The organism is Mesorhizobium sp. WSM4849 (assembly GCF_055811385.1).
Map to the genome: position 1 here is coordinate 1 of NZ_JBVVPW010000040.1, position 51,743 is coordinate 51,743.

The 51,743-nt window shown below is 59.1% G+C and carries 65 protein-coding genes and 7 pseudogenes (1 of these 72 running past the window's edge); 41 read left to right on the forward strand and 31 right to left on the reverse strand.

What is annotated here, in order from left to right; translation table 11 throughout:
- Window positions 1-109, reverse strand: a pseudogene (locus AC0L3L_RS31135) (alpha/beta fold hydrolase); the annotation flags it as partial.
- Between the two features lie 204 nt (window positions 110-313).
- Between AC0L3L_RS31135 and AC0L3L_RS31140 the strand changes: the two are divergent.
- The gene (locus AC0L3L_RS31140; RefSeq protein WP_473529269.1) at window positions 314-736 is read left to right on the forward strand and encodes a YeeE/YedE family protein; all 423 of its coding nucleotides are present in this window, start codon (window positions 314-316) and stop codon (window positions 734-736) included.
- Window positions 737-747: 11 nt separating this feature from the next.
- Complete coding sequence (locus AC0L3L_RS31145) at window positions 748-1,245, forward strand: DUF6691 family protein (protein WP_473640964.1); 498 nt, start codon at window positions 748-750, stop codon at window positions 1,243-1,245.
- Between the two features lie 160 nt (window positions 1,246-1,405).
- Here the strand turns inward: AC0L3L_RS31145 and AC0L3L_RS31150 are convergent, their stop codons facing one another.
- Window positions 1,406-1,756, reverse strand: a complete 351-nt coding sequence (locus AC0L3L_RS31150) for a hypothetical protein (protein ID WP_473640966.1) — start codon at window positions 1,754-1,756, stop codon at window positions 1,406-1,408.
- Between the two features lie 265 nt (window positions 1,757-2,021).
- On the opposite strand from AC0L3L_RS31150, the gene AC0L3L_RS31155 reads away from it, so the two are divergent.
- On the forward strand, window positions 2,022-2,327 hold the full coding sequence (locus AC0L3L_RS31155) for a hypothetical protein (RefSeq protein WP_473640969.1): 306 nt from the start codon (window positions 2,022-2,024) through the stop codon (window positions 2,325-2,327).
- A gap of 49 nt (window positions 2,328-2,376) precedes the next feature.
- On the opposite strand, the gene AC0L3L_RS31160 is transcribed toward AC0L3L_RS31155, so the two are convergent.
- Window positions 2,377-2,547, reverse strand: coding sequence for a hypothetical protein (locus tag AC0L3L_RS31160; protein ID WP_473529272.1), 171 nt, complete (start codon window positions 2,545-2,547; stop codon window positions 2,377-2,379).
- A gap of 367 nt (window positions 2,548-2,914) precedes the next feature.
- On the opposite strand from AC0L3L_RS31160, the gene AC0L3L_RS31165 reads away from it, so the two are divergent.
- Window positions 2,915-3,418, forward strand: a complete 504-nt coding sequence (locus tag AC0L3L_RS31165) for a recombinase family protein (RefSeq protein WP_473641052.1) — start codon at window positions 2,915-2,917, stop codon at window positions 3,416-3,418.
- Window positions 3,419-3,705: 287 nt separating this feature from the next.
- On the opposite strand, the gene AC0L3L_RS31170 is transcribed toward AC0L3L_RS31165, so the two are convergent.
- Complete coding sequence (locus tag AC0L3L_RS31170) at window positions 3,706-4,509, reverse strand: glycoside hydrolase family protein (RefSeq protein WP_473640971.1); 804 nt, start codon at window positions 4,507-4,509, stop codon at window positions 3,706-3,708.
- 417 nt (window positions 4,510-4,926) lie between these two features.
- Between AC0L3L_RS31170 and AC0L3L_RS31175 the strand changes: the two genes are divergently transcribed.
- Together AC0L3L_RS31175 and glf are read left to right on the forward strand one after the other, a co-directional pair.
- The gene (locus AC0L3L_RS31175; RefSeq protein ID WP_473640973.1) at window positions 4,927-6,099 is read left to right on the forward strand and encodes a glycosyltransferase; all 1,173 of its coding nucleotides are present in this window, start codon (window positions 4,927-4,929) and stop codon (window positions 6,097-6,099) included.
- A gap of 2 nt (window positions 6,100-6,101) precedes the next feature.
- Window positions 6,102-7,271 (forward strand): UDP-galactopyranose mutase, encoded by a 1,170-nt coding sequence (gene glf, locus AC0L3L_RS31180; RefSeq protein WP_473640974.1) that lies wholly within the window; start codon window positions 6,102-6,104, stop codon window positions 7,269-7,271.
- 24 nt (window positions 7,272-7,295) lie between these two features.
- Here glf and AC0L3L_RS31185 read toward each other — a convergent pair whose 3' ends face one another.
- Together AC0L3L_RS31185 and AC0L3L_RS31190 are read right to left on the reverse strand one after the other, a co-directional pair.
- The gene (locus AC0L3L_RS31185; RefSeq protein WP_473640976.1) at window positions 7,296-8,444 is read right to left on the reverse strand and encodes a glycoside hydrolase family 1 protein; all 1,149 of its coding nucleotides are present in this window, start codon (window positions 8,442-8,444) and stop codon (window positions 7,296-7,298) included.
- A gap of 949 nt (window positions 8,445-9,393) precedes the next feature.
- Window positions 9,394-9,885, reverse strand: a complete 492-nt coding sequence (locus tag AC0L3L_RS31190) for an inorganic diphosphatase (RefSeq protein ID WP_473547112.1) — start codon at window positions 9,883-9,885, stop codon at window positions 9,394-9,396.
- Window positions 9,886-10,196: 311 nt separating this feature from the next.
- On the opposite strand from AC0L3L_RS31190, the gene AC0L3L_RS31195 reads away from it, so the two are divergent.
- Complete coding sequence (locus AC0L3L_RS31195; RefSeq protein ID WP_473640977.1) at window positions 10,197-10,571, forward strand: hypothetical protein; 375 nt, start codon at window positions 10,197-10,199, stop codon at window positions 10,569-10,571.
- Between the two features lie 80 nt (window positions 10,572-10,651).
- Window positions 10,652-11,599: a glycoside hydrolase 5 family protein gene (locus AC0L3L_RS31200; protein WP_473640979.1), complete on the forward strand. Its 948-nt coding sequence runs from the start codon at window positions 10,652-10,654 to the stop codon at window positions 11,597-11,599.
- 207 nt (window positions 11,600-11,806) lie between these two features.
- Here the strand turns inward: AC0L3L_RS31200 and AC0L3L_RS31205 are convergent, their stop codons facing one another.
- Window positions 11,807-12,856: a YihY/virulence factor BrkB family protein gene (locus AC0L3L_RS31205; protein WP_473640980.1), complete on the reverse strand. Its 1,050-nt coding sequence runs from the start codon at window positions 12,854-12,856 to the stop codon at window positions 11,807-11,809.
- A gap of 693 nt (window positions 12,857-13,549) precedes the next feature.
- Between AC0L3L_RS31205 and AC0L3L_RS31210 the strand changes: the two genes are divergently transcribed.
- The 6 genes from AC0L3L_RS31210 to AC0L3L_RS31235 all read left to right on the forward strand — a co-directional run bounded on the left by AC0L3L_RS31210 (window position 13,550) and on the right by AC0L3L_RS31235 (window position 17,319).
- A complete protein-coding gene (locus AC0L3L_RS31210) occupies window positions 13,550-13,807 on the forward strand; it encodes a DUF3606 domain-containing protein (RefSeq protein ID WP_473547106.1) in 258 nt (85 codons plus the stop codon).
- A gap of 221 nt (window positions 13,808-14,028) precedes the next feature.
- Window positions 14,029-14,424 (forward strand): Crp/Fnr family transcriptional regulator, encoded by a 396-nt coding sequence (locus tag AC0L3L_RS31215; protein ID WP_473641054.1) that lies wholly within the window; start codon window positions 14,029-14,031, stop codon window positions 14,422-14,424.
- 80 nt (window positions 14,425-14,504) lie between these two features.
- Complete coding sequence (locus AC0L3L_RS31220) at window positions 14,505-14,726, forward strand: Crp/Fnr family transcriptional regulator (RefSeq protein WP_473640982.1); 222 nt, start codon at window positions 14,505-14,507, stop codon at window positions 14,724-14,726.
- A gap of 657 nt (window positions 14,727-15,383) precedes the next feature.
- Window positions 15,384-16,052 carry a hypothetical protein gene (locus AC0L3L_RS31225; RefSeq protein WP_473640984.1) on the forward strand — a complete coding sequence of 223 codons (669 nt, stop codon included), beginning with the start codon at window positions 15,384-15,386 and terminating at the stop codon, window positions 16,050-16,052.
- Entirely contained in the window at window positions 16,049-16,444 is a 396-nt protein-coding gene (locus tag AC0L3L_RS31230) for a phage holin family protein (protein ID WP_095486764.1), read from the forward strand. The genes AC0L3L_RS31225 and AC0L3L_RS31230 overlap by 4 nt, the downstream gene beginning before the upstream one ends.
- Window positions 16,441-17,319, forward strand: a complete 879-nt coding sequence (locus AC0L3L_RS31235; protein WP_473640986.1) for a hypothetical protein — start codon at window positions 16,441-16,443, stop codon at window positions 17,317-17,319. Before AC0L3L_RS31230 ends, AC0L3L_RS31235 begins: the two co-directional genes overlap by 4 nt.
- Before the next feature lie 41 nt (window positions 17,320-17,360).
- Here the strand turns inward: AC0L3L_RS31235 and AC0L3L_RS31240 are convergent, their stop codons facing one another.
- Window positions 17,361-17,579, reverse strand: a complete 219-nt coding sequence (locus tag AC0L3L_RS31240; protein WP_095486909.1) for a KTSC domain-containing protein — start codon at window positions 17,577-17,579, stop codon at window positions 17,361-17,363.
- A 278-nt stretch (window positions 17,580-17,857) separates the two neighbouring features.
- Between AC0L3L_RS31240 and AC0L3L_RS31245 the strand changes: the two genes are divergently transcribed.
- The 3 genes from AC0L3L_RS31245 (at window position 17,858) to AC0L3L_RS31255 (ending at window position 18,817) form a co-directional block, all read left to right on the forward strand.
- On the forward strand, window positions 17,858-18,166 hold the full coding sequence (locus AC0L3L_RS31245) for a YidB family protein (RefSeq protein ID WP_473640988.1): 309 nt from the start codon (window positions 17,858-17,860) through the stop codon (window positions 18,164-18,166).
- Window positions 18,144-18,281: a YidB family protein gene (locus AC0L3L_RS31250; RefSeq protein ID WP_473640990.1), complete on the forward strand. Its 138-nt coding sequence runs from the start codon at window positions 18,144-18,146 to the stop codon at window positions 18,279-18,281. Before AC0L3L_RS31245 ends, AC0L3L_RS31250 begins: the two co-directional genes overlap by 23 nt.
- A gap of 320 nt (window positions 18,282-18,601) precedes the next feature.
- Window positions 18,602-18,817, forward strand: coding sequence for a helix-turn-helix domain-containing protein (locus tag AC0L3L_RS31255; RefSeq protein WP_473640991.1), 216 nt, complete (start codon window positions 18,602-18,604; stop codon window positions 18,815-18,817).
- Window positions 18,818-19,049: 232 nt separating this feature from the next.
- Here the strand turns inward: AC0L3L_RS31255 and AC0L3L_RS31260 are convergent, their stop codons facing one another.
- Window positions 19,050-19,301 carry a hypothetical protein gene (locus tag AC0L3L_RS31260; protein ID WP_473529289.1) on the reverse strand — a complete coding sequence of 84 codons (252 nt, stop codon included), beginning with the start codon at window positions 19,299-19,301 and terminating at the stop codon, window positions 19,050-19,052.
- A 363-nt stretch (window positions 19,302-19,664) separates the two neighbouring features.
- Between AC0L3L_RS31260 and AC0L3L_RS31265 the strand changes: the two genes are divergently transcribed.
- A complete protein-coding gene (locus AC0L3L_RS31265; protein ID WP_473640993.1) occupies window positions 19,665-20,159 on the forward strand; it encodes a hypothetical protein in 495 nt (164 codons plus the stop codon).
- A gap of 119 nt (window positions 20,160-20,278) precedes the next feature.
- Here AC0L3L_RS31265 and AC0L3L_RS31270 read toward each other — a convergent pair whose 3' ends face one another.
- Window positions 20,279-20,512 carry a hypothetical protein gene (locus AC0L3L_RS31270; protein ID WP_473640995.1) on the reverse strand — a complete coding sequence of 78 codons (234 nt, stop codon included), beginning with the start codon at window positions 20,510-20,512 and terminating at the stop codon, window positions 20,279-20,281.
- A gap of 227 nt (window positions 20,513-20,739) precedes the next feature.
- Here AC0L3L_RS31270 and AC0L3L_RS31275 point away from each other — a divergent pair, with 227 nt between their 5' ends.
- A complete protein-coding gene (locus AC0L3L_RS31275) occupies window positions 20,740-20,919 on the forward strand; it encodes a hypothetical protein (RefSeq protein ID WP_473529292.1) in 180 nt (59 codons plus the stop codon).
- A 147-nt stretch (window positions 20,920-21,066) separates the two neighbouring features.
- Here AC0L3L_RS31275 and AC0L3L_RS31280 read toward each other — a convergent pair whose 3' ends face one another.
- On the reverse strand, window positions 21,067-21,249 hold the full coding sequence (locus tag AC0L3L_RS31280) for a hypothetical protein (protein WP_095493482.1): 183 nt from the start codon (window positions 21,247-21,249) through the stop codon (window positions 21,067-21,069).
- A complete protein-coding gene (locus AC0L3L_RS31285; RefSeq protein WP_095493483.1) occupies window positions 21,246-21,437 on the reverse strand; it encodes a hypothetical protein in 192 nt (63 codons plus the stop codon). The genes AC0L3L_RS31280 and AC0L3L_RS31285 overlap by 4 nt, the downstream gene beginning before the upstream one ends.
- 339 nt (window positions 21,438-21,776) lie before the next feature.
- Between AC0L3L_RS31285 and AC0L3L_RS31290 the strand changes: the two genes are divergently transcribed.
- Both AC0L3L_RS31290 and AC0L3L_RS31295 read left to right on the forward strand, forming a co-directional pair.
- A complete protein-coding gene (locus AC0L3L_RS31290; RefSeq protein WP_095493484.1) occupies window positions 21,777-22,703 on the forward strand; it encodes a manganese catalase family protein in 927 nt (308 codons plus the stop codon).
- 619 nt (window positions 22,704-23,322) lie between these two features.
- A complete protein-coding gene (locus AC0L3L_RS31295; RefSeq protein WP_473640998.1) occupies window positions 23,323-23,607 on the forward strand; it encodes a DUF982 domain-containing protein in 285 nt (94 codons plus the stop codon).
- A gap of 43 nt (window positions 23,608-23,650) precedes the next feature.
- Here AC0L3L_RS31295 and AC0L3L_RS31300 read toward each other — a convergent pair whose 3' ends face one another.
- The gene (locus AC0L3L_RS31300; protein ID WP_473640999.1) at window positions 23,651-23,911 is read right to left on the reverse strand and encodes a DUF6894 family protein; all 261 of its coding nucleotides are present in this window, start codon (window positions 23,909-23,911) and stop codon (window positions 23,651-23,653) included.
- A gap of 181 nt (window positions 23,912-24,092) precedes the next feature.
- Between AC0L3L_RS31300 and AC0L3L_RS31305 the strand changes: the two genes are divergently transcribed.
- A complete protein-coding gene (locus AC0L3L_RS31305) occupies window positions 24,093-24,812 on the forward strand; it encodes a Crp/Fnr family transcriptional regulator (RefSeq protein WP_473641001.1) in 720 nt (239 codons plus the stop codon).
- Between the two features lie 62 nt (window positions 24,813-24,874).
- On the opposite strand, the gene AC0L3L_RS31310 is transcribed toward AC0L3L_RS31305, so the two are convergent.
- The gene (locus AC0L3L_RS31310; protein WP_473641003.1) at window positions 24,875-25,051 is read right to left on the reverse strand and encodes a hypothetical protein; all 177 of its coding nucleotides are present in this window, start codon (window positions 25,049-25,051) and stop codon (window positions 24,875-24,877) included.
- A 581-nt stretch (window positions 25,052-25,632) separates the two neighbouring features.
- Here AC0L3L_RS31310 and AC0L3L_RS31315 point away from each other — a divergent pair.
- Window positions 25,633-26,388, forward strand: coding sequence for a DUF4142 domain-containing protein (locus tag AC0L3L_RS31315; RefSeq protein WP_473641055.1), 756 nt, complete (start codon window positions 25,633-25,635; stop codon window positions 26,386-26,388).
- Window positions 26,389-26,408: 20 nt separating this feature from the next.
- Window positions 26,409-27,011, forward strand: a complete 603-nt coding sequence (locus AC0L3L_RS31320) for a hypothetical protein (protein ID WP_095493495.1) — start codon at window positions 26,409-26,411, stop codon at window positions 27,009-27,011.
- A gap of 87 nt (window positions 27,012-27,098) precedes the next feature.
- Here AC0L3L_RS31320 and AC0L3L_RS31325 read toward each other — a convergent pair whose 3' ends face one another.
- Complete coding sequence (locus tag AC0L3L_RS31325; RefSeq protein WP_473641006.1) at window positions 27,099-27,497, reverse strand: hypothetical protein; 399 nt, start codon at window positions 27,495-27,497, stop codon at window positions 27,099-27,101.
- Between the two features lie 204 nt (window positions 27,498-27,701).
- Here AC0L3L_RS31325 and AC0L3L_RS31330 point away from each other — a divergent pair, with 204 nt between their 5' ends.
- Window positions 27,702-28,163, forward strand: a complete 462-nt coding sequence (locus AC0L3L_RS31330; RefSeq protein WP_473641008.1) for a cysteine hydrolase family protein — start codon at window positions 27,702-27,704, stop codon at window positions 28,161-28,163.
- A 111-nt stretch (window positions 28,164-28,274) separates the two neighbouring features.
- A complete protein-coding gene (locus AC0L3L_RS31335; RefSeq protein ID WP_095521282.1) occupies window positions 28,275-28,913 on the forward strand; it encodes a DUF6766 family protein in 639 nt (212 codons plus the stop codon).
- Between the two features lie 24 nt (window positions 28,914-28,937).
- Here AC0L3L_RS31335 and AC0L3L_RS31340 read toward each other — a convergent pair whose 3' ends face one another.
- The 6 genes and pseudogenes from AC0L3L_RS31340 to AC0L3L_RS31365 all read right to left on the reverse strand — a co-directional run bounded on the left by AC0L3L_RS31340 (window position 28,938) and on the right by AC0L3L_RS31365 (window position 33,615).
- Window positions 28,938-29,147, reverse strand: a complete 210-nt coding sequence (locus AC0L3L_RS31340; RefSeq protein ID WP_473530188.1) for a KTSC domain-containing protein — start codon at window positions 29,145-29,147, stop codon at window positions 28,938-28,940.
- An 11-nt stretch (window positions 29,148-29,158) separates the two neighbouring features.
- On the reverse strand, window positions 29,159-29,353 hold the full coding sequence (locus AC0L3L_RS31345; RefSeq protein ID WP_473641010.1) for a hypothetical protein: 195 nt from the start codon (window positions 29,351-29,353) through the stop codon (window positions 29,159-29,161).
- A gap of 233 nt (window positions 29,354-29,586) precedes the next feature.
- Window positions 29,587-30,750 (reverse strand): extracellular catalytic domain type 1 short-chain-length polyhydroxyalkanoate depolymerase, encoded by a 1,164-nt coding sequence (locus AC0L3L_RS31350; protein WP_473641012.1) that lies wholly within the window; start codon window positions 30,748-30,750, stop codon window positions 29,587-29,589.
- Between the two features lie 147 nt (window positions 30,751-30,897).
- Window positions 30,898-31,807, reverse strand: a pseudogene (locus tag AC0L3L_RS31355) (hypothetical protein).
- A 138-nt stretch (window positions 31,808-31,945) separates the two neighbouring features.
- Entirely contained in the window at window positions 31,946-32,443 is a 498-nt protein-coding gene (locus AC0L3L_RS31360; RefSeq protein WP_473641014.1) for a YciE/YciF ferroxidase family protein, read from the reverse strand.
- A 332-nt stretch (window positions 32,444-32,775) separates the two neighbouring features.
- The gene (locus AC0L3L_RS31365; RefSeq protein WP_473641057.1) at window positions 32,776-33,615 is read right to left on the reverse strand and encodes an ATP-dependent DNA ligase; all 840 of its coding nucleotides are present in this window, start codon (window positions 33,613-33,615) and stop codon (window positions 32,776-32,778) included.
- Window positions 33,616-33,791: 176 nt separating this feature from the next.
- Between AC0L3L_RS31365 and AC0L3L_RS31370 the strand changes: the two genes are divergently transcribed.
- Entirely contained in the window at window positions 33,792-34,295 is a 504-nt protein-coding gene (locus AC0L3L_RS31370; RefSeq protein WP_473641016.1) for a DUF2243 domain-containing protein, read from the forward strand.
- A 122-nt stretch (window positions 34,296-34,417) separates the two neighbouring features.
- Here the strand turns inward: AC0L3L_RS31370 and AC0L3L_RS31375 are convergent, their stop codons facing one another.
- The gene (locus AC0L3L_RS31375; protein WP_473641059.1) at window positions 34,418-34,588 is read right to left on the reverse strand and encodes a sunset domain-containing protein; all 171 of its coding nucleotides are present in this window, start codon (window positions 34,586-34,588) and stop codon (window positions 34,418-34,420) included.
- 285 nt (window positions 34,589-34,873) lie between these two features.
- Between AC0L3L_RS31375 and AC0L3L_RS31380 the strand changes: the two genes are divergently transcribed.
- From AC0L3L_RS31380 to AC0L3L_RS31400, 5 genes are all read left to right on the forward strand, one after another.
- Window positions 34,874-35,065, forward strand: a complete 192-nt coding sequence (locus tag AC0L3L_RS31380; RefSeq protein WP_473530172.1) for a DUF3606 domain-containing protein — start codon at window positions 34,874-34,876, stop codon at window positions 35,063-35,065.
- Window positions 35,062-35,247 (forward strand): hypothetical protein, encoded by a 186-nt coding sequence (locus tag AC0L3L_RS31385; RefSeq protein WP_473530171.1) that lies wholly within the window; start codon window positions 35,062-35,064, stop codon window positions 35,245-35,247. The genes AC0L3L_RS31380 and AC0L3L_RS31385 overlap by 4 nt, the downstream gene beginning before the upstream one ends.
- A 45-nt stretch (window positions 35,248-35,292) precedes the next feature.
- Complete coding sequence (locus AC0L3L_RS31390) at window positions 35,293-35,751, forward strand: hypothetical protein (RefSeq protein WP_473641017.1); 459 nt, start codon at window positions 35,293-35,295, stop codon at window positions 35,749-35,751.
- A gap of 151 nt (window positions 35,752-35,902) precedes the next feature.
- The gene (locus AC0L3L_RS31395) at window positions 35,903-36,169 is read left to right on the forward strand and encodes a helix-turn-helix domain-containing protein (protein WP_473641019.1); all 267 of its coding nucleotides are present in this window, start codon (window positions 35,903-35,905) and stop codon (window positions 36,167-36,169) included.
- On the forward strand, window positions 36,169-36,471 hold the full coding sequence (locus AC0L3L_RS31400; protein ID WP_473641021.1) for a DUF6894 family protein: 303 nt from the start codon (window positions 36,169-36,171) through the stop codon (window positions 36,469-36,471). The genes AC0L3L_RS31395 and AC0L3L_RS31400 overlap by 1 nt, the downstream gene beginning before the upstream one ends.
- Before the next feature lie 54 nt (window positions 36,472-36,525).
- Here AC0L3L_RS31400 and AC0L3L_RS31405 read toward each other — a convergent pair whose 3' ends face one another.
- Together AC0L3L_RS31405 and AC0L3L_RS31410 are read right to left on the reverse strand one after the other, a co-directional pair.
- Window positions 36,526-36,717 (reverse strand): hypothetical protein, encoded by a 192-nt coding sequence (locus AC0L3L_RS31405; protein WP_473641022.1) that lies wholly within the window; start codon window positions 36,715-36,717, stop codon window positions 36,526-36,528.
- A gap of 16 nt (window positions 36,718-36,733) precedes the next feature.
- The gene (locus AC0L3L_RS31410; RefSeq protein ID WP_023803428.1) at window positions 36,734-36,949 is read right to left on the reverse strand and encodes a hypothetical protein; all 216 of its coding nucleotides are present in this window, start codon (window positions 36,947-36,949) and stop codon (window positions 36,734-36,736) included.
- A 273-nt stretch (window positions 36,950-37,222) separates the two neighbouring features.
- Here AC0L3L_RS31410 and AC0L3L_RS31415 point away from each other — a divergent pair, with 273 nt between their 5' ends.
- Window positions 37,223-37,765, forward strand: coding sequence for a hypothetical protein (locus AC0L3L_RS31415; protein WP_473641024.1), 543 nt, complete (start codon window positions 37,223-37,225; stop codon window positions 37,763-37,765).
- A 355-nt stretch (window positions 37,766-38,120) separates the two neighbouring features.
- On the opposite strand, the gene AC0L3L_RS31420 is transcribed toward AC0L3L_RS31415, so the two are convergent.
- Window positions 38,121-38,795 (reverse strand): LysR substrate-binding domain-containing protein, encoded by a 675-nt coding sequence (locus tag AC0L3L_RS31420; protein WP_473641026.1) that lies wholly within the window; start codon window positions 38,793-38,795, stop codon window positions 38,121-38,123.
- A gap of 53 nt (window positions 38,796-38,848) precedes the next feature.
- Here AC0L3L_RS31420 and AC0L3L_RS31425 point away from each other — a divergent pair.
- Window positions 38,849-40,897: pseudogene (locus AC0L3L_RS31425) on the forward strand (relaxase/mobilization nuclease domain-containing protein); the annotation flags it as partial.
- 9 nt (window positions 40,898-40,906) lie between these two features.
- Window positions 40,907-41,113, forward strand: a complete 207-nt coding sequence (locus AC0L3L_RS31430) for a hypothetical protein (RefSeq protein WP_473641060.1) — start codon at window positions 40,907-40,909, stop codon at window positions 41,111-41,113.
- 24 nt (window positions 41,114-41,137) lie between these two features.
- Here the strand turns inward: AC0L3L_RS31430 and AC0L3L_RS31435 are convergent, their stop codons facing one another.
- The 3 genes and pseudogenes from AC0L3L_RS31435 to AC0L3L_RS31445 form a co-directional block, all read right to left on the reverse strand.
- Entirely contained in the window at window positions 41,138-41,416 is a 279-nt protein-coding gene (locus tag AC0L3L_RS31435) for a hypothetical protein (RefSeq protein WP_473641027.1), read from the reverse strand.
- Between the two features lie 410 nt (window positions 41,417-41,826).
- Entirely contained in the window at window positions 41,827-42,096 is a 270-nt protein-coding gene (locus AC0L3L_RS31440) for a hypothetical protein (protein WP_473641029.1), read from the reverse strand.
- Window positions 42,097-42,906: 810 nt separating this feature from the next.
- A pseudogene (locus AC0L3L_RS31445) lies at window positions 42,907-43,347 on the reverse strand (hypothetical protein).
- A 764-nt stretch (window positions 43,348-44,111) separates the two neighbouring features.
- Between AC0L3L_RS31445 and AC0L3L_RS31450 the strand changes: the two are divergent.
- Entirely contained in the window at window positions 44,112-45,440 is a 1,329-nt protein-coding gene (locus AC0L3L_RS31450; protein WP_473641031.1) for a PQQ-dependent sugar dehydrogenase, read from the forward strand.
- Window positions 45,441-45,520: 80 nt separating this feature from the next.
- Here the strand turns inward: AC0L3L_RS31450 and AC0L3L_RS31455 are convergent.
- Window positions 45,521-46,327, reverse strand: a pseudogene (locus tag AC0L3L_RS31455) (alpha/beta hydrolase family protein); the annotation flags it as partial.
- Between AC0L3L_RS31455 and AC0L3L_RS31460 the strand changes: the two are divergent.
- Window positions 46,280-46,741: an endonuclease/exonuclease/phosphatase family protein gene (locus AC0L3L_RS31460; protein WP_473641063.1), complete on the forward strand. Its 462-nt coding sequence runs from the start codon at window positions 46,280-46,282 to the stop codon at window positions 46,739-46,741. The pseudogene AC0L3L_RS31455 and the gene AC0L3L_RS31460 sit on opposite strands and share 48 nt — an antisense overlap.
- Before the next feature lie 129 nt (window positions 46,742-46,870).
- Here the strand turns inward: AC0L3L_RS31460 and AC0L3L_RS31465 are convergent.
- Both AC0L3L_RS31465 and AC0L3L_RS31470 read right to left on the reverse strand, forming a co-directional pair.
- A pseudogene (locus AC0L3L_RS31465) lies at window positions 46,871-47,265 on the reverse strand (inorganic diphosphatase).
- Window positions 47,262-47,642, reverse strand: a complete 381-nt coding sequence (locus AC0L3L_RS31470; protein WP_473641032.1) for a hypothetical protein — start codon at window positions 47,640-47,642, stop codon at window positions 47,262-47,264. The pseudogene AC0L3L_RS31465 and the gene AC0L3L_RS31470 overlap by 4 nt, the downstream one beginning before the upstream one ends.
- A gap of 86 nt (window positions 47,643-47,728) precedes the next feature.
- On the opposite strand from AC0L3L_RS31470, the gene AC0L3L_RS31475 reads away from it, so the two are divergent.
- The 4 genes and pseudogenes from AC0L3L_RS31475 to AC0L3L_RS31490 form a co-directional block, all read left to right on the forward strand.
- The gene (locus tag AC0L3L_RS31475; RefSeq protein WP_473641034.1) at window positions 47,729-48,331 is read left to right on the forward strand and encodes a cupin domain-containing protein; all 603 of its coding nucleotides are present in this window, start codon (window positions 47,729-47,731) and stop codon (window positions 48,329-48,331) included.
- 353 nt (window positions 48,332-48,684) lie between these two features.
- A pseudogene (locus AC0L3L_RS31480) lies at window positions 48,685-48,915 on the forward strand (hypothetical protein); the annotation flags it as partial.
- Window positions 48,916-49,045: 130 nt separating this feature from the next.
- Window positions 49,046-50,758, forward strand: coding sequence for an HAD family hydrolase (locus tag AC0L3L_RS31485; RefSeq protein ID WP_473641036.1), 1,713 nt, complete (start codon window positions 49,046-49,048; stop codon window positions 50,756-50,758).
- A gap of 731 nt (window positions 50,759-51,489) precedes the next feature.
- Window positions 51,490-51,743, forward strand: the 5' portion of a protein-coding gene (locus AC0L3L_RS31490) for a YidB family protein (RefSeq protein WP_473641038.1). 244 nt of this gene lie beyond the right edge of the window; the window shows 254 of its 498 coding nt (coding positions 1-254); it begins with the start codon at window positions 51,490-51,492; its stop codon lies beyond the right edge, outside the window.

The window sequence follows — 51,743 nt, forward strand, 5'->3', positions numbered from 1 at the left end:
GTGAGGAGAGCAGCGCCGCATGCGCGTCGGCCTGAGCGGCGGGCGAAGCAACGGAGGGGATTGGTGTCCCCAGATAGTCGAAACGCGACGGGGCGATGACCCGAAAGCCGATGGACTGCGCCCTTGCACTGCCCGCCACGGTTGAGCGACAACATGAGACCGGGTTTGCTGTCTGATCCTCGAAACCACCTCGCAAGGAATCGAAGTCCGTCTTCTACCGACTCGCGGATGACCGCGTGAAAGAGTTCGTCACCATGATGCACCGCATGTTCTGCGAGACGCCATCGGCCGGATAGGTGATTAGGAGGCTCTTATGACTGAGTTCACACCAATCGCTTCTCTGTCGGGCGGCGCAATGATCGGTCTTTCGGCCGTTCTCCTGATGCTATGGGAAGGCCGAATAGCCGGAATCAGCGGCATCGCCGGCGGACTACTGCCGCCCTATCGCGACAACGCTTTCCCGTCGCGGTTCGGCTTCGTCATTGGCCTGATGGCCGCGCCGTTGCTTCTGATGTACTTCACGGGCGCCGAGATCACGCAGACCGTGTCATCGAACGTGCCGCTGATGATCGCGGCAGGCCTCCTGGTGGGTTTCGGCTCCATCTATGGCAATGGCTGCACGTCGGGCCACGGTGTCTGCGGATTGTCACGCCTTTCGGGGCGTTCGATGGTCGCGACCGCGACTTTCATGGCGGCGGCTTTCGTCACCGTCTTCCTCGTCCGTCACGTGATTTGAGGCTCGGCATCATGTCCTTTCTCGTAAACCTCGTCCTCGGGCTGCTCTTCGGCATCGGCCTGGTCGTCTCCGGAATGTCGGATCCCGCAAAGGTCCTGAATTTCCTCGATCTCTTTGGAAGTTGGGACCCCTCGCTAGCCTTAGTCATGGGCAGCGCTGTGCTTATCACCTTCCTCGGTTACCGCCTGGTCTTGAAGCGAGACGCACCAATCGTCGGCGGCACGTTCCACCTACCGCCCCCGCAAGGCCATCGACGCACGCGTGCTGACCGGTCCGGCGATCTTCGGTGTCGGCTGGGGCTCGGCGGCTTTTGCCCGGGTCCGGCCCTCACCGCGCTCGGGCTGGGAGCTTGCTTTCCTGCCCGCAATGATCGTCGGTATGTGGATCGCCCATCTACTTGCAAGGGCAAGCCCCAGACCCCGCACGATTTGAGCTCAGGTACCGAGGGCATCCATGACACGCGTCGCCCGATCCCTCCCGATTGTCGCCCGATCCCTCCCAATTCTTGATTGGGGGCGGCAAAAGCTCCATCCGCTCCCACCGCCCTCACCTCGCATCGTGCTTCTCGCGCTCTGCCTCGATCTTGCTTTGCGCAAGCAACAACAGGCCATCAAGCGAACGAGCCAGTCTACCGTTAGGCGGCGGGCTCGGGCCTTCATTTGAGCGTGATTAGATCCAGCGGTCCCGGCGCTGGTCGCCGGCCACAAGAACAAGGCCCAACAGCAAGCCTGCAGCCGCGCCCAGCATAAAGGCGGACGATACCGTTCCAGGATTTTCTTGAACGACATCGGAAGCAGTAGACGCCCTTTTGCGAAGTGCTTGCGTTGTCCGAGACACGCTATCGGCCGCGCCCTCATACCAACCAGTGGCTTCCTCGGCCACCTCTTCAGCGCGCTCCGCGAGCGTCCGATTGATCTTGTTGATCTCGCGTTTCAGCTGCGCAACTTGCTTCTCCAAGGCTTCCTGAGCTTCGCGCTGTGTCTCCGTCGGTGTTGCGGCTTCATTTGGGTCGTCGGCCATTGTGATCTCCCTTTGGGTGGGGGCTCAACGGCCGCCGGCGCGGATGGTTCCTCAGCGACAAAAAGCCCGCCACCATGAAGGCAGCGGGCTAGCAGCGGCAGAGTTTTGCCGCCCTTCAGTGGCGCTCTGCCGGTCCTTCCAGAAACTCCATGAAGTTCTCAACCACCTTGTCGATCGGCATTGACCGCGCGTTGCATCCGCGAAGAATGGCGGCGGCGATCTTGACCATGTCGGATCGGCTTAAACCGGCCACTGAGTTCCCAGGGTGGAGGGGCTGGCCGGCTTCGGGCTTAGCACGGCCGACATCGCCTGCGTGCTCGCCACAGACGAGCAGGACCTCAAGGCGACCTACGCCTATGAGCTCGAGAGCGGCGCCATCAAGGCCAACGCACGGGTCGCCGAAAGCCTCTACCGCAAGGCGACCGGTGAAGGTCGGGAGGCCGTCACTGCAGCAACCTTCTGGCTGAAGACCAGGGCGCGCTGGAAGGAGACCTCCATCCATGAGCTAGAGGGAAAACTGGACACATCAGTGACCTTCGTGACCACCTATGAAGATATGAAGCTCCTGTAGGTGGCATGATCGTCTGTCGGACGGCTGGTCCGCTCATTCCGCACTCAGATCATTTTTCGTCGGCGACGGTATTCTCAATGGCAGCGATATTGAGTTCGAGCATGGCCACTCGTTGAATCGTGCTGGCGCTCGGTATTGTGTTCTGCTCGGCGGCGGCAAGAAGCAGTTCCCGTTGCTCGTCCTTGAGACGTTGTGAGAGCGCTGTCAGTTTTTCGTGCATGTTGAACCCCATTAGTCAGAGTGGCCTATAGGACACCGGCTAAGCACGCTCAAGACTGCGCGTCAGCGCACCTGAACGGAGCGCAGGCTATTTCCCCTGTGGGCCAGACATGAGTTGCTAGTCCTAGCCTTATGAGCAAACTGCAAACGGTGGTTTGCAGTTTGAACACCCCGGAAACAGCAGCATGACGAGCGCGGTCGCCTACTATCGAGTCTCCACGCAGCGGCAAGGACGCTCGGGCTTGGGCGTCGAGGCCCAGCGTGCCGCGGTCGCCCGCTTTGCCGAGGCCGAGGGATGATCATCCTCCAAGGAGTTCACCGAGATCGAAACCGGAAAGGGCGCGGATGCTCTTGATCGACGCCCGCAACTGACCACTGCCCTCGCCCTTGCCCGGCAGCTCAAATGCCCAGTCGTTGTGGCGAAGCTTGACCGACTGTCGCGCGATGTCGCCTTCATTGTTGGACTGATGGTCCAGCGCGTTCCTTTCATCGTCGCCGAACTCGGCGCTGACGCCGATCCGTTCATGTTGCACCTCTATGCCGCTTTGGCAGAGAAGGAGCGGCGATTAATCTCGGAGCGCACCAAAGCCGCTCTCGCCTCTCGCAAGTCTACTGGAATGAAGCTCGGCAATCCGACCAACACAGCGGAAGCTGCAGCGAGAGGTCTGCGATATCGGTGCGAGAGGCTGACCGATTCGCCCAAACCGTGCTGCCGATCATCGACTCCATCCGGCGCTCTGGCGTCACAAGCCTGCGTGGCCTGGCGATGTCCTGAACAGTCGAGGCGTTCGGACAGCAAGGAACGGACTTTGGAGGTGTCGAACGTGGGCACCGTTCTCGCCCGCCGATTTGCTGCGAAACGTCTTTTATAGGTGGGAACTATCGCTGCGCAGCGGGCAAGGCGCGAGCGCCACCTGTGCCAAGATCGGCGTTGGCGAAGACGAGATCCACGCTTTTATTGAAGTGGAACGCGCGGGTCCGGCTTCGATGCATTCGAGTCGGCGACAAGCTCGACCCGAAAGCCGACCCGCTCGCCGATTAGCGCAACGCGTTCTGGCATCGCATCGGCATATGCCTTCGGCCCAAGAGATCAGCGGCGCTGCATGAATGGCTGCTTACGTCGGCAGTGAAAAGGAACGCCGTGCACTCCTCTCCTGGGTCACTCGATGGACTCGGCGGACTTCATCCACTTTGATGACGCTACGCTTTGAACGCCAGGGCGCCGGGCCCGCTTTGGCGGCGCATTCCAAGGATGCCAAAGCAAGTGGGAAGGCTGGGCAGAACGCATCGGCAGCCACCAAGAAGAGGTGAGACGCACGCGACCATCGGGCAATTCGACCAGTTGGGCGCCCTCGATGCCCCATTCGTAGTCCGGATGCTCGCGCGCGTTGTGATGGGGAACGTCGAGATGGTCCAATATCTTGCCGAGACGTTTCCACGGCCCGAACCAGGAATCGGATTGGCTGCGCGCCAGATAGACGTCAGGCTGCGCCACCCTGGTGAATTTAGGCATGCCTGAATAGACGATGTAGCGCTTGCCGCCGATGATCGCCGGATGGGGATCGTAGATCCCGTCCTCATCGGTGTCCGGCAGGGACAATATCGCCGGATTCAGCACCACCCAATGAAAGCCATCGTTGGACACCGCATGCTCGCAACGTCCGCCGGACTTCATGAATTCGGTCTGGATGAACATGTGGAAAACGCCGCATTCATGGATGATGCCGGGCGCCGCTATGCCCGATCCGGTTACCGCCAAGTCGAGCGCCTCATGCTCAGTCCACGGCCCATAAAGGTCCGGAGCCGTGGCATGTAGTATTTTCCAGCTCTCGGTCGTGACAGTGCCGCTGGAACCGAAGACGTGCCAAAGCGTGCCGTCGAACACCGGACAAGGATCCTTCAGATCATCCACGGACCGCGGGTGAAACAACGGAAAGACGTTGGTTTCAAAGTTGAACTTCATTCCTTGCGGCTCTCTCACGGTGGCTGCCTGCATCGACCCATGCGTCGGGCCATCTGTGGCGACCAAAACGAATCATGCGCAGCCCATTAACTCTTATACCTGCGCTCATGAATGGTTGTTGAACGATTGAGCGGATTTCAGCCGTTCTGTGGCAATGCGCCACATTTGGCGAGATCTGAAGCTGCAAGGGCCTCCGCCTTGGCCGAGGCGACATGTCCATCGGGTGTTGGTAGCAGCGCCGCTTCTCTTCGAACAATCGCGCAAGTGGCCGGCTCGGCGGCTCCAGCCAATTAAAATCCGTGGAACAACTTACTCAAATGAAAGTTTAGACGTACGGATGAGGCTTCAGCAGGAGCCTGCTTCGATTAACATATGTTAATCTTGAGAATTACACACTATAGCTAAAGGGATTCTTACATGAAAATAGCGGGCGGCAAAAAAGATAAATCAAATATCCCCCTGAAATCGTTCATTTTACTTTGCTTTTCTCACCTCAGGTGGGATTTCGTACACCAACGCCCGCAGCATATTTTGACGCACGCCTCAAAGCAGCAGCAGCTAATTTACTTTGAGGAGCCGGTCTACGAGGAAATACACCGTCCTTCGATGCGGGTGAACAATCGGTCTGCAATGATCACAATCGTAACCCCGGTTCTTCCGGTCGGCATTTCCGCGACAAAGGCAGACGCCATCCAGCGCAGGTTCGTCAACCAGATCGTCAACTCAACTCCGCATGACCGGCTGACCATCTGGTACTACACGCCCATGGCGCTGCGTTTCAGTGACCATATAGCGTGCGATGTATGCGTCTACGACTGCATGGATGAACTCTCCGCCTTCAAGAACGCACCGGCAGAGTTGCAGCAGATGGAAAAAGCGCTGTTCCAGCGCGCTGATGTCGTGTTCACGGGCGGGCAGAGTCTGTACGAGGCCAAACGAAGCCTCCACAAGTCGATTTTTCCCTTCCCCAGCAGCATAGACGTTGCGCATTTCCACAAGGCAAGAGAGCCCGGCGATGACCCTGTAGACCAGGCAGACATACCTCACCCGAGAGTAGGCTTCTTCGGGGTGATCGACGAACGGCTCGACGTTGAAATGATCGCACAGGCGGCTGCGGCAATGCCCGAAGTGCATTTCGTCATGCTCGGCCCGGTGGTCAAGATCGACCCGCTAAGCCTGCCGCGCGCAAGTAACTTACATTGGCTGGGTGCCAAGTCCTACGCCAACCTGCCTCGCTATCTCAGGCACTGGAGCGCCGGCTGGATGCCCTTCGCGCTCAATGAGGCGACACGCTATATCAGCCCGACCAAAACTCCTGAGTTCCTGGCCGCCGGACTGCCGGTGGTCTCCACGGCGATTGTGGACGTCGTGCGCACCTATGGTGCCGAAGGCCTGGTCGACATTGTTGACGCCGAAGACATCGAAACCAAGCTTCGGTCCCTTCTGTCACGTCCCCGGAATTTCCTGTTGAAGGAGGTCGATGCCTACCTCGCTAACATGTCCTGGGAACGAACGTGGGACGCAATGGCTGCCCATATTCAGCGCGCCTATGCAATGAAAAGCATTGTGCCATTGCGCCGGGGAGCCTGACCATGTTCGATTGGTTGATTGTCGGCGCCGGCTTCGCTGGCAGCGTGCTCGCTGAACGCATCGCATCGCAACGGCAGGAAAGCGTCCTGCTCATCGACCGGCGAAACCACGTCGGCGGCAACGCTTATGACTGCTATGACGAAGCGGGGATTCTGGTCCACCGCTATGGGCCGCATATATTCCACACCAACGCCCGATCGATCATCGACTACCTCTCGCAATTCACCGAATGGCGGCTTTACGAACATCGCGTACTGTCGTCGGTCGACGGAAAACTGCTGCCGATACCGATCAACCTCGACACGATCAATCGCCTGTACTGTTTTGAATTGACGCCCGAGCAGTTGGAGGAGTTCTTCGCATCCCGGCGAGAAACGGTCGAGGAAGTCCGGACCGCCGAAGACGTGGTTGTGAGCACCGTTGGCAGGGAACTCTACGAAAAATTCTTCCGCGGCTATACAAGGAAGCAGTGGGGCGTCGATCCGGCCCAACTAAGCAAGTCCGTGACTGCGCGGGTCCCTACCCGGACCAACCGCGATGATCGTTACTTTGGCGACACTTTCCAGAATATGCCGGCTGGCGGGTATACACGCATGTTCCAGCGCATGCTGGACAACCCAAGGATCAAGATCATGCTGCAGACCGATTATCGCGAAATTCGCGACAAGATCCCCTTTCAGCGGATGATCTACACCGGGCCGATTGATGAATATTTCGACTGGAGCCTTGGTCGTCTGCCTTATCGGTCACTGCGGTTCGAACACGTGACGCTTGATTGCGAGCAGTTTCAGCCGGTCGCCGTTGTCAACTATCCGCAGACGGAAAACTATACCCGCATTACCGAGTACAAGCATCTGACCGGTCAGCAGAGCCCGAAGACCAGCCTGACTTACGAATATCCAACCGATATCGGCGATCCCTATTACCCGGTGCCGCGGGCGGAAAACGAGGCGCTGTACAAACGCTATCAAGCACTGGCAGCGGCCTGCCCCGACGTGTGGTTCGTCGGGCGCCTAGCCACGTACCGCTACTACAATATGGATCAGGTCGTCGGTCAAGCTTTGGCGACGTTCGCGCGCATTCAACAGAGCCTGCCGGCAAACGGCACCGTGCAGATGCTTACGCAGCGGACGATGCTCGGCCAACATTCGGAGCAGTTCCCCACCTACTGACGTGGCCCGCTCCTTCTTCGACCGCTACGAAACACCTGCCGCGAACAATCTGCGCTGGCGATCCAATTCATCGGCAACCGGCTGGCGAAGACTGCGCGAACCGTCGGCATGAATCGTAGAGAACAAGCCGACTTCCGCGTGGCGCGAATTGTCCCAGCCGGGATACGCGGTCACCGGGTACAGACATATACCCTGAACCGGGGCACCACGGCTCATTGCGTCACGGACCTCATCGCAAACATAATGGAGCCATGCCGGCCGGCCTGATCCTTCAGCGCCTGTCTCGGCGATGAACATGGGCTTTCTGTAGCGCTCTGCAACTTCGACCAACATTTCAGAAAGCGCCCGATATTCGTGGTGGCCCATCGGTATCGTTGGCCCCTGAAAGTACCATTGGTTGTGCGGATAAAAGTTAAGTCCGATGACGTCGACACAGTCCTCGCTGCCGCCCAATTCGGGCTCGGCACGGCCCGTCAGCATGTCATAGGCTTCAAACTGGCCCTGACGAACATTTTCCGCGCGCCGCTGCTCGGCACGACTACGGTCACGGGGCGCAACATGGATTAGCGGTTCAGCCCATATGAACCGGCAATCAGGTTCGGCATCGCGCATCGCCTTGACGCCCGCAACCGCTGCCCTCACAAGCTGTCGCTTGAACCATCCCCGCTTCTTCGGTCCCACGCGTGGGAAATAGCCGACCTCTATCGCCCATGCGAAAAATGAGATCTCATTGATCGGGCACACTAGGGGAGCTACTCCCGTGACGGAGCGGTGGACCCGGACAGCTTCAGCGGCGAAGCGGACATAGGCTTCTGTAAAGTCTGGGGCGCCTTGGTCTACGTGATCTGGTGAGCCATAGTGGAAGATATCCCAGACGACCTGCACCCCCGCCGCGTGGGCTGCTTCGATCATTGAGATCCAACCCGACCAGTCGAAGACTCCTGGCGCAGTTTCAATCAGGTGCCAGCGCAAGCCGTCGCGGATCGTGCGAAGCCCAAGGGCAGCACAGCTGCGATAGTCGCCGAGAGCGTGTTTGTCGTGTGCGGTTGCGCGAATCAAATCGAGGCGCACTCGGTCGCCGCGCCGATGCGAGGAACATTCGAAGCCAGCCATGAAGAAGCTGGCAAACTCGGACGGATATTCGCCTGGCGGACGCGCTGGCTCGTTGCTCATACGTGCGACCCGTCGGCCAAGGCTCGCGCCAGCGCTGCCGCTAGGCGATCGGCCATTGCTAGGCGATCGACCATTGCCAGTTTCGACCCCACCACAATTTCATTCGCGCCGCCATCACGTCGCCTCTGAGTGGTGCGGGTGCAAGCGTCGAATGTTGACCAAGCGAGCGCGAGCGGAGCCGAGTCCAGGTGTTGTCGGTGAGCAGAGGTCGACCTCAGGATGACGGACTGGCGCTCTCAAGCCGAGCCTCGTTGATCGTTGTCGCGCCGCATTGTCCCTCCTAATGGAATCCGAGGAAGGAGAAGATCGCAAGCACGACAACGATACATCCGATGAGATGGCGCAATCTGCCCCACATTACGTACCGAACTTGCCTGAGACCGTGAGGTTCCCCTTGGGCTGAAATATTTCTGGTTGGGCGGGCGACCCGCTAACTTACCATTTCTGCTCTTTATCCACGAAGCGACGCACGGCTATGTATATTGCAGGCGGCGCCCCGCACTGAATCAGCCCAAAAGAGCCCATCAGAAGGAACTGCTTTCGAGGCGCCGCAAGTGCGGTCACGCCCCCGTTTCAATTGGTTGGTCGGCCGGTTCTTCTCGCTCGGCAATTTCCATCAAATATTCCTGTGTTGCGCCCCGCACTGGGCCCAGTTCGGTGCGTTTCGTGCATGGGTCGCATCAAGGTCTCGGACATGTTATCACTGCCTCCTCGCGTTCGGGGGGGACGTGGATGAGCATCGTCCAAAGGGTCAGTCCAGTTCTAGATCAGGCGATTGCCGCAATCCTCAATAGGGCGGACCAGGGAACACCGTCTGGATCAAAGCGGCAGTGAACCAAATTCGGCAGGCTGCGCCAGCAAGGGTTGCGCACCTTCGGCTTCTCCCACACTTGGCGTCCAGGCAGCCTTGTGTTCTCGAGCTACATTCTTATCGATATTGTGGGAACGCTCAGAGACCGGCGGCTCGCTGTTTCCGCTCGAAAGTTCTCATAGCCCGCTGGATGTTCCGGAGCGCTTGGCTGGAATCGTGCCACCCTTCGAATTCGATTTGTTTGTCGGTGCCGGACACCGACGCGAGGAAAAACTGCTCGATCTCGGATCGCAGACGATCCGGAACATTCTCGCCAAGGAGAGACTCGCTATGGGCGTCTTGCTTGTGCGGGCAAAATACAAAGCGATCGTTCCTCACGGTCTGGCCGTTCTCCGTTTGCATGACACAAAGGGCCGCCAGCAGATCGCACTTGATGACAACACCGGGAGCGCTAGTGGCCTCATGGATGACCAGGCCGTCGAGGGCGTCGCCATCGTCGCCCAGTGTAGAAGGCAGAAAGCCCCAGTCGTACGGGTAGGCCAGGCCCGCTGGAAGCGGCCGCGTATATTCGAAAAGCTTCTTCTTGGGCTTGTAAGTCAACTTTGCTTCGGCGCCACGCGGTGTTTCCACGACCACCCTGATCCGACCCTTCGATGTAGTCGTAGGCAGTGTCAGATAATTCGCCACGTTTGGTCCTCGCCAGTCCATGCCAATGGCTCTAGGCTTCTCTAAGCAGCGGATGGCCGATTTGTTCCCAACGTGCCTACGCTCGACGCCTTCGAGGCCGTCGCTTAGGAGAAGGAGATGTTCCTTCGCTCCGACTAGGGCAGGGGCATCCTTGCACCGCAAATAGATGAGAGTCCATCGGCCTGCCAAGCCCGGCGAAACATTTTGCCACCGCGGCAGTTATACTGCTCCGCGGACGAAAATTCGAGCATGCCTTGAACGATATTAGATTGGCGATACCGCTGGTCGGGGAAGTGGAAGACGCTGCGCCGAGATCGGCTGCCGGCCTGCCTTGGATCAAGGTGGCCGGTTCCTATTTCGTCACCGAGGACGGCGAGGCATGGACGCCGATCGGGCAGAATGATGCGGTAAGCTGGCCCGAACTCATTGGCCTGTTCCGGCGCGCCGATATGGCCGGCGTGGAAGCTCATCTCCGTTGGTTGAAGGAAAGCGGCATCACCTGCCTCAGGCTGATGCTGGAATATGCCCAGGTTCGCCATCGCTATTTCGAGAAGCCGCAGGGCCGCTTCGTGCCGGCGATGGTGCAACTGTGGGACGACCTCTTCCGTCTTTGCGAAAAACAGGGTTAAGAATCCTGATCACCCCCTTCGATACGTTCTGGCAGTGGCGCCAATGGCGCCACCACCCCCACAACCGCAACAACGGAGGCGTGCTGGACCACCCGTCGCGATTCCTGGTCTGCGCCGAGACGCGCCGCGCGATCAAGGCAAGGCTGGAATTCGTGGTTCGCAGATGGAGCGGCAACGGAGCCCTCTTCGCATGGGACCTCTGGAACGAGATCCATTCCGAGCAGGCTCAGGGCAGCGCAGACGGCTTCGGCGCCTTCATCCATGATCTCAGCGATTTTGTGCGCCGGCTGGAAACGTCACTTTACGGCCGCTCTCACCCGCAAACCGTCTCGCTGTTCGGACCTGAGCTTCGCTGGCGGCCCCACATGCCGCTGCCAGGGCCGATCTTCCGCCACCCAGACCTCGACTTCGCCTCCCTCCATCTCTACGAGGAGGGCACGATCGATGACCCCAGTGACACGGTGGCGCCGGCGCTCGGCATGGCGCGGATCGTCGGAGAGGCGCTCGGCGAAATCCGTGACGGCCGCCCTTTTCTCGATTCCGAGCACGGCCCGATCCACTCGTTCAAAGACAAGAAGATCACGCTTCCGGAACCTTTCGACAATGAATATTTCCGCCATTTGCAATGGGCTCACCTGGCGGCGGGGGGCGCCGGTGGCGGCATGCGGTGGCCAAACCGCACCCCGCACGTGCTCACCCCCGGCATGCGGCGGGCGCAGCGTTCGCTGGCCGATTTCCTGCCTTTGATCGACTGGGTTTCGTTCCGGCGTGCCCATCTCGGCGACCAGATGCGGGTTTCGGTCCCGACGGCGCGGCTGTCGCCTGCGGCGACGATTCCCAGGCAGTGGTCTGGCTGGTTCGCCGCGACACGATCGGGCGAAACGGTATGCTTCGTGCCGGCGCTGTGCCGGTTCCGGCCGCCTTGGAGCTGCCCGGGTTGGCTCGCGGCACCTATCGCGTCATCGCCTGGGATACCAACGCCGGCAGGCAAACAGCGGAATGGCAAGCGAATTCGGACGGCTGGCTGAAGCTTGATGTGCCGCCGTTCTCCGCCGATGTCGCGCTTGCCATCCGCGGGGTCTGAGCAGGATGGGGACTGCGCCTGACGGTATTCATACGCTCGCGATCTGGCTTGCCATAGCCCATGATGAGCCGTCCTTGCAAACTTGTCGCCAATGCTGATGTCAGTGATTGCGCCAAGCGAAGTTGCGCGGAGATTCCAAGTGATCTGCGCGCTACGTGTTGTGCTCGCCCGAACGCGACTGCTGGTCGGCGGCATCGGCCGATCCGCCCAGCGTGTCGGCGACCGTGGCACCTCGCGCACCCATCGGCTGCTGCGCACCTGTGGTGGTGTCCTTGGCGGTCTGATGCTCCATCTCGGCATTCAGCTCCGCACCCACAATCAGGACAATCACGGAGATCCAGGTCCACATCATCAAGCCGATGACTGCCCCCAGGGCTCCATACGTCGCGTTGTAGTCGGCGAAGTTTTCAAGATAATAGGAGAATCCTATCGAGACTGCGATCCAGACCACAGCCGCGAGGAAGGCGCCCCATGTCGCCCATTGCCACTTTGCCCTTTCGCGGCTGGGGCCGTAGCGATAGATCAGCATAATCCCGAGGCCGACCATGATCAGCATCATCGGCCACCGAAAGATCCGCACAAGGGCTTCGGTCCAGCCGCCGAGGTTCAGCAGCGCAAGCATGGCCGGCACGATCCCCACCGAGACGATAAACCCAATACCGATGAGGATGGCGCCAAGTGTGAAGCCCAAGGCCAGGAGATTCAGATGGATAAAGCCGCGCTTTTCCCTCTCCTCGTAGGCGATGTTCAAGGCTTCGAATAGCGTCTTGATGCCGTTGCTGGCGCTCCACAGTGCGACCGCAAGGCCGAAGATGAAGCCGAAGCTGAGCGCGCCAGTCTTCTGAGCGGCCAAGGACGCAAGCTGAGATCTGATAATATCCAGACCGCCCGAAGGCAGTACGCCGCCAAGGAACGCAATGTGCTCAGCGATGGTCTGAGGATCGGCGACGAAACCGTAGATGGACACGAACGCGGCAAGCGCTGGAAAGAGGGCAAGGAGCAGATAGAATGCGGCCCCGGCCGCAATCAGCATAACACGGTCCTCGGTTACCTCAGCAAAGAGCCGCCACAGCACGTCCTTCCAGCCGCGGCTGGGAATCTCTGACGGCCATTCGGCATCGCGCCCGCGGCCCTCCCGTCCGGCCCGCCGCTCAAGTTGCACTTGAACTTCGTAAGCGTCGTCGGTTGTTTTCTTCGACATGGCTGCCGGCCCGGAGCATCTTCTTCGCGGGGCAAACGTATAATAGCGCCAAAGGATGCAGGTGCAGACCTGCGCTCACAAATAAACATCCGCCGACTGCAGAAACACTGCGCCATTCCCATGCGACGAGTTGATTTAATAGCAACACTGCCCTGCCCACGACCCTCAATGGCTGGTTCGAGCGACCAATGAGAATACGCCAGCTTTCCACCATGTCGGCCATTCGCGGCAGTCGGCTGACTGCGTTTTAACTTAGCGCGGCCGGCCAGCGCGGATTATGGCATGGGCGATCGCGAGCTGCGCCTCTCTCGGCGCGTCTAGCCGGCCTCTAGCATGCAATCGACCATCGCTTGAAAGCCAGGCTCCATCGCCTCCTGACAGTTGAAGCTGGGCGAAATTGCGGACCCTGCACATGGCTAATTACCCGAACTCACCCCCAGGCAATTACTCGTGCAGACGCAACTCGAAACTTGCGGCTCATAACGATCTGCGAGCGGTAGCTGTCGAACTTGGCCTCGTGAATCCAATCGTCACCTTGGGGCGGCTTGGCTACCAGGTAGGCATCGGCGGAATGAACTCGAGCCGGTCGGCGCGGCACTCACAGCTTTGCCCACCTGATCGAGTCTAGGTCGGCGGCATATGTGTCAGCTAGCCAGAACATAACGTGATTCTAATAAGAGGCAGCAACAAAAGATGCTGATCCGCGTTGCGCTTGATCTGAAGGCCAGCAGGGAGGGCACCAAAATGGCCGACGACAAGAGCAATAGAGGTTCTGGCGACGGAAACCGCGTCGCGAGTGACGGAGAATATGAGTTCCGCTATTTCGCTAACAAGTTCGGCCTCTCAATACCGCAGATCCGCGAGCTTTTTGGGAAGCACGGTAGTGATCGCGAGACCCTGTATCGGGAGGCTCGGAAGCTCGGAACGCAAAGTGCCGTTCTCGAACAATAACCAAACTTTCACAACGGGCCCATTACCGGCAAGCGACATAATGAAGAGGTCGAGCATGAGAGCGACCATTTCTATCCGGGTTCGACAGGCGGCAAAGTTGTAGATGCTCGGGACCTGCGGCAGGTCATCTGGCACGATCAGCCGAGGCACGAGCCGCTGGAACTCGATTCCTGATCTAGTCAAAAGGGACCGCGATGATCGGCAAAGACCTCTTGGTTCGTATGCTCGACCGCCGCGACACCCTGCAGCCAGGCGAAATCGCGCTTATTGAGGCTATTCCGGTCCGGCCGGTAACTTTCGGACCAGATGAGGAGATCGTCAGGGAGGGTTCCCGCCCCGCCGAAAGCTGTCTTGTCGCGAATGGTTTCGCAGTTCGAAACCAGGCTATTCGGGAAGGAAAGCGTCAAATAACGGCAATTCACGTGCCGGGAGACTTTGTTGATCTGCATAGTTTACTGCTAAAAGTGATGGATCACAGCGTGAGCGCCCTGGGTTCGTGCGATGTAGTTTTCATTCGACACAAAGACCTGCTCACAGCAATGGATGGCAGTCCACATCTCACCCGGATGCTCTGGCTTCGACGACTATCGATGCCTCAATCCAACGAACTTGGATAACCTGCCTCGGGCGTCGCTCCGCCAAACAGCATCTCGCACATATAATTTGCGAGTTGTATGTCCGGTTAGAAATAGTTGGATTGGCCTCTGACCAGACGTTCGCGATTCCACTGACCCAGGCGGAATTGGGCGACGTGCTTGGTCTATCAGTAGTTCACGTGAACCGGACGCTGCAGGAACTTCGAGCGAAGGACCTGGTTAGCTGGAAAGACAGGAGGATTGTTATCCTGGATTTCCAGCGATTGGCGTTACTGGCCGACTTTGATGCGACCTACCTAAATCTCTTTCATGAACCGCGGTGACCGCCTCGGCCAGGACGCGCCAGCGCGCCAATGCGGCATCAAGATTTCTCGTGAATTAAACAATGTGAATGAGCCCTCGCTCCGGATCGATTACTGCTGGGTTCAATAGGCACAGATGACGTCCAAGAAGGATTGCACATGCGTGAACTCGAAAATCTCATCGAACATTATGTAAATATTCGGAGGCGGCGCCATAGTTTCATATCGACGGGGCTCGCCGTTAAGGCGCTCAAACAGATTGTTCCGGCATGTTCGGTCTCCGATTCCGACCTAGCGAACATGATTGCTAATCGTGCAATAGACTACAACCTTCCGGTGAGCTTTGACCTTAATGAGAGCTAGGCATGGTGCCTCATTATACTAGCTGACCATGAGCCTTTTGAGGTCCGGTGCACAGAGGCGCGGACCAATCTCCGCACGGCCGCCTAGGTCCGCGTCTTGGCACACGGCGCGTGCGAACTTCCAAGAGACTTCATCAGGCTCGCCGGTTGTTTCACTATCGCTAATTTAGCTGGAAGTGATGGAACCTGTTTGCCCCCGGGAAGTTCGTTAGGCAATGGAGGAGATTGCCACCATGAACAGTGTCATCTATCTCATCGGCCTCGTCGTCGTCGTGCTTGCGATCCTCTCCTTCCTCGGATTCCATTAGGAGATACCATGCAGCGCGAAGACGATCAGGGCCGTAAGCCGGCCGATTTCGAAACAGCGAAAAGCGAACTGTCCGAGCGGTTCCAGCAGGAAACGCAGACCGCGACAGAGGCGCTACATGACGCTCGCGATGAACTCACCAGGAAGGCGGGCGATTACGCTGCGGAAGCGAAGCAGGAACTATTCAACAAAGCCGAGGGAACACAGCGCGATATTAGCTCCAACCTAAAGGCCTTTAGCGGAGCGTTGCGAGCGGCAAGCGAGCATCTGGCCAATAATGATCAACGGACCGCTTCAAAGTTCACCCTTGATGCCGCCGGCGCACTTGAACGCCTTTCATCTTCGTTGAAGGACAAACCATTCGAAGATGTTCTTGGCGAGATGCGGTCGTTCGGCCGCGAAAACTCAGGGGCGCTGATCGCCGGTTCAGTATTGGCAGGCTTGGCGCTGGGGCGGTTTATCAAGAGCTCGCCGCCATCTGCCCGGGCCGAGACACAGAGTCGATCGCAAACACACAGGGATTCAGAAACGGTTTCGAACTCGGATGAGTCCGCTACGCGATCGGCAGAGGCCTCCGACCCGACGCCGGCCCGCTCCAGCCAGCGCGACGATGACTTGGCCGGCGATGATCTGGCCGGCGACGACTGGGCAGGCGCAAGCCTGGAGCAGAACCCATGACCAACAATCAGGAAAGTCGCGGCCTCGCAACCCTCGTCAGCGATCTGGCACAGCAGGTCACAACCCTGCTTCAAACCGAAAGTAGGCTGTTGCGGGCCGAAATTTCGGAAAAAATTAGCAAGGCCGGCGCAGGCGCCGCCGAGGTTCTGGGCGGCGCGATATGCCTTCTCGCGGCCTTGATAGTGCTTTTGCAAGCACTCGTAATCGCCCTGGCGAGTGCCGGCTTGGGAGCGGGATGGTCCTCGCTGCTGGTCGGGATCGTCGTCGCGATACTGGGAATCATTCTCTTGCGCTCTGGCACCAAAAGCATGGCTCCTTCCGAGCTGACGCCCGATCGCACACAAGACCAACTCAAGCGCGACGCGCGCGTGATCAAGGATCAAATCAGATGAGCGACAAATCCGCAGCCGAGCTTGAACGCGATGCCGACATCGCCCGGGCGAAAGTAGCAGACACCGCCGATTCGATCCGCAGCAAGATGACACCGGGTCAATTGATCGACGAATTTACTGGAATGTTCGCCGGCGAAGGATCCGCCATGCTTGGGAACCTCAAGTCGCAAGTCAGGGACAACCCGTTGCCGCTGACGTTGATTGGAGCCGGCCTGGCCTGGCTGATGCTCGGCAACGGCACGTCAGCGTCTAGTTCAGCTGCCGCCGCTTATCGGACAGGAACGGGTCCTGACGCTTTCTCCGACCTGCGCGGCGATGATTTCAGCCAGGGCAACGAAGGGCCCGGAATCGGGGCGATGATATCCGATACCGCCGGTTCGGTTACATCAGCTGCAAGCGGCGCGGCCGAAGCTGCAACAAATGCTGTGACGGGTGCCAAGGAGAGGATGACAACAACCGCCGGCCAGCTCGGCTCAAGCGCCAGCGAGATAGCGGCTCGGACGCGCCAATCGGCACAGGACCTCTTCGAGCGCGAACCGCTGGCTATCGCCGCAGTCGGCCTTGCGCTGGGCACTGCTATCGGGGTGATGCTGCCCCACACAGCCACAGAGGACGAGCAACTTGGCGCCTACCGCGACAAAATTCGCGACAGTGCGGAGGAGGTTCTCGAAACGGGCCTGGAGCAAGCAAAGCAAGTTGCCGCCGAGGCCTACGAAACGGTTAAGGAAGAGGCCGACCGGCAAGGCTCGGGTGGAGATGCCGACACGCTAGCAGACAAGGTCGGCAAAGTTGTGGAATCGACCGCAAAGCGAACCGAGGAAGCCATTCGCGATCGTTTGCCGGGGTCGTCGGACGAGTCTTCTACCACCTCATAGCGTCGCCACCAGCCTGAATGACGGGCGTGGTCCATAGGACGTCATCCGGCATCATCGCCGGTCGCAACCACACGATACCGGAAGTGATTGCGGATGTGGTCGTTGAAGTAGCGGCCCTTGGCAAAGGCGGCTTTGAACGCGGCGAAGGTATCCGGCGGCACTTCCTCAAATTGGTAGCATTTACCGCTGGCCACGAACCACACCGAAAGGACTTTGCGCTCCGGATCGTATTCCGTTTTGCGTATCGAGGTGGACGGCATGACGGCGGCTCGATCAAAGGCATTCAACGATCGGAGAACCCGTCGAGTTCCTCGTTGGGAGGATTTGGCGCAAGCTCAAGCGCGCGAATCGATCGAGACGATTGGCATCACGGATCGTCCATCAGTCTGCGCGGGGCGCCCGTGCTGAAGTCCCGCCAGAAGCCGACCGCGAAGCCGCAATCGCTCGGCTCACCGAACGGTAAACCAGCCCAGTAGCAATACAGTGGAACCTTTCAAAGCCGCATGCCTTGTCCCTTCTTCATGGAAGGAGATGCGAAATGAGCCTTGACATAGGAAAAGTCGCCATAACCTTGCTTGGCCTTCTTGCCTACAAGAATAGGGACAAGATCGGCGAGTTAATCGCCGGTAGGAACTCGACAGATCCCAAAAGCGCCGGCTCTCCCGACGGCCTCGGCGATATCCTGGACCGTCTCAGGAATGCGGGTGCGGGCGATCAAGTTGATTCTTGGGTCGGTACAGGATCAAATCGCCCCGTTCAGCGCGATCAGGTTGAGAAAGCCATCGACCCCGCAAACGTTGAGCGATCTCGCGGAGCAAACCGGATTGTCCCGCGACGAACTTCTTGACCGGCTCACAAGAGAACTGCCCGACGCGGTGGACAAGCTTACTCCCGACGGCCAGATGCCTGTGAGCAACAGTCCAACTCTCCTCGACGAGATACCAGGAGCTAGTCGCACCTAGCGCGAAAAACGCCCGCGCCTGCGGGAGAGGTCGTGGGCTGATCGGAGGGGACAATCCGATCTCGCAGCATTTCTATGACCACAGAAATATTGCTGCAGGACGCGAACGTCCTGCCCGGTGCCAGTGTCCCATACGGAAACAAATGAGCCCGCCGCACTTGCAGGTGCGATGGTCTCAAGCGTTCACCGCACGATGTGCTCGGAGGTCTGATTGAGTGTGGCAAGAGGCCTTAGCTGGCCACGGAATTGCTCGCGGAACGTCTCGATCGAGTAAAGTCAGCCCAGCACACATGTGCTAATTCTGACGACAAGGCCTCCAGCATGTTTCGGTCCGCGGCGCGCGGCCTATTTAACTGGACCGTCCGCGATCTTGCCGACAAGTCGGGCGTGCACAGGAACACCGTGACCAGAATCAAGACTGAAGCGACAACGCCAGGGCACTCCATCGCGGCCGTTCAAGCATCCCTCAAAGCGGCCGGCGTCGAGTTCATCCCGGAGAATGGCGGTGGCGCCGGCGTGAGGCTGAAGAAGGATTGACGCGCCGCCCGTGCCCGCGCGATGCCTTAGCGAGGTTTGGGGGAATCATGCACAGAAGTGTCATGGCTTGGTGCAGTCACGGCGGGCGCTGTCTCATGCGAGAAGGCGCGAGAGCGCCGGCACAAGCGGATCCTCGACACGATGCGCGACAACGACATCGCGATCATCGGGCGCTGAGATCAGGGCGATCCTGCAAAGCCTCCGGCTTTGCGGGTTTGTTAATCCCGCCCGATCAGGACGCTTCCTGCACTTCCTCGACTTGTGGCGTCACGGGTGCAGGATTAATGACGTAGGTGTTCGAGGTCAGGTCGCTTGTAGATCGGATGATGATACCGTCGTCTCTTAATCGGGCAAACGTTGCCCTTGCGATACGCATGGGCTTGCCTTTGGCATCTGCGGCTGTGACTTTGTTCGACCAGGGAATGTGAGTGATGGTGCCAACGCGCTTGAGAAAGCGCTTTTCCCTCTCGGTCAACTCGATCACGCCCGTTCCTCCATATCGTTGGCAGCGTTTGGTTGGCCGTAACGCCGATGATGCGACTCCGTTCCAAGGACCCACACGCCAAGCGCTCGCGCGGTGCACCAAATTGAGATCGTGTCTTGCTGCCGGTCATCGCCCGTCCTTTGCCTTGCCGTACGCATTCGGGATGGTGTCGGGCGTGTAGATCAGCCCGACTTTCTTGCCGCCGCACTTGGCGCATTTCAGCTTTGGAATGAGGTCATCCGCCATTGCCGGCGCGTCTGGACGCGGCGGCACCGCTTAGGGCTTTCGCGCCCTTGCGGGGCGAAGCTTGCGAGTCACTAGACGTTGCTCCACGATGACCATCATGCGAGGGGCACAGCAATCATGGCCACAAGGTTTCAGTCATCTGAGAGCCGCAGCTTTTGGGCAGGCATTATCCTTTGGTCAATTTTGGATTTTGCGATCGTCCTGGCTATAGCGTCGATCTGGAACGATCGGCCGGCCGCATTGGTGGTGGCCGCGGCAGCCACCATCGCAATTTGGTTGGCTCAAATGGTGCTGGCCCTCTACGGCTTCGCTCGCTACATGGCATACTTCTGGTTTTTTGAGAGGGAGAGCCGAACTAGGGCAACGGTTGATCAGCTTGTTCAACTGAAAATGCCGGCTCCCAATGAGCTTTACAACGACGTTGATGAATATCTGCTGTCGGCGGCAAACGATCCATCAACATCAAACGACGGCAGATTGTTTGCTGGAGCTACGCTCGGCAGTTTGGAAGCCACAAGGAAGTTCGGACCCAGGGGCGTCGCTATCTCAACCGCTATGGTCATCGAAGAAAGCCTCCGCCGATATAGTCGTTTGAAGCTGGTTCAAGAATGACCGGTTGCCGAGTGCTTTGCCGTCACTGCGAACGCTCGACAGCAAACGTTGGCGCGTCATCTCCCTCGCCGGCCTGAAGAAATTCAACGACAGCAGAAAGAAGTCGCTCGGGCACGATCCTATTCATGGCCCAGCTCAATCGTGCCGCTGTCGGTCTCCAGTTCGAGCAGTCCGATCAGCGGATCGGCCGACATCCATGTGTGGTGTCGGCGGAGAGCAGTTTGGTGAATCCGGTTTTGCTGGGCTTGCGTTTCATGGTGCCTCCATCGGCTGGAAGAAGCTTCCGGGGGCAGTGTTCGTTCACATGATGCTTTTCCGTTGCCTTTGAGCGCAAGTTTTTGGTCAGCCAGCACAGCGCCTCCTCTTAAGCTCGCTGGTGGTCAAGGCCCGGCGGCCGGCTGATGGTCACCCCAATAGGGCTGCCGGGCCGCTAGAACTTGCTCAACGCATGGCGCGGACTTCATGACCCGGGTTAGAACCAACAACCACACCAGCGGCATCCTCTTTGGCGAGGTGCTATATCATGCCGATCCCGAGCACCCGCCGCCATCCTATGTGTCGCAATATGGGGTGCACGAAGATGAAACGGCTAATCAAATACGACCCTAAGCGCCACATGCGCTACGATCCGGACCTGCTGCCCCGCACGGGGCACAGGTACAAGCCAGCCAAACCGGCCCACGATGCCGTATGGTGGCCCAATGTCATTTCGGTAATTGCTATTGCCGGTTTCTTCTTCCTCACGTTCATCTTGAGCTGACGATGCTACCTTTTGTGCAGGCAGATGGTCTCTCAGGCAGGCCGCTGCTCAGCCATTTGTGCAAGAAGTTCGTACCGCGGGTGCTCATTCCGTCACAAGCCGGCGGAGCGCATTAAGCGAACGGCAAGGCTAAGTGTTCAAATTTGGCTACGATGAGAGCTTCGGCGAGTAGCTTCGCTCTGGGTTGGCATTCGCCATTCCGGCAGCGAGCCGCTGCTCACGAAGACGCGCGGTTTTCGCTTCACGATGACGCCGCTCTGTCTCGAGCGCGAGCTTCGCCTCGCGGTCGGCCCGCTCAAACTTCTCCTTGTCGACGCGCCGTTGAGTCACCTGCGGATTATCCTCATGACTAGCTCGGGATCAATGTTGATCGACCTGGTCAAATCGCCAACCATTCTCTCGGCAACTTCGGCCCACACATGTTCAGGCAGCCCTTCAGCCACCATAGCCTTGAAGGCACCCTTGATGACCGAATAGTCATGAGCAGAAACGGCGGCGCATTCCTCGCGTTTGTCCATCGCGGAACTCCTTTTAAGGGCGGGAGTACGATGTTCACTCTCAAGCACCGGCGCCCGTTCGATTTGCCAGCGACTCATCCACCGTGGGCCCTAAATGCCCGTCGGTCATTTGCATTTGATGTAGTATCCGGGCGTCACACGTATTTGCGAAGAAGCTTGGCGCGGCCCCTTCTGTACGCTCCTAGCCGGCCTGGCCGATGCCGAATTTAGCGTCGAATCTTTGCAGAACTGCTAGTCAGAATTCGTCAATTTGTAATCGACCTTTCGCCGCGACGGCTGCGGAACAACTCTCATGTGGGGAAGTTGGGCTTCACTGAACTCTAATCAAAGGAGCTCCAAATGTTTTTGCGCGTGGACAAGTTACAGATTGAACTACCCGCTCCTACCCAGGTGGATCCCAACGCGGGTGCCGCCCTGCAAGAATTGCTCGGGGGCAAATACGGTGAAATGTCGACCCTGGGAAACTACCTGTTCCAAAGCTTCAATTTTCGTAGCAAGTCGAAGCTCAAGCCCTTTTACGGCCTGGTGGCAGCAATAACCGCAGAGGAGCTTGGTCACGTCGAGCTCGTCAGTAACGGCGTTGCCATGCTGAACAACGGCCCTGACCTCGAAGGCGCGGATGAGAAGGACGGCGGGGACATCTCAGGCGCACCTTATGAGGCAATGAAGGACATTCGCCTGGCTGGGGCATTCTTCTCCAATGCCGGCGGGGCCATGCCGATGAACAGTAACGGTTCGTCCTGGAACATGGATTTTGTCACGACGACGGGAAATGTCATCGTTGATCTGCTCCATAATTTCCACCTGGAATGCGGGGCCCGACTGCACAAGCTGCGGGTCTACGAGTCCCTAACTGATCCGACCGGCCGTGAGGTTTGCGGCTATCTCCTCGTGCGGGGTTCGGTTCACGCGCACGCCTATGCGCTGGCAATCAAGAACCTGACAGGCGTTGAAATCGAGAAGATGCTGCCGACTCCAAACATCTATCTCGGAAACATTCCGGAGTGCCAGAAATACCTTGATGAGGGTTCGCACCGACGGCTCTATACATTCAGTCCGGAGGACTACAAGGACATTGCCGGAATATGGGGACAGGGCGAAACGGCGCTTCCCGGTGACCCGCCCGGCGAGCTTGAAGTCATCGAAGGTATGCCTGATGGAGGTAAGATACACCAATTAAGCGGCGTGCCTTCTGCCTTCACTCCAGACTATGCACCCGAAGAAATGATGGAAATTGCAGCCAAGCTCTACAAAGCTTCGCGCTGATTTCTTGGCGCGGCCTAAAACGGCCGCGCGTTTCACCGGACACCGCCATTCGCGCCAAAGTAGAAGCGCACAACAACATGCAAAGCATGGATGCGACCCGCGCTACTCGCGAGGCTTAGGAGCATCAGGGGGAATCGTCATGTTTTGGCCATCGGACTGGTGCGTCTTCGGGCCAGCAGAGTCGCAAGCATCAGGACGACAATGACCGCAACCGCGGCGAGCAGCAGGAAGCCCAGGAAGGCAAGAATAAGCAGCAGAGCGGCGAAAATCGGGGCGGCAGCGGAAACTTCGCCAATGATCCTGAGCGTGCTTCGGAGGCGGGCCGGAAGGGCGGGAAGTCCTGATATTTCTACCTGATATTCTAAGAGACGAGATGAAAATACGGCCGTCGCTTGACGGGCCGTATTGCGTGCAAACGCTGTGGGCCGTGACCATTCGACCATTCGAGAGGCCGCCGGTAAGCAACAGCGCCAGCGTGAGAACGACGAGACCCGAATGCGGCCACTCCGTCTCGCATGCGCGGTCACATCTTCGAGTTCTGTTTGCAGGCTCACGCAGGGATGCAACCACTTCGCGACGGTCGCGTTATGCCGATCTCGCAAAACGGGGTTCGCGCACGATGGGTAAGTTTCTACCGCTCTTGATCCGCTTTGTAGATGGACGCTTGATGCAGGTGTCATCGATCACTGAGGCTGAGCTAGCATTGGCTGGGCAATGGCCGAACAAAGAGGCAGACGTCTACAGGGAGGCTGCTCGCCTTCTCGTCGCAGCAAGGGAAGGAACCTGTACGCCGGATATCGCCTTCATTGCGTTTGAGAAGGCGGCGCGGCAGCAACGTCTGCTTAAACCCCGGAAGCCGAGTTCCGGTCTCCGCATATTGGATTCTTTGAGCGAATCGAACTAGGCGCGAGTTTAGCTGCGCGTGCTCCCGACTACCGTTAGTATGTCTAACGACTCCAATCTGATGTCAGGGTGAGTGACGCCTCGAAAATTTGCCAATCACCGTCGGTTCGGATTTTGACTGTGATCGTCACAAGATTAACATCCGGCATCTCGTCGTGTGCGATGTCGTGCAATATCCGAAGCGCCTCTGTTCTCGCTCGTTCGGGCGTCTCTAACAATTGCCCCTCGGTGTCCGTCTCTGGACCATCCGAGTCGTAGACGTCAAAATAAAAGTGCTGCATCTTCGGAAAACCCGACGCTATCATCGTGTTCTAATTCGGGTTGATCGCCATTGTTCCGCAGCGATGGCATTTCAGTAGGATGGGGTGCATTGTAACAATTGTTAGTGTCCGCCATCTGCCGAAGGCCTAGAGGTCCGAAGCCGCGCAGTGCGCTTCCAAATAACCCTCGGCGATCGGCGTTCAGGCGCGATTGCTGGAGGCTAGGATGCTTGAGTCCCTATATCTCAACCTCGGCCAGCACGATGCCCTCTCCGATGCGGAAAAGGCTTTGTTGGCCGGCGCCATGTCGTTCGAGAAGGATTTTTCGACCGGACAGGACCTGGTTTCGGAGGGATCCAGGCCAACCAACAGCACGTTGATTCTTGAGGGCCTGGCCGCCCGCTATAAAGTGCTCGAGGACGGCGGGCGGCAGTTCACCTCATTGCAGGTGCCGGGCGATTTTGTCGACCTTCACGCATTCCTTCTGAAAACGATGGACCACGGCATAGTGGCGTTGTCGCCCTGTCGAGTGATTATCGCAGAGCATAGCCGGCTGCGGGTCATCACAGAGGAAGCTCCACATCTGACCCGGCTGTTGTGGCTTGATACTCTTGTAGACGGCGCGATCCACCGCGAGTGGATCGTGGCCATGGGGCGGCGGTCGAAGACAGCGCATCTTGCTCACCTTGTCTGCGAGCTTTTCGTGCGCCTACAGGTCGTGGAGCGCACCAGCGGCATGAGTTTCCACCTGCCACTGTCACAGGCCGAGCTGGCCGACGTGCTTGGCCTGTCTGTTGTTCATATGAACCGGGTGATCGGCGCGTTGCGTAAAGTTGGGGTGATAAGCTGGGCGAACTACACTGTGACCATTTTGAACTGGCACCGACTGCAGGAAATCGCCGAATTCGATCCAACCTATCTCAGCATGGTGCGGGAGCCGCGGTGAATACTTCGCTCGGGTGTTTGTCAGATTTCCAGAAGGTAACGGCGCTATCCCTGTGCGTGCCCTCAATCTGCTCGTCCGCCACGTCGACGTTGCAAGGCATGGATAATCACTTCGTAAACGCTTCCGATCTCTTCGTCGATGTCGCCACTGGCGATGCCTTGTGCACCGGCGGCCTTCATGGCGCTATCAGCCAGGTCGGTTACTACCAACACTGGATCACCGATCGCGCCCTCAGGCATATGCTAGAAATCCAGCGATATAGAAAATCAGCGCCGCGCGTGCTCATGACGCTCTAATATTGCTGCGCCGATTCGGTTCCGGCACTAACATTTGATATAGGCTGGGTTCGTATATCCGCGTACACGGCCCGTATGGGCAAGATCAAAAGCAATCCCGACCCCGCCTCCGAGAACCACTCGTATGAGGTTGAATCCTTCGCGCAAAGGCATGGTCTCTCACTGAAAGCTGCGAAGGTCATTCTTTATTCTAACGGGCCTTCGCGGACTATGTGTGACGCGGCGGCGAAGGCGTTCGTTGCGGCCGTTGCCGTGACGCGCAATGAACAAGAAACACCTCGCGTCCCCGTGAATGCTCAGAATGCTCGAGGTCCGGAGACAGTTCGCAGGTAGAGGCTGAGTTCCCTCGGTTCGAGCGTTCTCTTTTTTGCTTTGCGACTGGGCTTGGCTCATTGCCCTCGTCGCGCGGCAGAGAGTTCTGCCTACGACTCAGACGCTCAGACATATCTCTTTCGCGCCGGAACAAAGCGATCATGGGCTTGTTAGGATTCATCGCACACTCGTGCACTAACAAGGACAAATCCATGAAAACGCGACACCCATTCGCCTCGCTCGCTGCCGTCTCCCTAGTCCTCGCGATGCCCGCTTTCGCTGCGGATACCGCGCAGGACTTCGTCGACAAGGCCGCTGTCGGCGGCAAATTCGAAGTCGACGCAAGTAAGATCGCTCAGGACAAGGTAACCGACCAAAATGTCAAAGAATTCGCACAAAAGATGATCGAAGATCACAATGCAGCCAACGCCAGGCTGCAGTCCATCGCCGGCGAGCAGAAGCTGCAGCTTCCCGTCGACCTGGATGCCCCCCATAGGTCCGAGTTGCAGAAGCTTCAGGACGGCAAGGCGCCGCTCGATCAGCCTTACCTCGATATGCAGCGCAGTGCGCATGCCGACGCAGTTTCCTTGTTCGAGTCATATGCGAAGGACGGCGACAACAGGCCGCTTAAGGTGTTCGCACAGGAGACGTTGGCGACACTCAAAATGCACAAGGAGATGATCGAAAAGATCGCCACAACCATCGGCACGGATTCTTCGTCAGCAGCGAACTCAACAACGCCGGCTGTCAAAACGACCGATACTCCAAGTCCATCCGCCCCGGAACCCGGCGCGAACAGCTTCACCGAAGACCAAGCCAAGGACCGAATTGAGGATGCAGGCTACTCGAACGTATCCAAGCTTATCAAGGACGACCAGGGCATTTGGCGCGGCCAGGCGAGCAAGGATGGGAAAAACATCCCCGTCGCGCTCGACTATCAGGGCAACATCGTTGACGGCAATAACTAACAAAACCAAGGAGAGATCAAATGAAAACAGTAACTGGACTGTTCGATAACTATGACGACGCATCCAATGCGGTCGGCGAATTGGAAGCAACGGGAATCCCGCATTCGGATATCAGCATCGTCGCCAACAATTCGAGCGACTGGTATGATGATGATCGCTCGGAAGCCGCTGAAGATGCCGCCGGTGGCGCCGGGATAGGAGCGGTGGTAGGCGGTACCGGCGGGTTGCTGACGGGGTTGGGCATCATGGCCATTCCTGGCGTCGGACCGGTCGTGGCGGCTGGCTGGCTTGCGGCCACCGCCGTAGGTGCACTGGCCGGAGCTGCCGTCGGCGGTGCCGCCGGCGGGATCATCGGCGCCCTTACGGATTCCGGCGTGCCGGAAAGCGATGCACATGTTTACGCAGAGGGCATCCGACGTGGCGGGACCCTGGTCACGGCCAAAGTCGCGGACGAGCTGGTGCCGAGCGTCGAGCAGATCCTCAGTCAATCCAGATCGGTCGATGTAGCCGAACGTCGCAGGGACTACGAGGCGGGTGGTTGGACGGGATTCGACGCCGATGCGGAAGACTATACCCCCGACGAGATCGAGCGCGACCGTGCCCGTGACGGCAACCGCCTTTGATCGAGGAACCCCGCTGCCGAAAGGTAGCGGGGAATTCGCTCCCTCTTCATAGTCCTCAGAGCTGACTTTGCGGCCGCTGGATCCCTCCTACCGCATCAAGCCACCCGCTCGCAGCGCGTCCTCGATGACTTTCGTAACATAGGCTTGCGAACCAACCGTATTGAGCAGCAGGGTCTTTCTTGCCGCGACAACGTGGTCCGCCCGCGGTTTTTCCTCCGTTTCGCGGCCGGCTAGGAGTATGGTTCCAGAAAGGGTTGCGCCATCGGCGGAGATCTTTGTCCTTGGGCCTTGCGCTCCTGTCTCCATACTGCCCCAGAAGCAAGCGATATGGCGGGTCGAGGATATCCCTACATCCAGCATGAAAGGCCCCGCGCTGCCGAGGCCATTGTCGCCGGGCGTCTTCAATGGTGCGCCATGGCCCTTGCCCGCGATGCTGAATTTTTCGATCAGCTCTCTCCCGCTCGTGTCGCACCAGACCTGCCGCATATGCCCATCGACGGTTTCCGAGCGTTTTGGGTTAGCGTCTATGGAATGAACGCCTTGCCATTGCACCAGGATTGCATCTGCGTTGAAAATGCCCGCGCTCAGAAGAGGCTATGCATCACCCGACCGCGGCCGCGGCTGATCATGGCCGCCCTAGGCCTGGTACACGGTCCGCTTGGTGAGAATTCCCTACATCTTTGCGTTGACATGCAGCGCCTGTTCGCGCCGGGCGGGCCTTGGGCCGTGCCGTGGGCGCAAAACGTGCTGCCGGTCATCGAGGAATTGACCGCAAGACATCCGCAGCAAACGCTGTTCACACGTTTTGTTCCGGCCGCTCGGCCTGGCGAAGGACCGGGCATGTGGGCGCGGTATTATCGACGTTGGGCCGAGGTCACCCTTGCCAACATGGATGCCGGCCTCGTCGATCTGATGCCTTCTTTGGCGCGGTTCGTGCCGCCGGCAAGAACGCTCGACAAGCATGTCTATTCGCCGTGGACTGAAGGCCGGCTCGACGCGATGCTCAATGGGTCAGGGATCGACACGCTGGTCATCACCGGCGGCGAAACCGATGTCTGCGTGCTTGCCACGGTCCTCGGCGCCATCGACCGTGATTTTTCGTGTCGTCCTTGCGACCGATGCGATCTGCAGTTCGGTCGACCAGACGCATGACGCACTGATGGAGCTCTACCGCTCTCGCTTCAGCGAGCAAGTCGAGGCGGTGAGGATTGAAGAGGTTCTGGAGAACTGGCGCTAGCCGAAGGCTCCGTGGGAGACAAGATCATGAGAACCATATTTCGGGACAACGGGCTTACGATCGCCCTGGTGGCGATGTTCCTGTTCAGCGCACTCGGCATGATCTGGTCGGGGCATTCTGCCTACAATGAAGAACTTCGTGAGCATGGCTCGGCAGCGATCGGACTGTTGGCTTATTTGAAAAGCGGCGACTTCCTCTCGGCGCTCTTCGAAAACTGGGAAAGCGAATTCCTGCAGATGTCGGCCTATGTCATGCTGACTGCAATGCTGTTCCAGCGCGGTTCCGCCGAGTCTCGTGATCCCGATGATCCCAACCGGCCCGAGGACGAACTTCCGACCGCCACCCGCAGGCGCAACCCGATCCTGTCGTGGCTCTATTCATACTCGCTGGGCTTGGCGCTGGCCCTGCTGTTCATCATCTCATTTGCCTTGCATTGGTGGGCGAGCCTGGCGGCCGCGAACGAGGAGGCGCTTCGGCACGGCGGCGAGGTTCAATCCCTGGGAGACTATCTTCTCGACGCCCAGCTATGGTTCGAGTCCTTTCAGAACTGGCAGTCGGAATTCATGTCGACGGCCGTCCTGGTCCTGCTGTCGATTTTCCTACGCCACAAGGGCTCCCCGGAATCAAAGCCAGCCGGCGCGTCAAACTCCGAAACCGGCGCATGAGTCTCCGCGTGCAGGCAACGGTCGCTATGCTTCGGCAATCAGGCGGTGCCGGAAACGGTCGCGAAAGTGGTCGTTGAAGAACCGGCCCTTTACGAAGGCGTTTCGGAACGCCGCATAGGTCTCCGGCGGCACAGCCTCGTAGTCATAACGCCTGCCGCTCGCGACGAACCACACCGAGAGAACCCTTGTCTCCGGATCGTACTCGGTCTTGCGGATTGACGTTGATGGATACACGATAACGGCCTCTATACGAGCGGCATTGGCATATAGCGGGTGATCACCGTGTCCTGCCGGAACCGCCGTTCTAGCTCGGCGCGCCGTTTGCGCCAGTCCGGCAGGTCGATATCATCCACCATCACTTCGAAGATGACGATATCATCTTTGCTGGACTGCTCGCCATCCTGCCACTGACCTTCCGCAAGCGCCTGCAGATAGGCCATGACACCTTCGAAACGGCTGGCCAGGGTCTTCCTTCACACGGTCGAAATCTTCCCGGCCAAATGGGCGACCGGTGTCGTCCGCGCGGGGAAGCAGGATCTGGACGAGGTGCATGGCGACTGCTCGCTGAAAAGCGGTTTCCAATTCCAAAGAACGACGCGTTCCCTTGCCTGGTCGGAGCCGCTTGACCTTCGCGGGCCGGCGAGACAGCCGGCGAGCGATTTGCGCCGCCCGCCTAGCGCATCAGGCCCGCTGCCTGCAGGGCATCCTCGATGATCTTCTTCACGCCGGGTTGGCCCGATTCCGGGTGACGCGGGAACTGATGGATGGCAGTCGACTGTGGGGGCTTCGTCTTCGCATTTTCTATACCTGGCGCCGGTGACCGGGGTAGTGGCGGTTGGTTGACGGGCACTTGCGGCCTCGATTTCCGGGAGGCGCTTTCCTCCGTTGCCGCGATCCCCCAGAACTGCGCGATCTCGCGTGTGGAGGAGATGCCGACATCAAGCATATAAGGTCCCGGAGCGCCCAGGCCGTTGCCGAGCGGCGTGCCATGGCCCATCCCGGCGATCATGTTGATTTCGATCAAGGCCTCTCCCGCGCCGTTACGCCAGACTTGCTTTGCGTGCGATCCGGCAACTTCGCGACGCGTCGGCGCTTTCTCAAGCCGGTGGACTCCCCGCCATTGGCCTGCGATCGCTTCCGCGTTGGAAGGCGAAACCGTGTGGTCAGCAGCACCGTGCCAAATCGAAATCCTCGGCCACGGTCCCTGATGATCCGATGCGCCCCGGAGGGCCCGTTGCAAATCCTGTTCCGAAGGACCGCCGTGGCCCCGCATGCGATCGAAGGCCTCCGGGATTGTCGTTGCGCTGCCGTAGGGCAGGCCGGCGATTAACGCACCGCCGGCAAACACTTCCGGATAGGTCGCCAGCATGGCCGCCGCCATTGCGCCTCCGGCCGAGAGGCCGGTGATGAAGATTCGCCTTCGGTCGAGGCCGTGGGTGACGACCATCGTCTCGATCATCTGGCGAATCGAAAGCACCTCGCCCGAACCACGCTTGGTGTCGCCAGGCTGGAACCAGTTGAAACAGAGGTTCGGGTTGTTGCCGCGTTGCTGTTCGGGAAAGAGCAGCGCGAAGCCAGCCTCGTCGGCGAGTTGGGACCAGCCGGAATGATGGTTATAGCCGACCGCGTTCTGTGTGCAGCCATGCAGCACGACGACGACTGCGGCGCCCTTGAATAGGTCATTGGGAATGTAGACCTTCGCTCCCAACCCGCCGGGATTGGTACCGAAGTCGGCCAGCGTCCGGAGGTGGTCTGACGCACCGAGGTCGGCGGGATGTACGGCATGTCGCGCCTGCATCGCGGAGAGGCGGGCGATGGTGTCGGAGATTTTTGGCAATGGGCCCGTCCCTTTCTGACGCCGGAATGGACGGCAATCTGTGCAACGCGTGGGCAGCAATATCGTTGCTGCACTGCACAATAACAAGAGAGCGTGGCGGGAGATAGAGTCCGGCCGATCCTCTCGGTCGGCCGGGAGTAGACGTCTTCAGCCTCGACTTGCTGTGAGATAGAGCGCGTCTTCTTCGTCGTCGCGCTGCTTGCCGCCTAACGCTGCTGCTGCGCTGGCGATGAACGCACCGATGATGAGAGAAAGCGCGCCAACCAGCGCGAAGGTGGCGCCGGCTTTTCTAGCTGTGTCGGCTGCTTCCTGTGCTTGGACTTTGGCCGCCTCGACCTGAGCAAGCACCGCATCAACCCGGGCAGTAGCATCCGCTTGCGACAGGCCAGTGCGAGCGGCCACGAGTTGACCCAGATAAGTCTTGTCGCCGGCCGAGACCTCGCCGGCCGCCGCACTCGTAATGAGGATGCGGGAGGCTTGTGCGGCTGCTGTCGCATCGCCCTCCGCGCCCGGCGCCGCCAGCCTGGAAGGATCGGTCGGGCGGAACAGCGCATCGACGAAATACGAAGTCGCGTCGCTGCCTCCGTCGTTCCCGGCGTTTGCGGTCGCCCCTGCTCCCGAGGCCACTGTCGAGGCCGCCTTGACGCCGGTGCCGATTGCCGCGGACAGCGCCGAACCGAGCACGAACACGACCAGAAGCGTCGCCAGCGCCCAGGCCATGAATCCGTGCGCGGTATCCCGGAAGAACGTCTCGTCCGTATGAATGCCGACCCATTTGGTGCGAAGGCGCCCGGTCAGGTAACCCCCCGAGCCCGGATGACAACCATTGCACAATGACCAGCCAGATTGCAGTGGACACAGCGAAGGTGGTGACGCTGGCGCTTTCGTTGGACCATGGAGACACCATCGTGAGCCCGAGGCCGGACCCGAGAAGCATCCGGATGAACGTCAGGGTCGAGGCAGCGAAGGCGCCGGCGATGATCGGTCCCCAGTTGACTGCGGATGACGAGGACTCGACCGGCGCGGCGACGTCGGTCGCCAGGATGGTTGATGCCATGGATTCCTCCTACCGCATGAACAGCGCGAGAAGGATGATGATCGGAATAGGAACTCCGAGCAGCCAGAGTAGAATGCCACGACCCATGATTGTCTGTGAAACAGCCACCCCAACACAGTTGGGGTGGCTGGTGTGTGATCAGGCGGCCTTGGCCATTTCGTTGGCCGAGGCGTCCGCCAATCCGGTGAGCGCCTCGTCTGTCATAGACTCTTCGCCGAGCGTCTGTTCGAGCAGCTTGGCGGCGTCGCTCATGCCCAAGACCTCGGCCCAGCGCTTCAGCGTGCCATAGCGGGTGATCTCGTAGTGCTCGACAGCCTGGGCAGCGGAGATCAGACCGGCGTCCAATGCGGGAGTTCCCTTGAACTCCTCCATAATCTCCTCGCCCTCCTCGATGATGCCGTCGATCGCGGGACACGTCTTGCCCTGTGCCCGCTTGCCAAGGAGCTCGAAAACCTGCTGCAGGCGCTCGACATGACCGTCGGTTTCGTCCTTGTGCTTCTCGAAGGCTGCCTTCAGATCGGCCGATGTGGCGGCGCGCGCCATCTTGGGAAGCGCCTTCAGGATCTTCTTTTCCGCGTAATAGATATCTTTGAGCGTATCGAGTAAGAGATCATCCAATGTCTTTTCTTTCGCCATGGCGGATTCCTTTTGGTTCCAGCCGTTTTTTTTTTGTTGTCGTTCACGGTGTTGTGAAACGCATGCTCAACAAGCGCGCAACGCCGGAAAGGTTCCCTTGAGACGACTCACATTCGAATGTTCGGATTGCTCGTATCCGGCGGTAAGGAAAGGCTCTGCCCTAAGAACGATCGCGCACTTCAGATGCAACGGGCGCAAGGCCAAGGTGCGGATCACTTACCCGCAGAAGCTAGCAATCTTCGAAAAGCATAGGCTATTCGCCAAAGGGTTGCGACACTCTGCTTTGCGAGAAGCCTAGGCGGCTTCGCCTAAGGTCAAACGCGGCAGTTACCCTAATCCTGATCCCAGAAGTCCTGCAGCGAAGCGTGCCTTAGATCTTCCTCTCCCCTGAGGTGCTTCACGCGGGCTTTAATCCCCGGCTTGACCCATTGCGTTGCCGGCCGCTTTGGCATGTCCTTGGGCGGTGGCCCGGCTTGTTCCTGGATCGTTTTCCAAAGTCGTTCCCGCATCTCGCGGTTGACGCTGACGAATGCACTCCCGACATATTTGCGGGTTTCCGGCTCGGCCATCAGGGCGAAGGCCGGCTTACCCCGCTCGCGTTCGACGCCAAGAAGCTCGAACTCGCTCTCGGTGAATGACTTGGTCTTCAGCCAATTGGTGGTTGGTCCGCTGCGATATTTGCTCTCTCGACGCTTCGATACCATCCCTTCCAGGCCGGCCGCGTCGATCAGATGATAGATCGCATTAGCCTCGCCCGGCATCGTTTCGCTGAACTGGATGCGACTGTCGGACCCTATAAGGCCGGCCAGGATTTCCCGCCGATCCTCAAGTACCATGTCGCGCAAGTCGTGGCCGTTGAGATGCAGCAGATCGAACGCGAGGAAATAGAGGTCGTGCTGCCGCCTGGTGATTGCCTTGCGCAGCGCGGCAAAATCCGAAAGGCCAGCCTCATTCAAGACGACGACTTCGCCGTCGATGATGGCGTTCTGTACGTTGAGACCTTTGGCTGCCCCGACCAGATTGCGGTATTTGGAGGTCCAGTCGAGTCCGCGGCGGGTGAAAATCCGCGCACCGCCGGCGTCGATGATAATCTGTGAGCGGTAGCCGTCGAATTTGGCTTCATGCATCCAGTCATCGCCTTGGGGCGGCTTGGCGACCAAGGTAGGCATCATCGGCGGAATGAACGCGAGCCGGCTGCGGGCGCCGGTACTTACAATTTTAGGCACCCATTCGATTCTAGGTGGCGGGTTTACATTAGCCAGAGCGAACAGAACGTGATCCCGCTGGGCTGCGGCAACGAAAGTTGGTCGTCGGCGTTGCGCTTATTCGCCCGAGGAGGAAATAACTCGTGCCAAGCCTAGATGCGAAGCCCCGCCAGTTTCCCACGCTCGCAGGCATTCTGTTTGGCCTTGGTTTGGGCGGCTTTTTCGACGGCATCGTCTTTCATCAGCTGCTCCAGTGGCACCACATGGTAACCAGCGCCGGCTTTCCCGCCGACAGCGTCGAAAACCTACGATTCAACACGCTCCTCGACGGTCTGTTCCACGCCGCCACCTATCTGTTCGTTGTGCTTGGGCTGGTCCTGCTCTGGCGCGCCGCGCATCAATCGCACCTTTGGTGGTCGGGAAAGATGCTGGTCGGCACAGTGCTCATCGGATTTGGCTTGTTCAACCTCGTCGAAGGGCTGGTGGATCACCAGATCCTCGGCATCCACCATGTCAACGAGACCGTCCCGCGGGAGCAATGGATCTACTGGGATTTGGGTTTCCTGCTTTGGGGTGCGCTGATGTTGGTCGGCGGGTGGAGGCTGTGGAGGCAGGGCAGACGTGCCTCGCCAGGCGAGTTGCGTTAGGTGCCTGCCTAGTTCAGCGCGGGCGGCTGGCCCGGCCGTCGATGATGGCGTCTTACATCGAGGGCGGCGGCGACCGCTTACATTAGCCAGAGTGAACAGAACGTGACTCCGGGCCGAGGTCTTCACACCTTCGCCTTGCGCCAGCCCGCCCAAGAGGCCTCCCACTGGGAGCAGAACCAGCGCTCCCCTCGAGCCGGATTAATGTGCGTAGCCAGATAATACTCCTGGCCTGGCACCTGAAAGATGTGCTCGCCCCGCTGGTTGATGTTCCCCTTAATATCGCAGCCTGTCATATGAAAAGCAGCGTTGCCGGTCGACGAACGGTGAACGCGCGGCAGTTCGTGTAGGCTGCGGAAGAGATCCCAAGTAATCCCAGAATCGTCAAAATGCGGCGGCGGAGAAGCGAACGCCACCAAAGCCTTCGTCTCCCAGTCCTCCCTGGATGAACAATCTTGCCCATTGCCCCTTCCCCTAAGAAAGAATGCTTCCTTTGCAGGCGGGAGTCAAAAGCACGGCCGGCGGCAACAAATTCTGCTTGCCGGCGTTGCCGTTGATCCGAAGCTCATCAGGAGAACGATATGGCCGACGACAAGAGCAAGCGAGACTTTCGCGATCGCAATCGCGTGTCCGCCGACGAAGATTACGAAGTGGAATATTTCGCTCGCGAGAATGGCGTGACGATCGAGCAGGTCCGCGAGCTCATCAAGGCCAACGGCAACGATCGTGAAGCCCTGATAGAAGCCGCGAGGGTATTGCGGGAGCGGAAGTGAGATACTGGGCCAACAACGAAGGCACGGGCTACAAGGGCAGGGATCACGACCGGCCGATCAAGCCCGAGGCGGAGCATTTCGAACACTGCCCTTTATGCGGGCAGGATTTCGACATGCGCGATCTCGGCCAGGTGCTTCACCATGCGGAGCCGGAGCACCAACCGGTTCCGGTAGACCAATAGACCGGTCTATTCGTCGCTGAAACCCAGCAGCGAGGCGTGGCATATGTGGCTATGATCGCCGCGCGGATGCTAGATGCGCAGCTTCATCCCGGGCGTGTCCACCTCTTATCCGGCATCAGCAGCGTGGAACTTTTGCGGCGAATGCAAGTTCGGCAGGTAGCGCCCATGGAGGTAACCAAGTCCTTGTGTCCAGCTTTCTCCTCGGACGTGGTCATCCGCAAGCTGCGTCGCGTCGCTGACATCAGCGATGATGACGCCGCAGCCTTAAGAGGCCTCCCGATTCAGGAGAAGGATGTTCCGGCTAACAGGGATATCGTCTTAGAAGGCGATCGACCAACCAACTCATTTGTCGTCTTGAACGGCGTGGTATGCTCATACAAGCACACTGGTGCGGGAAAGCGGCAGATCACCAGCTTCTTTGTCGCAGGCGATCTCCCGGATCTGCACGGCATCCATCTGGCAGTCATGGATTGCAGCTTCTCGAGCATGACGCCCGTGAGATAGCTTAATCCGCCACAGCGCTCTTCGCTCGATTTGCGAACAGCGCCCGCGTGTTGCAACCGCGTTCTGGCGATCGACCCTGATTGACGCTGCGATCTACCGGGAATGGGTCACCAACGTCGGGAGACGGGACGCCTACGCTCGCACGGCCCACATGTTATGCGAACTCATTGTGCGCTTGCGGTTTGCAGGACGCATTGAGGACCACGTCGCGGATCTACCGATCACCCAGGCAGCACTTGGTGATGCGGTGGGTTTGTCCGCGGTTCACGAGAACCGCACGCTTCAGGCGCTACGAGGTGACGGGCTGATCGCCACGTCAGATACAAAGTTGCGTGCTCTCGATTGGCCGGGTTTGGTTCAGGCAGGGGAATTCGATCCGACTTACCTGCATCTGAAGGACCCCGACGTGGCATTCTGATGACGGAAGCTGATATGCCAAGATATTTCTTCGATAGCGGCGATCACCAGCATCTCGTGGAAGACAACACAGGTTTGGAATGCGAGGGGATTGAGGCAGCGCGCAATGCAGCCGTCGAAGGATTGACTGAGCTGGCAAAGGACGAACTGAAAGGTCCGGACGGGCAGCAACTCATCATGGATATCAGGGACGAGAGTCGCAGAAAGGTTCTGAGGCTTAGCCTGTCGCTGGTGATCGAACCGCTTGAGGTAAATGCCGTCTCGCCGACATCCAACGAAGATGAACCTCGACGTCGCGGTTGAACCATGCGGAGCACCAGCCGCTGGTAGCTGTGCAGTGAACGAAGACCGGGCCTTTTAGCCGACCTCGCGGATCAAAGCGATGCGGGGCTTGCCGAGCGAGACGGACAGGCGCTCTAGAAGGCCTTCGTCCACTTCGGAAGCCAGGCCGAACCGCCGGTCGTGCTCAACGATCCTGTCTTGGATCGACACGAGGATTTCATACCGAGCGACAAGGCTCGTCAGGGCTTCCTGATGGTGGGAGGTCAACGCTTTTCTTTCCGCGCTACAATCGGGCATAGAGTCGAAGGCGTTCGTAAAGAACTGCCTCGTCAAATTCGCCATCTGAGAAAAGTTCCATTGCGATCACGCTCAGGCGCTCCGCCTGCTCGCTACCGACGGGAATACCTTCCTCAACGCGAACACGATCAAAGACCTGCTTCAACAAAGTCAGGTCACTAGGAAAGGCAATGCCACTCTTTGCAGTCTTAAGGCTGACCATATGCCTTTCCTCCCATTTGGGGCGGAAGCGCGGTGGTCGCTCACAGCCAGCGATGCCCGTGATGTCTATCGCCGATGAGAACACATTACGCCGATGGGCGCGGAGAGTCTTGAAAATAGCGCCAGGCGCTTTCTGCCTGAGCAGTCCTTCATGCCGGCGAAACGCATGCGCCTGGTGCTCCGTGCGAGCGATAAAGCCCGCGCCCCACGAGGAAAGGACGCGGGCCGATCGGTGCATCTCCGATCTGCAGCCCATCGTTGGGAGGGAACAAGATTGCTGCACTTCCCGAACTTTCATCTCAAGCATGTGTTCCAGAGAAAGCAAAAAATGCCTGGAAAGTTTGCGCCATTGATCGCAACAAAACCCTCCCGCCGGCGTTCCGGTTCAATCCAAGGGCTGAAAAGCCTCACTATGGGCGAGGAAGAAAAGTCCGACCGCGATCGAATGACGGATTTCCAGGCGCAGTTCCTCGCCAAGGAAGCCGGAATAACTGAAGCTCAAGCGCGCGAGCTGATCGAAATGATCGGCACCGATCGGGCATCACTACTTCGGGAAGCTCGGCTACTGAAGGCCCGGCTGAAGCCGCCGGACGCCCCCGGCGCGCAAGTCTTATGCAAGGATAAGAAAATGGCAGACGAACCAAACCGGAATCCGACTGCTGACGAAATGGCCGGTATGCAGTGGTGGAATTCACTTACCGAGGCTGAGCGCGCGAACTGGCTGGCCCGGGCGGATTCGGCAGTGCCCGCCGAGGCTTGGGCAGCCTATAAACGTCAGGGACCGCTCGATCTACAACCTGCTGCAGGGATCCACTAATATAGATCAAGGAAAAATCCGAGTGAGGCTGCTGACGTTCGCCGTACGCAGCGCGTAAAGTGACACTGCAGAATTGAAAATCTCCAGCGATGTGTCGAGTACAGCGACGGGCTGCCTGGCCAGCCGGCGGTTACCTTTCGGGTGCCCTAAGGCTCCGCGCTGCCTCATCGAGTGCCAGGGGATCGTCGCCGAGGCGGTCGATGAGGTCTTGAGCTTGGTCGCCGGTGATGCCTTCGGCCGCTTCAACATCCGATTGACCCGCGGCGCGCCTGACGGGTGTGCCTATATCGGCAACGCTAGACAGCTACCCCGACAGCCTTATATCCAGGTGCATCAAGCTGAGTGGCAGGTGCCATCACGACACGTCATACTGCTGCGCCAGCGAGGCGGAAAGCTGGTCGGCGAAACGGGCAGCGGCCACCGGTAGGGTGCGGCCCTTGAGTTGGCCGACATAGAGCATGCCAGCGGGCACGTCGCGCGGGTCGAGCGGCCGGGAGATCATGTCACCGGTCATCGCCTGGTGGGACAGGCCAATTGGGAAATGGAACGTGATGATATCCTCCGAGACAGCGTGGTTGCGCAGGAATTCGAAGCTGTCCGACTGAATCACCGGCTCCAGCTGCAGCGATGACGATTGCGCCCCGATGTCGAGCAGGTAGCGCACGCCGTAACCTGATGTGGGAAGCGCGATTGGATAGTCGAGGCAAGCGCGCAACCGCACCGTCTCGTGAGAAGCCAGCGGATGATCGGACCGCATAACCGCATGCACCGGCTGGTGCACCCGCATCAGCGTCATGAAAGCAGCCAGCCGGGCTGGCTCGTACACGATGGCGATGTCGGCCGTGTGATCGACCAAGGCACGCTCGGCCTCCTCCCGGTCGCGCAGGTGCACTTCGAAGGTCACATTCGGATGTTCTTTGCGGTAGAGCGAGATCTGCATCGGCAAATGGTAGGGCAATAGCGCCTGGCTGCAGGCGATCGCCACATGGCCGCGCCGGGCGCCAGCAAGGTCTGCAATCTGCGATTTCACGTGCTCCATATCGGATAACTGGTTGCGCATGTGATGCACTAGAAGCTCGCCCGAACCGCACCGAGAGCCGCGATATAGCCGGCTTCACCGTGGAAATCACGGCGACCGTCTATGCCATTCAGATGCACGAGCTGGTGCGCAATACGCTGAGCAGCGGTTTCACCGATCGGCGTCTCGCATACGCGGTCAACAGGCAGGTCAACGGCTCATTGACGGTGGAAGGATTTGTCGTGCTTAGAAGCGGGCAGGGGGAGCGCCTGACGGGCGACGACAAGGCCGCGAGCATCATCCAGTCCCGGTACGACAACAGCGACGCGGCACGCGAAGCTGCGGCGCGATTCGCATTTCAGGGCTACGGCAATGGTGTCGAGTATGGCGCGAGCAAATTGCGGAGCCTGGTGGAACGGTACGGCGGCGACGTTCGCGATGATCGCGGCCAGTTGATTGCCAACGACGAGAACGCCGGCGACCTGGTGCAGAAGGAATGGCGCGGAGAGCTGCACAGCAGGATAAGCCGGGACGTCATGCACCTGATCATGTCGGCCCGGGCTGGCACGGATGTCGAGGCCTTCTATGGCGCTGTTCGCGATTTTCTAGCCGATCAGTTCGGCGGGCATCGCTATGTGTTTGCGATGCACGATCCGGCCCATGACCCGAAAGAGGAACGGCAGGGCGGTAAGCGGCCGCATGTGCACGCCCATGCGGTCATCACGATGCGATCGGAATCCGGCGACCGGATAGAAACGACGCCGGCCGTATTCCGGCAATGGCGGGCTGCTGTGGCTGAGAAGGCCCGCGAGCATGGCATCGCGATGGAAATGACGGATCGACGCGAGTTCGCCAGCCCGCCGGCGTTTACGCGCAACCAGGTGCGGCCGATCAGCAGGGAAGGGCGGACAGAGCATGTAGGGACAAGCGAGGCGGCGCAGGCTCGATACGACGCAAAGCGGAGCGGGCGGAGAACATACGCAAAGAGCGAATGGAGCCAACAGTATACCAAAAAGGCAAAGCAAAACTGGGAGAAGGTTGCACTCGCGAGCGGTGATCAACGCCTCATCGCCTACGCTGTTTAGCAGCGTGACCGCTTGATTTCCGGGCTGTCGGATGGCGGCGCGGAAACGACTTCGAATGTCGTGCATTCCGATTTCGGGTCAAATTTCCGCGCCAATCTGGTAATATTGCAGAAACTGGTTTTGGAGGGTGAAGAATTGCGCGAGGCATCACGGGTAGAATTCGAGGCGTATGAAAAGAAAGTTGAAACAGCCCTGTTCAATCTGGAGCGAAGCATAGGCCCCGATGAGCGGGCCGACTTCGATGAAGTGGCGACATTGGCGCGCGAACACGTCAATCAGCGCCGCGAGCTGGTGGAACTATATGGGCAGCGCAACGAAGTGCGGGCCGAGCAGAAGCAAGAAGAGCAGGCGGAGGCCGAATGGCAAGCAGCCGTCGCCCAGGACGGCGATGTCGCGGTTGATGCTGGCAACGACGTCCTCTCGGTTCAGGATCACAGCTCCGATCTGATCGAATCCAGTTCTGCTGAAGAACGGCAAGCCGCAATGGAACAGCCGCAAATGCCGAAAGAGGAGTTAGAACGGGCCATTCAGGCCGAGATTGATCGGCTCAAAGCAGAAGGCTACAGCACCGCATACATTTGCGAACGGAGTCTGGAGATCGAGGACGGCGTTCGCCAGCGGTATGCCGAGGCCATGCAGAACCCCGACAATCCCGCTCTTGTCGGCGCAGCTAAAAATCGGGAGGCGCTGATTGCTGGCGCCGAAAGGGTAGGGGAGCAGTCAGCAGAGCAAAAGGACAAGACCCCGACGAATGCCGATGCCGTCGTCGAACAGCAGCGCGAGCCTCGTCTCGAGGAGCCGGAGCGCCAGCCAATCGATCCCGATGCGCGCGAGGCGCACGAGCTCACATCAACAGTCGACGTTACAAATCGGAGACAGGATCGGGTAAGCAAGGGAAAGGAAGCCACACAGCGCGGCGGCGAGACGACGCGCACCGACCCAGCACAGCAGCATATACCGCGGCTTGAAGAGCTGGAGCGCGACGAAATTGAACGGAAGGAACGCGACCGCGACGATCGGGAACGTTAAGTGAGCACGATGCTGAACAACAGGCAGGACTATGTAATCCAGACCAACGATCAGGGCGACGAAGGCTTCGGCAAGGGCCTTGGCGTGGTCATCTGCCTCGTGTTCGTGTTTGGCGTGATCCAGATCGCTTATGAGGCGGTTGTCGGCTGGTATCAGTCGATTGTGCAGTGGTGCGGCGAGACCGCCGCGTTCATCGCCAGCTTTTGGCCGTTCTAGAGGAAGCTGGCCGCCAGGAAGCTCTTAAGCTTCGGCGGCCAGGCCAACGTCGACGGGATCAGGAACGGTCGCTGAGAATATTTCCAGATAATTCTTTCGTGTTGTCGGGGAGCGGTCACCGAGCTTCTCGACTTTCTGCGCAACCGTCGCCTTCAGTCGTTCGGCGCTAGGTTTTAAGCTCTCTTCGACCGTCTTAATGCGCTCCTCGATTGCCGCAACGTCGCGTTTCGACGTTTCGGCGCCGTCGCCGGAATTGCTCTTGGTTGGTTTTTTTCGTGCATCGATCGCCTTGGGGTTGACCACACGAGCGGAAGAACTAGCCGGCCGTCCGAAATCCGATTCCGGCTGCCTGTCCGGCGAGGACCGGGAGAGCGGGGCACAAGCAGAAAACCGGAAGGGGGATCGCCCACCCGAAGGGTCGGCCCAGATCCGCGTAGCGGCTTCAGGCCGGTGCTGCAGGCCGAAGGCCGAAGCATGGGGAAAGCCGGCTTTCTGCTTGTGGGGGAGAGAGGGCAGAGCCCTTTCTACCCTCTCAGTGGCATGTAGTTTGGTCGACGATATGGCTGCCCGACCGTCGTTTATTGCGCTGGCCGGATGCCCTCACACCCTTTCCGGCCAATCCTGTGTTTTGGCCCGCTGCTTTTCTGGTAGCGGGCCATTTTCGTGCCTAGCCGCGACTGTCTTTCCCGCCGCCCCCTCACGGCGGATTCTCGTCACTTCGGCTCGCGAGCTTTCACATTCGCATTGTCGTTCGCTGCATCCGTATCGGTAGCCGGGGTCTGCATATCATGACCGGTAAACGGGCTGCCCTGCCCAGGCGCGAGTTCGCCGCTGTGGCCGGCTTTGTTCGTCTGGAGGGACTGGCTATCAGTAGTGAGACCATGCTGAAGCGCATCGAACAGATGGTCGTCTGCCTTCGCAAGACCGGTAAAAGCAATGAGCGATGCGCCTGTGGCAGCAAGGATAAGCGCGTGCGTTTTCATCTCTGGATTCCTTTGAGTTAAGGCCAGAACGAGCCGCAGCCATTCTGGCGGCTTCAACGAAGGGACATTCGAAAATATCCCCTTTGCCTCGCCCGCCATGGTCTAAGGAAGGCAACGACTCCCGCCGCCGAATTATTCCGGTTAAAAAGCATTCGCCATCACGGTGCGCAACCGCCTCTTGTTCGGGGTACAGCCAATGCAGGATTTCCGGGAAGAAGGGACCTAGAGCAGCCGGGACGGCAGCGCATATCGCCTACGCATTTCCATCAGGATGATCTGAAGATCCGCGCGGGACATGTCCGCGATACGGGACTCCCTCTGACCTGCAACAAAACCCGTCTCCGCTCGTTTCCAGAAGGGCGACTCAGCGGCCGGGAAGTTGACACAGGATTCTACCCGCTGAGCCTCGCGGCTTCTTGTGCCGACCGCCTATTCAGCGGCTCGGCGTCTAGGGTATGGGGGCTTGGTGCCAGAAGGGTTCGTGCGATGGCAGAGGAAGAAACGAGGCGACCGGTCGTTACACCGCAGGCTGTGCGTGCACTCGCACGCGAGTGCGGGGTGACAGAACCGCAAATACGAGAGATTATCTCGCTGGTCGGCACGGATCGCGCTTCGATCATAAGGGAAGCGCGTCTCCTCAAAACGAGCAAATAACTACTCCGCACGACGCAGTCTTGGCGGACTGAGTGCGCCCACGCTATATCGGCGCCATTAGGACTGGACGATTCCCCGGGTGGCTTTCCTGGGTGCCCAATCGCTGAATTTAGCAAATCCGGCCCATCCAAGGAATGACGAACGGAGTGAGGGCCCTTACTTCACCGTGATGCTCATACCGCTGAGATCGGCGTTGATTTGCAGGCCTACCTGCTTGCCTGAGAGTTCTAGTTGGGCGCCCTTGTCATTGGTCATGACGATCACTTAGGCCCCTTTGCCGAGCGCGCCGCCAGCGCCCGCTGCACCGTACACCCCCGTCACATCTCTGGCGCGGCGAATGTAGCGCACGGTACCATGGAAATAGGTCTTAGAGGCCCCGAAGGCGAGGCCACCCGAGATGCCGCCGACCGAGATGGGATATCGGCGACCATGGAAGGTCAGCGTGCCCTCGCCTCCGGCGCCACCGACGAAGAAGGCCGCCTTGTAGATGGCGAAGCGGATCGTACCGCTGTCGGCATGCGCGGCGCTGGCAAAGCTAACTCCCGCGGCGGCGAAGACGGCAACCGCGACTAAACGAAATCTGGACAAAATCTTCATGATAAGGACTCCTCAAGATCGCCGCTTACCCAGCCGGCCGGGCACGTCAGCGTCATATCAAAGTCATAGCTGAACAGTCTCGCACGTCATTAGTTCCAAGGCACGCGGCCTGAATGCGGCTGCGAGAAGACCGCCACGAAACGAGGCCGATGGCGAACATAGTCTTGTCTGGTGTCACGACAACGGCGTTCGTGCATTCACGAATTTGGAACAATCCTAACGCCTATTCCTCCGATCAATACTTGGCCGTCTTCAAGGAACGCGGTGTCGGCTTTTCGACACCGATACGCGTACGCGCGCGAGGCGGGTGACACGCGCCAGACGGCGCGCGTCGCGCCCAGGCATTCGCGTCGGTCTATGTTGCGGCCTATCGCGGTTCCCTCGACGACGAAGCCAAGCGTAGGCCAAAGAGGCAGAAAGCGAGGCAGCGTCGAAGCTAGGGGCAGATAGCGGGGAAACATAGACCCAGCAAACATGAAAGACCGCCGATGGCAATTCATGTCACACAGGAATGTCCGATGGCGGCGAGTCCATCTTCGCCCTTGTCGTTACGAACACTTCAGAAGGATCGATCCTAAGGTTTTCAGTGACGAAGGGGTCGGCGGCAACGACAAGGGGCCGATCTTTATTTCGATCGGCTCCTTCCGTTTCATAGCCTAGCGGGGGGCTGAATTACGAACGCCGTTCAAAGCAATTGGAATAACAAGCCACGGACTTGCGTTTACGCAAAAGAGCACGACGCAAATCCGCGCGGAGGACGCTCGATGCATGCCGGCCCGCGAAACTTACTCATAGCCGCATTGGGAGCCCTCATAGTGAGCTGCGCAAGCGTTCCGGCGCAGAAAACGGGGGCAATAATCGGCTATGGTCCCAACCCCACTTTACCGAAACCAAGACCGACGCTGATCCCGACCGTCAACATCGCCGAGGCGAAAGGCTGGCAGAAAGGTGGTATGCCGACCCCGGCGAAGGGGCTGACGGTGAACGCCCTTGCCACCGGCCTCGACCATCCGCGCTGGCTGCACGTGCTTCCGAACGGCGACGTGCTGGTTGCCGAAACCAATGCCCCTGCCAAGCATGACGAAGGCTTCAGCCTTAGAAAGGTCTTCATGGACCTCGCCATGAAGCGCGCCGGCGCCGCGACCAAAAGCGCCAACCGCATCACGCTCCTGCGCGACACCAATGGCGACGGCATTGCGGATGTGCGCAGGACGTTCGCCGAAGGCCTCAATTCACCCTTCGGTATGACGCTTTCCAAAGGCAGGCTCTATGTCGCGAATACCGACGCGCTCGTCGCTTTCCCCTACTCCAATGGCCAGACCCGAGCCACAACGCCGCCGGAAAAGATCGTCGACTTACCGGCCGGAGATCTCAACCATCATTGGACCAAGGATGTGATCGCAAGTCCGGATGGACGCAAGCTCTATGTCACCGTCGGCTCCAACAGTAACGTTGGAGAAAACGGCATGGCCGCGGAGAAGAACCGCGCCGCCGTCCTTGAAGTGGACCGGTCGACCCGCGGTACCCGGGTCTTCGCGTCGGGGCTGCGCAACCCGAACGGGCTCTCCTGGAACCCCGAAACTGGCGAGCTTTGGGTCGCCGTCAACGAGCGTGACGAGATCGGCGACGATCTCGTGCCGGATTTCATGACCTCGGTTCGTGACGGCGCATTTTACGGCTGGCCCTACAGCTACTACGGGCAGAACGTCGACGAACGCGTCAAGCCGCAGCGCCCCGATCTCGTGGCGAGGGCGGTCAAGCCCGATTATGCGCTGGGTTCCCATACCGCCTCGCTGGGATTGACCTTCTCCAAAGGCGCGTCGCTCGGTCCGGCCTACGGCAACGGCGCGTTCGTCGGCCAGCACGGCTCGTGGAACAGAAGCGTGCACAGCGGTTACAAAGTGATCTTCGTGCCGTTCCGTGGTGGTGAACCGAGCGGTCCCCCGAGAGATGTGCTCACTGGCTTTATCGGGCGCAATGGCGAGGCGATGGGCCGTCCGGTCGGCATTGCTATCGATCAAGCCGGCGCGCTGCTCGTTGCCGACGATGTCGGTAATGTCATCTGGCGGGTGAGCCGGGCAAATCGCCATTAAGCGCCGGCCATCTTGCTCCAGCGGAATCGTCAAGCACGCTGTTTTAGTCAAGGTCGCGCTCGATTTGGGGTTGCCGGGGCTACCGCATTCTGAAACTTGCCTTCGCCTGTCTCAGTGACACGAACATGCTCTACCGCGGCCATGCCTTGTGGCGCGTCGGCGGTGACATAGCGCGTCAGCCATCCTGAAATGAGCCGGGCAGCGAAGGTGGCGTCTTCAGGCTTAGTGAGCAGATGGTCAGCCCGGTCGAGCGAGACGAAGCTTTTCGGATGCTTCGCCGCCAGGAAAATGTTGGTGGCGTTTTCGATCCCGACCGTCTGGTCAAGGGGTGAGTGCAGGATGAGGAGCGGCTTCTTCAGGGCCGCAACGGCTTCGCTGATACGCTGCGCACGCGCGTCATCGACGAACTGTTTTTTGACAGGGAACCTGCGCCCGGCAAGATCGACTTCCGCCTCACCTCTCTCTTCGATCTCCTTGAGGCTCGTTCCGAAATTCTTCAACACGTGGGCGACATCGGCGGGCGCGCCAATAGTGGCGACGGCACGCACCTCGGGAACATCTTTGGCCACCGCTAGGACCGCCGCTCCTCCGAGCGAGTGGCCGATAAGCAAGGACGGTGCCTAGTAGTGATTGCGCAGATAGTCGACGGCCGAAAGAAGGTCGGCAACATTCGAGGAGAAATTCGTCGAGGCGAATTCGCCCTCGCTCGACCCCAAGCCGGTGAAGTCGAAGCGCAGGACAGCGACACCTTCGCGAGCGAGCTCCGCCGCAATACGGCGCGCTGCCGCCAAATCCTTGGAACATGTGAAGCAATGGGCGAACAAGGCGTAGGCACGCAGATGTCCGTTGGGCAGGTCGAGGCGAGCGGCCAACGCCTGGCCCAAAATTCAACTACAGCTGAGGTGGTTCGAGCGTCTGATTGGCTACTCAAAAACCCTCCTCAAAAACGACGCCCCAAGTATCTCTGTGGCGACTATAACGTCGTTCCAACTCCCACTGTAGCGCCAAGATGCTGGCTAGGCGACGCGGTCTACTTTCCGGAGAGTCGGCAAGCTTACGCCGAAATGCTTGGGAACGGGTTGGATAGACGCCGTCCGATGCATGCATCCCGAAAAGGGCACCTACACCTACTGGAATTCTCCTATCGGGGTGGCTACGATCGGAGTTCTGGCCTCCGGATGGACCATCTCCTGGTGAGCCCATCCCTTTCGAACCGGCTCCGCGGTGCCGGCGTGGATGTAGAGTTGCGTGGATGGGACAAGCCAAGCGACCATGCGCCAGCGTGGATCGATCTCGGTTGAGCCGCACAAAAAGATCATGAATTGACCGGATTGCTTCAAATAAACCCCTCGGGACAGCTCGACTAAGATCCCACGTCAATGCGAACCGGTTGCGGAAATTGGGCTAGAGTCTGCAACCTGGATATGCGGTTAGGAACTACGATCATCAAAGGCCTTCATGGCTTTTGTTATCGACTTTCGGGCCTGCTTAGCGTCTTGCCAACCCTTGATCTTAATCTTCTTTCCGGTGGCGAGCACTGCCGATACGAAGAACTGTTCCAGTTCCTGGCGCAGCTGATCAGGAACATGGTCAGCCGCTATCGGCTCGTAAGGAGCATCCTGTTTGTGCGGGCAGAAGACGTAACGGTCGTTGCGCACGACCTCGCTTCCCTGGTCCTTTTGTTTGACCCGAAGCGCGCCGAGAAGATCGCATTTGATTACCACGCCGGGGCGCTAGCCGCCTGATGGATCACGAGCCCATCGAGAGGATCGCCATCGTCTCCAAGCGTTGAGGGTACAAACCCCCAGTCGTATGGATAAGTCATCCCACCGGCAGCGACCGTGAATAGCCGAAGACCTGATTTTTGGGCTCGTAAACCAGCTTCGCCGCAGAGCCGCGCGGCGTTTCGATGACTACTCGGATAACTATGATGCTGCACACAGGCCAATGCATGAGAAGACCTTGACGAGTTGGGAGGCGGTCGAAAAGCGATTCCTGAAAAACTCCCTGCAGCTGGAATCCAAACAGAACCTGGGCCCCAAGCATCTGCATGCGCAATTCGTCCAGCGCGACGTGAAGCGTCTTTTCGAGTTTCATTGGGCTGCCGGCGCCATATGCGCCAATGCTGGTGGAGGCTTTTTGTTCCGCGAACTGTCTTGATCGCGCGTCTTTTGCCGTTCTTTCGCGGCTGACCGGAACCACGAAAGCAAGCGGTTGTTAGTTGAGATTGAATGAGACGGGGACGGCGCGGCAGGCAATCGTTCTGTCCGTCTCAAAAAGGCCCAGTCATGAGTATTTTCCAGGATATGAAGAAAGCTGTCGAGCAGGTCACCGGTTTCGCGAGACCAGGAAGCAACAAGGTGACCGAATATGTAAGGCGGCGAAAATCCAATGAGTTTCGGTTTAAAGATGATGGCCTGGTGCCTAATCATCCCTCTTGGCCGCTTGTCGTTTATCGAGGCGCCGTGAAGCTGCGAGAGGAATTCGATCCCGCGGCCGTCATAGAAGAACTGTTCGAAGCCAATGGATGGCGGGATAGCTGGCGCAATGGCATTTACGACTACGTCCACTACCATTCGCGAATACACGAGGTGCTCGGCGTCGCGCGCGGAACGGCCAAAGTTCAGTTTGGAGGCAAGAAGGGACGAACACTATCCCTCAAGGCAGGCGATGTCGCAGTTCTGCCGGCGGGCACCGTCCACCAATGCCTTTCTGCGTCCGACGATTTTCTCGTGGTCGGGGCATACCCTCCATTTGGGACCTATGACGTCTGCACAATCGCCGAGCGGCCCAGTGGCGTGCTCACGACCATCCGCAAGGTTGCCCGTCCGCGAAAGGATCCGGTCTATGGGAACAAAGGCCAACTTCTGCAAAGTTGGACGAAAGGTTGAACGGGCACAAAACGAGCGTAGTGCGTTGAACCCGCGACCGCGGTTGCAAACCGGAACGTGGTGCCGCCAAGGCCGGTAGATAGGCAAAGCCTGCGCTTGGTAATGAGGCACTGATCACGATTAAGCCTGCAGTACTTTACCCGCCATTAAAGCCACCACGCTGGCGGCCGCACGATTGACTATCCGACGATGCAAACGCGGCCGCAGGAACGAAAGGCCCCTCCAGCAATTGTTACTTCGTCTCAGCGCTTTATTAGGAGGTTCTCATGGGACGCGGGATTTTGCTTTGGTTGCTCGGGGTTCCGATCCCCATCATCATTCTGATCATGCTCTTTGCGCGATAGGGGGCGAAGATGCAAACCGTCCTCTCACCAACCGACGTCTCGTCGGTCACTGAATCTTCACCATCGGCAGTCAACTGGGGGCCGATTGTCGCTGGCGCTTTTGCAGCATCGACCCTGACGGTTATCTTGATGCTGGTCGGTTCCGGTCTCGGGCTCACGATGGTTTCGCCCTGGACTGGATCAAGTGCCTCCGCCACAACCTTCGCGGTTTCGGCGGCTGCCTGGCTTGTCGTCGTCCAGGCCAGTGGTCGGAGGTTATTGAGATACTGAAATCCTTGCCGTGGAAGCGCTTTGCCCACGGCAAGGAACGACATTCGCTCTCTACAGACAGCGAAGGGCGCCTAGGAGACTCGGTTGAAAGGTTCAGAGGATGTATTTCATTGCCTTGGCCACGGACTACGACGGTACGCTGGCGCATGACGGCATCGTTTCCGAAAAGACGTTTTCAGCACTGGAACGGGCTAAGAAGACCGGGCGCAAGCTCATCCTGGTCACCGGGCGTGAATTGCCGGATCTCAAGCACGTCTTTCCGGAGCTTGGCATTTTCGACAAGGTGGTCGCCGAAAACGGAGCACTGGTCTACACCCCTGCCAGCGAGGAAGAGCGCGCCATTTCGCCGTCGCCCTCGCCCGATCTTGTCGCCAAGCTGAAGAAGCGCGACGTAAAACCGCTTTCGGTCGGACGTTCGATCGTCGCCACCTGGGAACCCCATCAGGCCACCGTGCTCGATGTCATCAAGGAACTGGGGCTGGAACTGGAGATCATCTTCAACAAAGGCGCGGTGATGGTCCTGCCAAGCGGCATCAACAAGGCCACCGGCCTGACCGCGGCACTCCAGGATCTTCGCCTGTCGCCGCGTAATGTGGTCGGGATTGGCGATGCTGAAAACGATCATGCCTTCTTGCAGGCCTGCGGCTGTAGCGTCGCCGTCGACAACGCGTTGCCGGCGGTCAAGGATACCGCCGATCTTGTCACGCGCGGCGCACGCGGCAAGGGCGTGGAGGAACTGATCGGCAAGCTCGTAAAGCATGATCGCGAGCTGGTCAAAAAGCCGCGCGACGGCATCTTGCTGGGCAAGGCCGGCAGCAAGGAGACATATCTGTCACCAACCGACACGGTTCTGATCGCCGGCAGTTCCGGTATCGGCAAATCCACTTTGGCCACCGCGCTGACGGAGCGCTTCGTGGAGACCGGCTTTCAGTTTTGCATATTCGATCCGGAAGGCGACTATGATGGCCTGCAAGGCGCAGTTCGACTTGGCGACGGGTCGAGCGCGCCGACAAAGGATCAACTGCTCGACCTGATCGAGAAGGTGGACACCAATGTCGTCGTCAACGGGCTGGCCTTGCGGGTCGACGAGCGGCCCGACTTCTTTGCCGATCTGCTGCCAAGCCTCGGCAATTTCCGCTATCGCACCGCTAGACCGCATTGGCTGGTTATCGACGAAGCGCATCACCTCCTACCCAAGCGGCGCGACGACACGCGCGCGGTCCTGTCGCTGGAACTGCCGGGCACGGTCCTCATCACGGTCCACCCGGAAGCGATTTCGACAGATGCCTTGGGCCTGGTAACGGCAGTCATCGCGCTTGGCCCCAAGGCGAAGAGTGTCGTCAAGACATTCTGCCAGGAGACCGGAGCGGAAGCGCCAAAGCAGATGTCGTCGCCGAAGGGAGATCGCGTGCTGTTCTGGCGGCCGCACACGAGCAAGAAACCAGTCACGGTGAAAGTGATCGAGCCGCGCCAGTCGCTCAAGCGGCACAGCCGAAAATATGCCGAAGGCCAGCTCGATGAAGCCGGCAGTTTCTATTTCAGAGGTCCCGACGACGCGATGAAACTCCGAGCTCACAATTTGATGATCTTTACCCAGATGGCGGAAGGCATCGACGACAAGACCTGGGAGCATCATTTGCGCGCCGGCGACTATTCCGACTGGTTCCGCCGCCAGATCCGGGACAAGGATCTGGCGCGTGAAACTCAAGCCGCGGAGAAGGACAAGACGTTGTCGGCGCAGGAAAGCCGCAAGTTGGTTCTCGACGCAGTCCGGCGGCGCTATACCGCTCCAGCCACCGCTCCGGAAGAATGAGACGAAGGCTCGGTCGCCACCTGCGCTGATCGATCTGGACGCCTAAAGAGCAGCCGGCCGGTCAAAGGCGCATAGCCTCTTCCCTGTCAAGCTTCTGGGTTGCCGGCGCTGTTTCCCATCCAACACGCTGCGGCCGCCGAGCAGATGCGATTGGTCGAATTCGCCGGGCGGCCAGCAGCACGTCACGGTGAAGCACGTCACGGTGAACGAAGGCGGCCAAGCTATTGTCGGGAACGTCTCGCATTGGGGGCAGGGTGACGGAAAAAAATAACGTCAACCTCATGAACCTAGCGCCTCGGTGTCATGCTCGGTCGAAGCGGACGGGTTGCCAGTGTCGATCGCCAGCGGTGAGGGGCAGCGCAGTCTGTCGCATGCACGGTGCGGGCGGTGGCGCACCTGAAGGCAAGCGGAACGGCAACTATCGCAACGGAGGCAGGACCAAACGCACAATGGCAGCCTTGGCGGTTGTCCAGGCAATGGCGCGAATATGTCGTCAGACGATCGATGATCTACCGGATTAACTGGGGATTAGTTGCCATGCTGCTCGCCGGCGCCTTCATTCTGGCGTTGTGCCTGCGTCCTTAGCTTGTGGCAGGGCGGCAAAAGCCAAGTACTTCATGGGAGTAGCATCGAACCATAGATTTTCGTGCACCTCCACCACAAGATTAGTTCGTCGAACATGGAACTTTTGCCAAGCGGAGCCCTTCTCCACGTTGGAACAGGAGGAACCAATGGCAAATCTCGGAAAACTAGCGATCGCAATGCTTGGGGTTTTAGCTTACCAGAATCGCGACAAAATCGGAGACATGATCCGTCGCGCACGAGAGCGCGATCCCAATAATCCGCAGGGCGGTATCGTGGACCAGTTGTCCAAGGGCGTGTCGGGCACAGCTCTGGGCGATATCCTCGACCGGTTCAGAACTGCGGGCGCAGGCGCGAAGGTGGACTCTTGGGTTGGCACCGGGCCGAACGAACCGATCGAGCC

What these genes read in the sequence shown, in the direction of transcription:
- glf (WP_473640974.1), top strand. Translation starts at nt 6,102, where the DNA reads ATGTTCGATTGGTTGATTGTCGGCGCCGGCTTCGCTGGCAGCGTGCTC.
- AC0L3L_RS31450 (WP_473641031.1), top strand. Translation starts at nt 44,112, where the DNA reads ATGCATGCCGGCCCGCGAAACTTACTCATAGCCGCATTGGGAGCCCTC.
- AC0L3L_RS31235 (WP_473640986.1), top strand. Translation starts at nt 16,441, where the DNA reads ATGAGCGACAAATCCGCAGCCGAGCTTGAACGCGATGCCGACATCGCC.
- AC0L3L_RS31375 (WP_473641059.1), bottom strand. Translation starts at nt 34,588, where the DNA reads ATGACAGGCTGCGATATTAAGGGGAACATCAACCAGCGGGGCGAGCAC.
- AC0L3L_RS31300 (WP_473640999.1), bottom strand. Translation starts at nt 23,911, where the DNA reads ATGATAGCGTCGGGTTTTCCGAAGATGCAGCACTTTTATTTTGACGTC.
- AC0L3L_RS31230 (WP_095486764.1), top strand. Translation starts at nt 16,049, where the DNA reads ATGACCAACAATCAGGAAAGTCGCGGCCTCGCAACCCTCGTCAGCGAT.
- AC0L3L_RS31430 (WP_473641060.1), top strand. Translation starts at nt 40,907, where the DNA reads ATGCTGAACAACAGGCAGGACTATGTAATCCAGACCAACGATCAGGGC.
- AC0L3L_RS31215 (WP_473641054.1), top strand. Translation starts at nt 14,029, where the DNA reads ATGCTCGACCGCCGCGACACCCTGCAGCCAGGCGAAATCGCGCTTATT.
- AC0L3L_RS31365 (WP_473641057.1), bottom strand. Translation starts at nt 33,615, where the DNA reads ATGATGCCTACCTTGGTCGCCAAGCCGCCCCAAGGCGATGACTGGATG.
- AC0L3L_RS31150 (WP_473640966.1), bottom strand. Translation starts at nt 1,756, where the DNA reads ATGGCCGACGACCCAAATGAAGCCGCAACACCGACGGAGACACAGCGC.
- AC0L3L_RS31265 (WP_473640993.1), top strand. Translation starts at nt 19,665, where the DNA reads ATGGCCACAAGGTTTCAGTCATCTGAGAGCCGCAGCTTTTGGGCAGGC.
- AC0L3L_RS31305 (WP_473641001.1), top strand. Translation starts at nt 24,093, where the DNA reads ATGCTTGAGTCCCTATATCTCAACCTCGGCCAGCACGATGCCCTCTCC.
- AC0L3L_RS31145 (WP_473640964.1), top strand. Translation starts at nt 748, where the DNA reads ATGTCCTTTCTCGTAAACCTCGTCCTCGGGCTGCTCTTCGGCATCGGC.
- AC0L3L_RS31485 (WP_473641036.1), top strand. Translation starts at nt 49,046, where the DNA reads ATGTATTTCATTGCCTTGGCCACGGACTACGACGGTACGCTGGCGCAT.
- AC0L3L_RS31160 (WP_473529272.1), bottom strand. Translation starts at nt 2,547, where the DNA reads ATGCACGAAAAACTGACAGCGCTCTCACAACGTCTCAAGGACGAGCAA.
- AC0L3L_RS31210 (WP_473547106.1), top strand. Translation starts at nt 13,550, where the DNA reads ATGCTGATCCGCGTTGCGCTTGATCTGAAGGCCAGCAGGGAGGGCACC.
- AC0L3L_RS31285 (WP_095493483.1), bottom strand. Translation starts at nt 21,437, where the DNA reads ATGGACAAACGCGAGGAATGCGCCGCCGTTTCTGCTCATGACTATTCG.
- AC0L3L_RS31205 (WP_473640980.1), bottom strand. Translation starts at nt 12,856, where the DNA reads ATGTCGAAGAAAACAACCGACGACGCTTACGAAGTTCAAGTGCAACTT.
- AC0L3L_RS31320 (WP_095493495.1), top strand. Translation starts at nt 26,409, where the DNA reads ATGAAAACAGTAACTGGACTGTTCGATAACTATGACGACGCATCCAAT.
- AC0L3L_RS31140 (WP_473529269.1), top strand. Translation starts at nt 314, where the DNA reads ATGACTGAGTTCACACCAATCGCTTCTCTGTCGGGCGGCGCAATGATC.
- AC0L3L_RS31310 (WP_473641003.1), bottom strand. Translation starts at nt 25,051, where the DNA reads ATGCCTGAGGGCGCGATCGGTGATCCAGTGTTGGTAGTAACCGACCTG.
- AC0L3L_RS31170 (WP_473640971.1), bottom strand. Translation starts at nt 4,509, where the DNA reads ATGAAGTTCAACTTTGAAACCAACGTCTTTCCGTTGTTTCACCCGCGG.
- AC0L3L_RS31275 (WP_473529292.1), top strand. Translation starts at nt 20,740, where the DNA reads ATGAAACGGCTAATCAAATACGACCCTAAGCGCCACATGCGCTACGAT.
- AC0L3L_RS31400 (WP_473641021.1), top strand. Translation starts at nt 36,169, where the DNA reads ATGACGGAAGCTGATATGCCAAGATATTTCTTCGATAGCGGCGATCAC.
- AC0L3L_RS31440 (WP_473641029.1), bottom strand. Translation starts at nt 42,096, where the DNA reads ATGAAAACGCACGCGCTTATCCTTGCTGCCACAGGCGCATCGCTCATT.
- AC0L3L_RS31255 (WP_473640991.1), top strand. Translation starts at nt 18,602, where the DNA reads ATGTTTCGGTCCGCGGCGCGCGGCCTATTTAACTGGACCGTCCGCGAT.
- AC0L3L_RS31380 (WP_473530172.1), top strand. Translation starts at nt 34,874, where the DNA reads ATGGCCGACGACAAGAGCAAGCGAGACTTTCGCGATCGCAATCGCGTG.
- AC0L3L_RS31295 (WP_473640998.1), top strand. Translation starts at nt 23,323, where the DNA reads ATGGGTAAGTTTCTACCGCTCTTGATCCGCTTTGTAGATGGACGCTTG.
- AC0L3L_RS31290 (WP_095493484.1), top strand. Translation starts at nt 21,777, where the DNA reads ATGTTTTTGCGCGTGGACAAGTTACAGATTGAACTACCCGCTCCTACC.
- AC0L3L_RS31360 (WP_473641014.1), bottom strand. Translation starts at nt 32,443, where the DNA reads ATGGCGAAAGAAAAGACATTGGATGATCTCTTACTCGATACGCTCAAA.
- AC0L3L_RS31335 (WP_095521282.1), top strand. Translation starts at nt 28,275, where the DNA reads ATGAGAACCATATTTCGGGACAACGGGCTTACGATCGCCCTGGTGGCG.
- AC0L3L_RS31460 (WP_473641063.1), top strand. Translation starts at nt 46,280, where the DNA reads ATGTCCGTTGGGCAGGTCGAGGCGAGCGGCCAACGCCTGGCCCAAAAT.
- AC0L3L_RS31325 (WP_473641006.1), bottom strand. Translation starts at nt 27,497, where the DNA reads ATGCGGCAGGTCTGGTGCGACACGAGCGGGAGAGAGCTGATCGAAAAA.
- AC0L3L_RS31185 (WP_473640976.1), bottom strand. Translation starts at nt 8,444, where the DNA reads ATGAGCAACGAGCCAGCGCGTCCGCCAGGCGAATATCCGTCCGAGTTT.
- AC0L3L_RS31330 (WP_473641008.1), top strand. Translation starts at nt 27,702, where the DNA reads ATGCAGCGCCTGTTCGCGCCGGGCGGGCCTTGGGCCGTGCCGTGGGCG.
- AC0L3L_RS31315 (WP_473641055.1), top strand. Translation starts at nt 25,633, where the DNA reads ATGAAAACGCGACACCCATTCGCCTCGCTCGCTGCCGTCTCCCTAGTC.
- AC0L3L_RS31245 (WP_473640988.1), top strand. Translation starts at nt 17,858, where the DNA reads ATGAGCCTTGACATAGGAAAAGTCGCCATAACCTTGCTTGGCCTTCTT.
- AC0L3L_RS31395 (WP_473641019.1), top strand. Translation starts at nt 35,903, where the DNA reads ATGTTATGCGAACTCATTGTGCGCTTGCGGTTTGCAGGACGCATTGAG.
- AC0L3L_RS31225 (WP_473640984.1), top strand. Translation starts at nt 15,384, where the DNA reads ATGCAGCGCGAAGACGATCAGGGCCGTAAGCCGGCCGATTTCGAAACA.
- AC0L3L_RS31475 (WP_473641034.1), top strand. Translation starts at nt 47,729, where the DNA reads ATGAGTATTTTCCAGGATATGAAGAAAGCTGTCGAGCAGGTCACCGGT.
- AC0L3L_RS31240 (WP_095486909.1), bottom strand. Translation starts at nt 17,579, where the DNA reads ATGCCGTCCACCTCGATACGCAAAACGGAATACGATCCGGAGCGCAAA.
- AC0L3L_RS31345 (WP_473641010.1), bottom strand. Translation starts at nt 29,353, where the DNA reads ATGGCCTATCTGCAGGCGCTTGCGGAAGGTCAGTGGCAGGATGGCGAG.
- AC0L3L_RS31175 (WP_473640973.1), top strand. Translation starts at nt 4,927, where the DNA reads ATGAAAATAGCGGGCGGCAAAAAAGATAAATCAAATATCCCCCTGAAA.
- AC0L3L_RS31410 (WP_023803428.1), bottom strand. Translation starts at nt 36,949, where the DNA reads ATGGTCAGCCTTAAGACTGCAAAGAGTGGCATTGCCTTTCCTAGTGAC.